The sequence below is a fragment of the Lysinibacillus sp. NPDC056220 genome (genome assembly GCF_049315265.1).
Classification (GTDB): Bacteria; Bacillota; Bacilli; order Bacillales_A; family Planococcaceae; genus Lysinibacillus; species Lysinibacillus pinottii.
This window is the reverse complement of record NZ_JBMOXD010000003.1, coordinates 460,473-517,013: the sequence shown is the minus strand read 5'-3', so window position 1 is coordinate 517,013 and position 56,541 is coordinate 460,473. Positions and strand designations below refer to the sequence as shown.

The 56,541-nt window shown below is 39.0% G+C and carries 64 protein-coding genes, 2 pseudogenes and 2 CRISPR repeat arrays (1 of these 68 cut by a window edge); of the genes and pseudogenes, 54 read left to right on the top strand and 12 right to left on the bottom strand.

What is annotated here, in order from left to right; translation table 11 throughout:
* The first annotated feature begins 232 nt into the window (after window positions 1-232).
* Together ACOZBY_RS12750 and ACOZBY_RS12745 are read left to right on the top strand one after the other, a co-directional pair.
* On the top strand, window positions 233-712 hold the full coding sequence (locus tag ACOZBY_RS12750; protein ID WP_031419832.1) for an RNA polymerase sigma factor: 480 nt from the start codon (window positions 233-235) through the stop codon (window positions 710-712).
* Window positions 712-1,230 (top strand): hypothetical protein, encoded by a 519-nt coding sequence (locus ACOZBY_RS12745; RefSeq protein WP_198696008.1) that lies wholly within the window; start codon window positions 712-714, stop codon window positions 1,228-1,230. The genes ACOZBY_RS12750 and ACOZBY_RS12745 overlap by 1 nt, the downstream gene beginning before the upstream one ends.
* Before the next feature lie 277 nt (window positions 1,231-1,507).
* Here the strand turns inward: ACOZBY_RS12745 and ACOZBY_RS12740 are convergent, their stop codons facing one another.
* Window positions 1,508-2,122: a TetR/AcrR family transcriptional regulator gene (locus tag ACOZBY_RS12740; RefSeq protein ID WP_012294077.1), complete on the bottom strand. Its 615-nt coding sequence runs from the start codon at window positions 2,120-2,122 to the stop codon at window positions 1,508-1,510.
* Between the two features lie 357 nt (window positions 2,123-2,479).
* Here ACOZBY_RS12740 and ACOZBY_RS12735 point away from each other — a divergent pair, with 357 nt between their 5' ends.
* From ACOZBY_RS12735 to ACOZBY_RS12675, 13 genes are all read left to right on the top strand, one after another.
* Window positions 2,480-3,232: an SDR family NAD(P)-dependent oxidoreductase gene (locus ACOZBY_RS12735; RefSeq protein WP_036215700.1), complete on the top strand. Its 753-nt coding sequence runs from the start codon at window positions 2,480-2,482 to the stop codon at window positions 3,230-3,232.
* A gap of 530 nt (window positions 3,233-3,762) precedes the next feature.
* On the top strand, window positions 3,763-5,121 hold the full coding sequence (locus ACOZBY_RS12730) for an aspartate kinase (RefSeq protein WP_012294079.1): 1,359 nt from the start codon (window positions 3,763-3,765) through the stop codon (window positions 5,119-5,121).
* A gap of 103 nt (window positions 5,122-5,224) precedes the next feature.
* On the top strand, window positions 5,225-5,407 hold the full coding sequence (locus ACOZBY_RS12725) for a hypothetical protein (protein WP_031419837.1): 183 nt from the start codon (window positions 5,225-5,227) through the stop codon (window positions 5,405-5,407).
* A 205-nt stretch (window positions 5,408-5,612) separates the two neighbouring features.
* Window positions 5,613-6,296 carry an adenosylcobinamide amidohydrolase gene (locus ACOZBY_RS12720; protein WP_031419839.1) on the top strand — a complete coding sequence of 228 codons (684 nt, stop codon included), beginning with the start codon at window positions 5,613-5,615 and terminating at the stop codon, window positions 6,294-6,296.
* A complete protein-coding gene (gene cbiB / locus ACOZBY_RS12715) occupies window positions 6,293-7,249 on the top strand; it encodes an adenosylcobinamide-phosphate synthase CbiB (RefSeq protein WP_031419840.1) in 957 nt (318 codons plus the stop codon). The genes ACOZBY_RS12720 and cbiB overlap by 4 nt, the downstream gene beginning before the upstream one ends.
* A complete protein-coding gene (locus ACOZBY_RS12710) occupies window positions 7,236-8,330 on the top strand; it encodes a pyridoxal phosphate-dependent aminotransferase (RefSeq protein ID WP_012294083.1) in 1,095 nt (364 codons plus the stop codon). The genes cbiB and ACOZBY_RS12710 overlap by 14 nt, the downstream gene beginning before the upstream one ends.
* Window positions 8,327-8,935 carry a histidine phosphatase family protein gene (locus ACOZBY_RS12705; protein WP_036166276.1) on the top strand — a complete coding sequence of 203 codons (609 nt, stop codon included), beginning with the start codon at window positions 8,327-8,329 and terminating at the stop codon, window positions 8,933-8,935. The genes ACOZBY_RS12710 and ACOZBY_RS12705 overlap by 4 nt, the downstream gene beginning before the upstream one ends.
* 12 nt (window positions 8,936-8,947) lie before the next feature.
* On the top strand, window positions 8,948-9,523 hold the full coding sequence (locus tag ACOZBY_RS12700; protein WP_325882206.1) for a bifunctional adenosylcobinamide kinase/adenosylcobinamide-phosphate guanylyltransferase: 576 nt from the start codon (window positions 8,948-8,950) through the stop codon (window positions 9,521-9,523).
* A 20-nt stretch (window positions 9,524-9,543) separates the two neighbouring features.
* Window positions 9,544-10,320: an adenosylcobinamide-GDP ribazoletransferase gene (gene cobS, locus ACOZBY_RS12695; RefSeq protein ID WP_031419841.1), complete on the top strand. Its 777-nt coding sequence runs from the start codon at window positions 9,544-9,546 to the stop codon at window positions 10,318-10,320.
* Complete coding sequence (locus ACOZBY_RS12690; RefSeq protein ID WP_197149475.1) at window positions 10,293-10,889, top strand: histidine phosphatase family protein; 597 nt, start codon at window positions 10,293-10,295, stop codon at window positions 10,887-10,889. Before cobS ends, ACOZBY_RS12690 begins: the two co-directional genes overlap by 28 nt.
* Window positions 10,841-11,233: a bifunctional adenosylcobinamide kinase/adenosylcobinamide-phosphate guanylyltransferase gene (locus tag ACOZBY_RS12685; RefSeq protein ID WP_031419843.1), complete on the top strand. Its 393-nt coding sequence runs from the start codon at window positions 10,841-10,843 to the stop codon at window positions 11,231-11,233. The genes ACOZBY_RS12690 and ACOZBY_RS12685 overlap by 49 nt, the downstream gene beginning before the upstream one ends.
* Before the next feature lie 32 nt (window positions 11,234-11,265).
* Complete coding sequence (locus tag ACOZBY_RS12680; protein ID WP_012294090.1) at window positions 11,266-11,757, top strand: ECF transporter S component; 492 nt, start codon at window positions 11,266-11,268, stop codon at window positions 11,755-11,757.
* Window positions 11,757-12,440 carry a hypothetical protein gene (locus ACOZBY_RS12675; RefSeq protein WP_036161398.1) on the top strand — a complete coding sequence of 228 codons (684 nt, stop codon included), beginning with the start codon at window positions 11,757-11,759 and terminating at the stop codon, window positions 12,438-12,440. The genes ACOZBY_RS12680 and ACOZBY_RS12675 overlap by 1 nt, the downstream gene beginning before the upstream one ends.
* A gap of 190 nt (window positions 12,441-12,630) precedes the next feature.
* Here the strand turns inward: ACOZBY_RS12675 and ACOZBY_RS12670 are convergent.
* Window positions 12,631-12,861: pseudogene (locus ACOZBY_RS12670) on the bottom strand (transposase); the annotation flags it as partial.
* Window positions 12,862-13,326: 465 nt separating this feature from the next.
* On the opposite strand from ACOZBY_RS12670, the gene ACOZBY_RS12665 reads away from it, so the two are divergent.
* From ACOZBY_RS12665 to ACOZBY_RS12640, 6 genes are all read left to right on the top strand, one after another.
* Window positions 13,327-15,060 (top strand): ABC transporter ATP-binding protein, encoded by a 1,734-nt coding sequence (locus tag ACOZBY_RS12665; RefSeq protein ID WP_031419879.1) that lies wholly within the window; start codon window positions 13,327-13,329, stop codon window positions 15,058-15,060.
* Window positions 15,057-16,868 (top strand): ABC transporter ATP-binding protein, encoded by a 1,812-nt coding sequence (locus tag ACOZBY_RS12660; RefSeq protein WP_422762436.1) that lies wholly within the window; start codon window positions 15,057-15,059, stop codon window positions 16,866-16,868. Before ACOZBY_RS12665 ends, ACOZBY_RS12660 begins: the two co-directional genes overlap by 4 nt.
* Window positions 16,869-16,916: 48 nt before the next feature.
* Window positions 16,917-17,339 (top strand): DUF1801 domain-containing protein, encoded by a 423-nt coding sequence (locus ACOZBY_RS12655; RefSeq protein WP_422762435.1) that lies wholly within the window; start codon window positions 16,917-16,919, stop codon window positions 17,337-17,339.
* A 148-nt stretch (window positions 17,340-17,487) separates the two neighbouring features.
* A complete protein-coding gene (locus ACOZBY_RS12650) occupies window positions 17,488-18,471 on the top strand; it encodes an alpha/beta fold hydrolase (RefSeq protein ID WP_422762434.1) in 984 nt (327 codons plus the stop codon).
* 1 nt (window position 18,472) lies between these two features.
* A complete protein-coding gene (locus tag ACOZBY_RS12645) occupies window positions 18,473-19,156 on the top strand; it encodes a response regulator transcription factor (protein ID WP_012294098.1) in 684 nt (227 codons plus the stop codon).
* The gene (locus tag ACOZBY_RS12640) at window positions 19,140-20,129 is read left to right on the top strand and encodes a sensor histidine kinase (protein WP_422762433.1); all 990 of its coding nucleotides are present in this window, start codon (window positions 19,140-19,142) and stop codon (window positions 20,127-20,129) included. Before ACOZBY_RS12645 ends, ACOZBY_RS12640 begins: the two co-directional genes overlap by 17 nt.
* A 35-nt stretch (window positions 20,130-20,164) precedes the next feature.
* On the opposite strand, the gene ACOZBY_RS12635 is transcribed toward ACOZBY_RS12640, so the two are convergent.
* Window positions 20,165-21,034, bottom strand: a complete 870-nt coding sequence (locus ACOZBY_RS12635) for a DMT family transporter (RefSeq protein ID WP_012294100.1) — start codon at window positions 21,032-21,034, stop codon at window positions 20,165-20,167.
* A gap of 122 nt (window positions 21,035-21,156) precedes the next feature.
* Window positions 21,157-22,014: a LysR family transcriptional regulator gene (locus tag ACOZBY_RS12630; protein WP_036215761.1), complete on the bottom strand. Its 858-nt coding sequence runs from the start codon at window positions 22,012-22,014 to the stop codon at window positions 21,157-21,159.
* A gap of 141 nt (window positions 22,015-22,155) precedes the next feature.
* On the opposite strand from ACOZBY_RS12630, the gene ACOZBY_RS12625 reads away from it, so the two are divergent.
* The 7 genes from ACOZBY_RS12625 to ACOZBY_RS12595 all read left to right on the top strand — a co-directional run bounded on the left by ACOZBY_RS12625 (window position 22,156) and on the right by ACOZBY_RS12595 (window position 26,992).
* Window positions 22,156-23,364 carry an MFS transporter gene (locus tag ACOZBY_RS12625; RefSeq protein WP_099805225.1) on the top strand — a complete coding sequence of 403 codons (1,209 nt, stop codon included), beginning with the start codon at window positions 22,156-22,158 and terminating at the stop codon, window positions 23,362-23,364.
* 29 nt (window positions 23,365-23,393) lie between these two features.
* A complete protein-coding gene (locus tag ACOZBY_RS12620; protein ID WP_422762432.1) occupies window positions 23,394-23,777 on the top strand; it encodes an SRPBCC family protein in 384 nt (127 codons plus the stop codon).
* A gap of 109 nt (window positions 23,778-23,886) precedes the next feature.
* Window positions 23,887-24,603 carry a toast rack family protein gene (locus ACOZBY_RS12615; protein ID WP_036161404.1) on the top strand — a complete coding sequence of 239 codons (717 nt, stop codon included), beginning with the start codon at window positions 23,887-23,889 and terminating at the stop codon, window positions 24,601-24,603.
* 199 nt (window positions 24,604-24,802) lie between these two features.
* Complete coding sequence (locus ACOZBY_RS12610; protein ID WP_422762431.1) at window positions 24,803-25,327, top strand: tubby C-terminal domain-like protein; 525 nt, start codon at window positions 24,803-24,805, stop codon at window positions 25,325-25,327.
* A 113-nt stretch (window positions 25,328-25,440) separates the two neighbouring features.
* Window positions 25,441-26,196, top strand: a complete 756-nt coding sequence (locus ACOZBY_RS12605) for an alpha/beta hydrolase (protein ID WP_206700880.1) — start codon at window positions 25,441-25,443, stop codon at window positions 26,194-26,196.
* Between the two features lie 304 nt (window positions 26,197-26,500).
* Window positions 26,501-26,707, top strand: coding sequence for a (4Fe-4S)-binding protein (locus ACOZBY_RS12600; RefSeq protein ID WP_343225176.1), 207 nt, complete (start codon window positions 26,501-26,503; stop codon window positions 26,705-26,707).
* 15 nt (window positions 26,708-26,722) lie between these two features.
* Window positions 26,723-26,992: a GNAT family N-acetyltransferase gene (locus tag ACOZBY_RS12595; RefSeq protein WP_012294109.1), complete on the top strand. Its 270-nt coding sequence runs from the start codon at window positions 26,723-26,725 to the stop codon at window positions 26,990-26,992.
* A 37-nt stretch (window positions 26,993-27,029) separates the two neighbouring features.
* Here ACOZBY_RS12595 and ACOZBY_RS12590 read toward each other — a convergent pair whose 3' ends face one another.
* Window positions 27,030-27,182 (bottom strand): hypothetical protein, encoded by a 153-nt coding sequence (locus ACOZBY_RS12590; RefSeq protein ID WP_155273022.1) that lies wholly within the window; start codon window positions 27,180-27,182, stop codon window positions 27,030-27,032.
* Between the two features lie 240 nt (window positions 27,183-27,422).
* Between ACOZBY_RS12590 and ACOZBY_RS12585 the strand changes: the two genes are divergently transcribed.
* The 12 genes from ACOZBY_RS12585 to ACOZBY_RS12530 all read left to right on the top strand — a co-directional run bounded on the left by ACOZBY_RS12585 (window position 27,423) and on the right by ACOZBY_RS12530 (window position 44,958).
* Window positions 27,423-27,860: a hypothetical protein gene (locus ACOZBY_RS12585; protein ID WP_012294111.1), complete on the top strand. Its 438-nt coding sequence runs from the start codon at window positions 27,423-27,425 to the stop codon at window positions 27,858-27,860.
* A 160-nt stretch (window positions 27,861-28,020) separates the two neighbouring features.
* Window positions 28,021-29,703, top strand: coding sequence for a methyl-accepting chemotaxis protein (locus ACOZBY_RS12580; protein WP_012294112.1), 1,683 nt, complete (start codon window positions 28,021-28,023; stop codon window positions 29,701-29,703).
* A 72-nt stretch (window positions 29,704-29,775) separates the two neighbouring features.
* Complete coding sequence (locus ACOZBY_RS12575) at window positions 29,776-30,726, top strand: LPXTG cell wall anchor domain-containing protein (protein WP_422762430.1); 951 nt, start codon at window positions 29,776-29,778, stop codon at window positions 30,724-30,726.
* A gap of 246 nt (window positions 30,727-30,972) precedes the next feature.
* A CRISPR array of direct repeats spans window positions 30,973-32,803; the repeat unit is 33 nt; unit sequence GTCACTCTCTGTATGGAGAGTGTGGATTGAAAT.
* A 211-nt stretch (window positions 32,804-33,014) separates the two neighbouring features.
* Window positions 33,015-35,453, top strand: coding sequence for a CRISPR-associated helicase Cas3' (gene cas3 / locus ACOZBY_RS12570; RefSeq protein ID WP_422762429.1), 2,439 nt, complete (start codon window positions 33,015-33,017; stop codon window positions 35,451-35,453).
* Between the two features lie 174 nt (window positions 35,454-35,627).
* The gene (cas5c, locus tag ACOZBY_RS12565) at window positions 35,628-36,344 is read left to right on the top strand and encodes a type I-C CRISPR-associated protein Cas5c (protein ID WP_036215766.1); all 717 of its coding nucleotides are present in this window, start codon (window positions 35,628-35,630) and stop codon (window positions 36,342-36,344) included.
* A complete protein-coding gene (gene cas8c / locus ACOZBY_RS12560; RefSeq protein WP_422762428.1) occupies window positions 36,341-38,254 on the top strand; it encodes a type I-C CRISPR-associated protein Cas8c/Csd1 in 1,914 nt (637 codons plus the stop codon). The genes cas5c and cas8c overlap by 4 nt, the downstream gene beginning before the upstream one ends.
* 13 nt (window positions 38,255-38,267) lie before the next feature.
* Window positions 38,268-39,104, top strand: coding sequence for a type I-C CRISPR-associated protein Cas7/Csd2 (gene cas7c, locus ACOZBY_RS12555; RefSeq protein WP_422762427.1), 837 nt, complete (start codon window positions 38,268-38,270; stop codon window positions 39,102-39,104).
* Window positions 39,094-39,744, top strand: a complete 651-nt coding sequence (gene cas4, locus ACOZBY_RS12550) for a CRISPR-associated protein Cas4 (protein WP_422762518.1) — start codon at window positions 39,094-39,096, stop codon at window positions 39,742-39,744. The genes cas7c and cas4 overlap by 11 nt, the downstream gene beginning before the upstream one ends.
* Window positions 39,744-40,775 carry a type I-C CRISPR-associated endonuclease Cas1c gene (cas1c, locus tag ACOZBY_RS12545; RefSeq protein ID WP_036215776.1) on the top strand — a complete coding sequence of 344 codons (1,032 nt, stop codon included), beginning with the start codon at window positions 39,744-39,746 and terminating at the stop codon, window positions 40,773-40,775. Before cas4 ends, cas1c begins: the two co-directional genes overlap by 1 nt.
* A 9-nt stretch (window positions 40,776-40,784) precedes the next feature.
* Complete coding sequence (gene cas2 / locus ACOZBY_RS12540) at window positions 40,785-41,075, top strand: CRISPR-associated endonuclease Cas2 (RefSeq protein ID WP_036215780.1); 291 nt, start codon at window positions 40,785-40,787, stop codon at window positions 41,073-41,075.
* Window positions 41,076-41,245: 170 nt separating this feature from the next.
* Window positions 41,246-42,482: a CRISPR direct-repeat array (repeat unit 33 nt; unit sequence GTCACTCTCTGTATGGAGAGTGTGGATTGAAAT).
* Window positions 42,483-42,756: 274 nt separating this feature from the next.
* Window positions 42,757-44,316, top strand: coding sequence for a right-handed parallel beta-helix repeat-containing protein (locus ACOZBY_RS12535; protein ID WP_422762426.1), 1,560 nt, complete (start codon window positions 42,757-42,759; stop codon window positions 44,314-44,316).
* Between the two features lie 450 nt (window positions 44,317-44,766).
* Window positions 44,767-44,958 (top strand): hypothetical protein, encoded by a 192-nt coding sequence (locus ACOZBY_RS12530; RefSeq protein ID WP_012294117.1) that lies wholly within the window; start codon window positions 44,767-44,769, stop codon window positions 44,956-44,958.
* Between the two features lie 68 nt (window positions 44,959-45,026).
* On the opposite strand, the gene aac(6') is transcribed toward ACOZBY_RS12530, so the two are convergent.
* The gene (gene aac(6') / locus ACOZBY_RS12525; protein ID WP_012294118.1) at window positions 45,027-45,461 is read right to left on the bottom strand and encodes an aminoglycoside 6'-N-acetyltransferase; all 435 of its coding nucleotides are present in this window, start codon (window positions 45,459-45,461) and stop codon (window positions 45,027-45,029) included.
* 167 nt (window positions 45,462-45,628) lie between these two features.
* Here aac(6') and ACOZBY_RS12520 point away from each other — a divergent pair, with 167 nt between their 5' ends.
* The 3 genes from ACOZBY_RS12520 to ACOZBY_RS12510 are packed head-to-tail and all read left to right on the top strand — an operon-like array spanning window position 45,629 to window position 47,498.
* Window positions 45,629-46,225: a class I SAM-dependent methyltransferase gene (locus ACOZBY_RS12520; protein ID WP_012294119.1), complete on the top strand. Its 597-nt coding sequence runs from the start codon at window positions 45,629-45,631 to the stop codon at window positions 46,223-46,225.
* A 24-nt stretch (window positions 46,226-46,249) separates the two neighbouring features.
* Window positions 46,250-46,825: a DNA-3-methyladenine glycosylase I gene (locus ACOZBY_RS12515; protein ID WP_031419900.1), complete on the top strand. Its 576-nt coding sequence runs from the start codon at window positions 46,250-46,252 to the stop codon at window positions 46,823-46,825.
* Window positions 46,815-47,498, top strand: coding sequence for a DUF1963 domain-containing protein (locus ACOZBY_RS12510; protein WP_422762425.1), 684 nt, complete (start codon window positions 46,815-46,817; stop codon window positions 47,496-47,498). The genes ACOZBY_RS12515 and ACOZBY_RS12510 overlap by 11 nt, the downstream gene beginning before the upstream one ends.
* A 6-nt stretch (window positions 47,499-47,504) precedes the next feature.
* Here the strand turns inward: ACOZBY_RS12510 and ACOZBY_RS12505 are convergent, their stop codons facing one another.
* Window positions 47,505-47,801, bottom strand: coding sequence for a hypothetical protein (locus ACOZBY_RS12505; RefSeq protein ID WP_031419903.1), 297 nt, complete (start codon window positions 47,799-47,801; stop codon window positions 47,505-47,507).
* Between the two features lie 75 nt (window positions 47,802-47,876).
* Between ACOZBY_RS12505 and ACOZBY_RS12500 the strand changes: the two genes are divergently transcribed.
* A complete protein-coding gene (locus ACOZBY_RS12500) occupies window positions 47,877-48,077 on the top strand; it encodes a hypothetical protein (RefSeq protein WP_012294123.1) in 201 nt (66 codons plus the stop codon).
* Between the two features lie 161 nt (window positions 48,078-48,238).
* Window positions 48,239-48,538 (top strand): hypothetical protein, encoded by a 300-nt coding sequence (locus ACOZBY_RS12495; RefSeq protein WP_012294124.1) that lies wholly within the window; start codon window positions 48,239-48,241, stop codon window positions 48,536-48,538.
* A gap of 89 nt (window positions 48,539-48,627) precedes the next feature.
* Here ACOZBY_RS12495 and ACOZBY_RS12490 read toward each other — a convergent pair whose 3' ends face one another.
* A complete protein-coding gene (locus ACOZBY_RS12490) occupies window positions 48,628-48,996 on the bottom strand; it encodes a hypothetical protein (protein WP_031419906.1) in 369 nt (122 codons plus the stop codon).
* A gap of 199 nt (window positions 48,997-49,195) precedes the next feature.
* Here ACOZBY_RS12490 and ACOZBY_RS12485 point away from each other — a divergent pair, with 199 nt between their 5' ends.
* From ACOZBY_RS12485 to ACOZBY_RS12460, 6 genes are all read left to right on the top strand, one after another.
* A complete protein-coding gene (locus ACOZBY_RS12485) occupies window positions 49,196-49,582 on the top strand; it encodes a hypothetical protein (RefSeq protein ID WP_036161410.1) in 387 nt (128 codons plus the stop codon).
* 80 nt (window positions 49,583-49,662) lie between these two features.
* Window positions 49,663-50,283: an NAD(P)-dependent oxidoreductase gene (locus tag ACOZBY_RS12480; RefSeq protein WP_036166231.1), complete on the top strand. Its 621-nt coding sequence runs from the start codon at window positions 49,663-49,665 to the stop codon at window positions 50,281-50,283.
* A 14-nt stretch (window positions 50,284-50,297) separates the two neighbouring features.
* The gene (locus ACOZBY_RS12475; protein ID WP_171821086.1) at window positions 50,298-50,468 is read left to right on the top strand and encodes a hypothetical protein; all 171 of its coding nucleotides are present in this window, start codon (window positions 50,298-50,300) and stop codon (window positions 50,466-50,468) included.
* A gap of 157 nt (window positions 50,469-50,625) precedes the next feature.
* Entirely contained in the window at window positions 50,626-50,781 is a 156-nt protein-coding gene (locus tag ACOZBY_RS12470; RefSeq protein ID WP_012294129.1) for a hypothetical protein, read from the top strand.
* A 406-nt stretch (window positions 50,782-51,187) separates the two neighbouring features.
* Window positions 51,188-52,021 carry a GNAT family N-acetyltransferase gene (locus tag ACOZBY_RS12465; RefSeq protein WP_036215788.1) on the top strand — a complete coding sequence of 278 codons (834 nt, stop codon included), beginning with the start codon at window positions 51,188-51,190 and terminating at the stop codon, window positions 52,019-52,021.
* Window positions 52,022-52,286: 265 nt separating this feature from the next.
* Window positions 52,287-52,823, top strand: a complete 537-nt coding sequence (locus tag ACOZBY_RS12460; protein ID WP_051563225.1) for a CueP family metal-binding protein — start codon at window positions 52,287-52,289, stop codon at window positions 52,821-52,823.
* A gap of 245 nt (window positions 52,824-53,068) precedes the next feature.
* On the opposite strand, the gene ACOZBY_RS12455 is transcribed toward ACOZBY_RS12460, so the two are convergent.
* Window positions 53,069-53,269 carry a hypothetical protein gene (locus ACOZBY_RS12455; RefSeq protein WP_036161417.1) on the bottom strand — a complete coding sequence of 67 codons (201 nt, stop codon included), beginning with the start codon at window positions 53,267-53,269 and terminating at the stop codon, window positions 53,069-53,071.
* An 89-nt stretch (window positions 53,270-53,358) separates the two neighbouring features.
* Here ACOZBY_RS12455 and ACOZBY_RS12450 point away from each other — a divergent pair.
* The 3 genes and pseudogenes from ACOZBY_RS12450 to ACOZBY_RS12440 form a co-directional block, all read left to right on the top strand.
* A pseudogene (locus tag ACOZBY_RS12450) lies at window positions 53,359-53,644 on the top strand (O-methyltransferase); the annotation flags it as partial.
* 102 nt (window positions 53,645-53,746) lie between these two features.
* Window positions 53,747-54,304: an isochorismatase family protein gene (locus tag ACOZBY_RS12445; protein WP_036161419.1), complete on the top strand. Its 558-nt coding sequence runs from the start codon at window positions 53,747-53,749 to the stop codon at window positions 54,302-54,304.
* A 407-nt stretch (window positions 54,305-54,711) separates the two neighbouring features.
* Window positions 54,712-55,599: an AraC family transcriptional regulator gene (locus ACOZBY_RS12440; RefSeq protein ID WP_031419916.1), complete on the top strand. Its 888-nt coding sequence runs from the start codon at window positions 54,712-54,714 to the stop codon at window positions 55,597-55,599.
* Window positions 55,600-55,610: 11 nt separating this feature from the next.
* Here the strand turns inward: ACOZBY_RS12440 and csaA are convergent, their stop codons facing one another.
* The 3 genes from csaA to ACOZBY_RS12425 form a co-directional block, all read right to left on the bottom strand.
* A complete protein-coding gene (gene csaA / locus ACOZBY_RS12435; RefSeq protein WP_012294135.1) occupies window positions 55,611-55,943 on the bottom strand; it encodes a chaperone CsaA in 333 nt (110 codons plus the stop codon).
* A gap of 97 nt (window positions 55,944-56,040) precedes the next feature.
* Window positions 56,041-56,217, bottom strand: coding sequence for a hypothetical protein (locus tag ACOZBY_RS12430; RefSeq protein ID WP_008179752.1), 177 nt, complete (start codon window positions 56,215-56,217; stop codon window positions 56,041-56,043).
* Between the two features lie 114 nt (window positions 56,218-56,331).
* Window positions 56,332-56,541: the 3' end of a hypothetical protein gene (locus ACOZBY_RS12425; RefSeq protein WP_230591334.1), read on the bottom strand. It continues 294 nt past the right edge of the window; the window shows 210 of its 504 coding nt (coding positions 295-504); its start codon lies off the right edge, out of view; the stop codon is at window positions 56,332-56,334.

Below are 56,541 nucleotides of genomic sequence, written 5' to 3'. Positions count from 1 at the left end.
TAACTGTTAGAACAAGCATTTTGTCGGTCTTTTTGATAGTTATCATACAATTCTTATGAAGTCAGTGGTTACAACTTCATAAAAAATACATGTGATCTTAAGGAGGGAATTAGTTTACTCTTCTTTTTCATTTAGGACAGCCTCCAATCATTCATGATAATAAAGTATAATCCACTGCACGAATTTTAAAAGATGAATCGTATTATGAAAAGAAGGGGGCTCGATAGGAAATATGAAAAAGTTTGCGGGCTTATGTGTTCAAGAGATTGTTCAAACATATAGTGACACCTTAATCCGAATTGCTGTGCATCAGACAAAAAATATGTCTGAGGCAGAGGACATTGTTCAAGACGTTTTTATGACTCTTATGAAACAGAGAAAGCCCTTTGATCATGAAGATCATTTAAAAGCTTGGCTCATCAAAGTAACTTTTAATAAATGTAAGGATTACTTTAAGTCTTCCCGTGTGACGAAGACAGTGCCGATTACTGAAGAAATGTCCTTTATCGCCAAAGAGGAGCAGATGGTTCTTACGGAGATTTTTGAGCTTAGTCCAGAAGAGAGAGTCATTGTTTATTTACATTATTATGAAGGCTATACAACTGTAGAAATCGCTAATCTATTAGGAATGAATGGCAACACGATTGGCTCCAAGCTACGAAGGGCACGAATGAAATTGAAAACAATACTAGAAGAAGGGAGTAAGGTCTGATGAATGCTTATAAAAATGTGCTGAAGCAAATTCATGCTTCCGATGAATTTAAGATAAAGATGCAAAACGAGATGATGGAATTTGAGCAAAAAGAAAAGAGGGCATTTATGAAAAAAGTACGAATTAGTGTGGGAAGTTTAGTTGCCTGTGCAGTAATTGCTGTAGCTGCTCCTTTAGTAAATGTAAACAATGATACTGCACTTGATTTAACGGAAAGAATTGTAGTGGATCATGCAGCTCCTGCGGCAAAAGCAGTTGTCAATATTGAAGGAAAAATCACAGAAGTCGGAAAGGATGGACTGAGCTTTACGTTGGATAACGGCATGGAAGTTGTGGTCACAGATGAGACGAAATTGGGGATAGATGGTCCCACCGCACCCCCAAAGGAAGAACAATTTTTTGAGCCAACATTTAGAGTAGGGAATCTAATAGGCGGTTTCACGGTAGATACGACGACAGACCCAGTAAACGCGGCTGTCATTTATACGAACTGGAATTTTGACAATCCTATACGCTGAGGTACAGCTAAAATACCCCCTTTAGAAATAGAACTAAAGGGGTTGCTATCATTCCTGTTTCAACGAATATTTGTATACAAACTACATCGAAAGGAATAGTAGTTTTGTCAGAACTTTTACATCTATTTTCTAAAAAAGTGGAGGGAATGATCGGGTGGGAAAGTTAAGGGATGGCTGTTACTACGGCTGTGGTGCAACCGTGACCATCCAGTATAATTGGTCAGTTATTGTACATATCAATTAACCTTAAAAGCTGGCATATCATAAATGCCAGCTTTTAAGGTTGCTGAAAGGGGTTATCCAAGTAGGGTCCCTTAATGGTAATACGCATTAACTGAGTGGCCATAAATTTTGGCGTATAGGGCATATCATTTTCTAACCACCAGACGATTACTTCAAGGAAGGCGGCAGCATAAAAACGGATAGCCATCTCACGCGGTACGGTTAATTTTTGATCATCTGGCTCCATCAATTGAATGCCACTTGATACAAAATCGATAATTATCTTTTTTAAGCCTGCCGAAAAATAAGGGATATCTTTTTCTGTGAGGTAGACTTTGTAAAGCTTACTATTCAGCGCAATTTGTTCAAACAAATGCATAAAGGTCTCATGCGGCTGATCATAATGAGGCAATAAATCGAAATCTTTCTTCTCTTCAACCGTTGGGTGAATACTACCTACTAATTCATGTAGGATTTCCTCAGAGCTTTGATACAGTAAGTCTAATTTGTCACGATAATGTAAATAAAAGGTGGCCCGGTTCAAGGTGGCCCGTTGGGTAATATCTTGCACAGTAATCTTCTCATAGCCTTGTTCATCAATTAATTCCACTAGCGCATCTCTCAATAGCTGGCGTGTTCTAATCACGCGAGGGTCCATTTTTTTCGACATTTTCAAGCTCCTTGTATTAAATTTATCGTTTATACAACACAAAAGACTTCCATGTTGTTAATGCATCAATTATCGCTCTTGTGTAGTTTGTCCTTTTTGAACAGACAGTTATAATTATATTAACGACACCGTGTCGATAATACAACTAGTTGTTAACCTGTTCATGAATTATACATTTATCTGATTCAGCCATTTAGTAGCAAACGCACGGAAAAGATATGCTTGTTGCTCTTTTTTAAGGGTGTCCAAACAACTGCTGAATCAAAATGAAGACTTCTTGCTTATGTCAAGGATTGGAAAAATCTTGGGGCATTTTCACAGTGGGAATGGATTGATAAAGGAAAGGAAGTTTTATAGATGGGACGTTTAAATGGGAAAGTAGCTATTATTACAGGAGCAGCGATGGGTATGGGAGCTTCTGAAGCAAAACTATTTGCACAAGAAGGAGCAAAGGTTATTGCGACAGATGTGCAAATCGAGCCGTTGAATAACTTGGTCAAAGAAATTAAAGAAAATGGTGGAGAGATTATTGCTCTTTCACATAATGTAACTTCTGAGGACGAGTGGAAGGCTGTTATTGCAGAGGCGGTGAAGGTATATGGTAAAGTCGATGTACTAGTCAACAATGCAGGAATTTCATCACCAAAAACGATCGCCAACATGGAAATGGACGAATGGAATAAAGTGATGGACATTAATTTGAATGGCTGTGTCATTGGTATGAAATATGTGATTCCAGAAATGCAAAAGGCTGGTGGCGGTTCTATCGTCAATATTTCTTCCATTGGTGGAATCGTCGGAATGGCAGGGACAAGCCCTTATACTGCAGCAAAAGGAGCACTTCGAGTGTTATCTAAATCAGCTGCAGTCGAGTATGGGAAAGATCATATTCGTGTAAATTCTGTTCATCCTGGCATTATCGTTACGCCTATGACAGCGCCAACGATGGAGGAAGGTGGCGCATTGCCTTTCTATAAAACCTATACACAACTGCCATACTTTGGTGCACCTGAGGATGTAGCCTACGGTGTGGTCTTCCTTGCCTCTGACGAATCGCGCTTTATGACAGGTGCAGAACTAGTCATTGATGGTGGCTGGACTGCGATTTAAATGAATAGCTAGGAAAAACTAGGTTTCACTAAAAATATGTGATCCTAGTTTTTTTGTATGGATGGGGGAGATATAAAAGATATTCCCTTGTTCAAGCTTGGTCATGAAGGAATTTTACATATCCGCAAAAAAGTGAACAAGCCATCTTCTAGGTCAATAGGAAGATGATAAACCACTTATAACCTCCTACTCAAAACCCTCCTTTCGCCTGCAAATTAGCACAAACAACGAGGATACTTGTGCATATCATAGTGGGGAGTAAGCGTTTTCCTCATTATATAGAAGAAAGTCAAAACGGTAAATTTCACGAATCTGTGAACGTCACGAAAAAAAATTCATAAAAACCTTAACTATTTCATACGAAATCCGTATAATAAATCAAACAGTACGAAAATTGTCCATATTTCTCAGTAAATTGCGCGAATTTTTTAAATTGTATTGACGTAGGAATTGATAATTTGTACACTGTGTACAGTCAATTGTTTTTTGGAGGAATACAATTAATTTGAAAAAGTTAGGATTTGATAGATATGATCGTGTGTAAATTTGGTGGAACATCTGTAGCAAACGCAGAACAAATTCAAAAAGTGGCAAACATTGTGAAATCTAATTCGGCACGTAAAATCGTTGCCGTTTCAGCACCAGGCAAACGATCTGGTGACGATATAAAAGTAACCGATCTATTAATACAATTAGCAACTGCCGCGTTACAACATGAAGATACCGAAGACAAATTGCAAATTGTAGTCGATCGTTTTCGAGCAATTGCAGATGGCTTAGGGCTAGATGATGCCATTTGTGACGTGATTGCGGAAGATTTACGTGAACGTGTACAAGGTGACAAAACGAACGTGGAATTATTCATCGATAGCATTAAAGCAGCTGGTGAAGATAATAACGCTAAGCTTATTGCCGCTTATTTTAATGCCATTGGAATGCCCGCACGCTATGTAAGTCCTAAGGATGGTTTAGTGGTCAATGATTTGCCAGAAAGAACATTTGCTTTACCCGAAGCGTATGCTAATTTAGCGCCTTTAAAAGACACAAAAGAAATTATTGTGTTCCCAGGGTTCTTCGGTTACACTAAAGCGGGCGTATTGCGAACATTTGACCGCGGAGGCTCTGATATTACTGGCTCCATTTTAGCAGCAGCTGTTGAAGCGGAGTTATATGAAAACTTTACGGATGTGGATTGTGTGTTCTCTGCGAATCCGAAGGTTGTCAATGATCCAGTGGAAATTAAAGAAATTACGTATCGCGAAATGCGCGAATTATCATATGCAGGCTTTTCAGTGTTCCATGATGAAGCATTAATGCCTGTCTACAAGATTGGGGTGCCCGTTAACATAAAAAATACAAATAATCCATCAGCCCCAGGTACTCGTATCGTACCAAGTCGTCCTGCAACAGGTCGTCCCGTTACAGGTATCTCGGCAGACAGTGGTTTTTCAACTTTATATGTTTCTAAATATTTGATGAATCGTGAAGTAGGCTTTGGACGAAAGCTACTACAAATTTTAGAAGATGAGAATATTTCTTATGAACACACACCTTCTGGCTTAGACGATATTTCAGTCATTATGCGTTCGAATCAGATATCACCAGATAATGAAGAGCGTATTATTAGTCGAGTGAAAGAAGAGCTACATGCTGAGTATGTAGAAATGCGTCATGGTTTTTCGATGATTGTGATTGTTGGCGAAGGCATGCGCCATAATACAGGGTTAGCTGCCCGTGCAGCTACTGCGATTTCAAGAACTGGTGCAAACATTGAAATGATCAATCAAGGCTCTTCTGAAGTAAGTCTCGTTTTTGGTGTACTTCAGGAATATGAAAACCGCATTTTACAGGCGTTATACGAAGAATTTTTTGCCCATGCGAAAGCTTAATGACACAATTATCACTAATCCAAGGATTCTTACTTGGATTAGTGTTTTCTTTTTGCTAAGAATACGGTAAAATCGAGGGCGTACATAGTTGGGAGGGTTTTTCGTGAAGAATTTAACGATTGGTATGCTTTTTTCGATTGTTGGGATACTTTTTGTCTGTTTAACGATTATGGATATTTTACCGTCATCGACAAAAACAATGAAAGTGGTTTACATAGCGATTGGTTGGGTCTTTATCATTATTGGTTCTGTGATTCGCTTTAAAAATCTCAAGCAAAAGCAGTAACAACACGTCAAAATGGAATTGTAGCAATAGGCAAACTTATGATACAATTTCAAAGAAAATAAATAATTTGAGTATTATGAAGTTGTTAGTCTGTACAAACGTTCAGAAGGTTCAAATTTTAATAAAGAATCGACAGTACAAATTCTTCTTTGTAAGAATTTGTTTTTTTATGTTCGTCATTTATTTATCGTCAGGAGGCAAGGGAATGCCCATACTTTCAAAGGATCATATTCAAATTTTAGACCAATATGTAGCACTTCAAGCTGTTTCACCTATGAAGGTTGTATCCTCGGCCATGCATAATCCAGGCTTTGGTTATTTTACTCATCTGATGAATCGAACTGTGCCCATTACTTATGATGATCGACAGCCCCATCGTGATTTACAACATTTTTTGCAAGCACATGGTTTTCCAATCGATAACACGGTGGCGATGATGACGGCTGTCCAAGCTAAATTTGCGACCATTCGTGATTTTACATATGAAGGCATTCATCTAGTCATTATGATTACTGCTGGTCTGGGCAATGCCGTGGATATTACACGTGCTTTCCATCGTGAGGAGCAGTACCATGCAGGAACAATTAATACATGGGTGCTTATTAACGGAAAATTATCTGATGAAGCGTTATTTCAGGCTATGATTTCAACAACAGAGGCGAAGGTGAAAGCGTTAACGGATGAAGGCATAACTGATCCTACCACTGGCACGCAAGCAACGGGTACATCTACTGATAGCTTACTCATTGCTTCTACTGAAGAAGGAGACTACCATCAATATGCTGGACCTATCACAATGCTAGGTAAGGTTATTGGCTATGGTGTCTATGAAACGATGCGTGCGGCTATTCGGAAATACAAAAAAGATAAAGAGGAGAAGGCGTTATGATTGCCATAGTGATTGCCTGTATCATAGGGATAATTTTCGATGTTTTAGTAGGAGACCCTCCGAAGCTTCCGCATCCCGTGCGATGGATTGGCAAGCTGATTCAATCACAAACAGCTTTGTGGAATCGAGGCAAGTGGCGGAAACTGCGTGGTACGGTGATGGCACTGGCAGTTGTAGGGACAACGATGTTTGTGGTCACACTTATTTTACTACTCAGCTATCAGGTAAGCTTAATTTTTGGCATTTTGGTGGAAGGACTTTTAATTGGCATTGGGCTGGCGCAGCGTAGCTTGAAGGAGGCAGCACTGGCAGTTTATGAGCCCCTTGTAAAAGGTGATTTTGCGGAAGCACGGGTCAAATTATCTTGGATTGTTGGGCGTGATACCGAAAAGCTGGGAGAAGATGAAATTGTACGTGGTGTTGTAGAGACCGTTTCGGAAAATACAAGTGATGGGGTGACCGCCCCACTATTTTATGCCTTTTTATTTGGGGCTATCGGTTTATGGGGCTATAAGGCTGTCAATACGTTAGATTCCATGGTCGGCTATAAAAACGAAACATTCAAAGATTTTGGCATGTTTTCGGCCAAACTTGATGATGTCCTGAATTTTATTCCAAGTCGTATCACTGGCTTTCTTATGGTGCTAGGTACAAAAAATGAAACGAGTTACTCATTTGGACAACGATTAAAGCGGTGGGCGCAAGACGCTAAAAAGCATCCAAGTCCTAATAGTGGTTATTTAGAGGCCGCAACGGCAGTACAGCTTGGCGTACAACTAGGCGGAAAAAATACCTATCAAGGCGTTGTTTCTCAACGTGCGATTATGGGAGAAAAATTAGTTCCTCTAACAAAGGAACATATAATGGCATCTATTATTCAAATGCGTATTGCCATGGTGCTCTTTACGCTTGTCATGTTAGCAGTGGAGGTGTTCATTTATGCTATTACCTAATCACGGAGCAAATCCGCAAAATGTTTATCAGCAATTAGGTTTAACGATGCCTGAAGAGGTATATGATTTTAGTGAAAATGTCAATGCGGCAGGACCACCATCCTTTGTCGAAGCACGTTGGCGTACATTTTACCCGCTCATTCAACGCTATCCAGATCCGGATGGAGAGCCTTTTCTAACAAAGGTCGCTGCTTTTCATCAAGTGAAGAAGGACATGGTTTTACTAGGCAACGGGGCGTCAGAGCTCTTTAGTATTATTGCGAGGCGTTATGCTCAAAAGCGCGTCATCGTTGTACATCCTACTTTTTCAGAATATGAGCGAACATTGCGAGCTGCAGGGGCTATTATTATTCCGATTTTGGTGACGGACTTTATCCAATATACGTTGCCAATGGAACGGCTTAAACAAGAAATGGTGGAGGCAGACGCACTCTATATTTGTACACCGAATAATCCAACAGGTGTATTGCCAAAGAAGGAAGCTATACTAGACTTATTGGAGCATGGTCGAGCTGTCAAATGTGAGCTTGTCATCGATGAAGCTTTTATGGATTGGGTTGATGAGGCGAATTCCCTCATTCACGAAAGTGTGGAAAATTCACATGTCCTTGTGGTGCGTTCGATGACTAAAATGTATGCAATACCTGGCTTGCGCCTAGGCTATTTAGTTGCTCATACCTCCATCGTAAACGAGCTAAAGGACATGCTCCCACATTGGAATTTAAATGCCTTTGCACTCGTTATTGGTGCAGGCTGTTTGGATGAGCAGCATTATAGTCAGCAGGCAATTGCCTATGCGACAACGCAAAGGGAGCAGTTGCATCGTTTTTTACAAGAAAACGGCTGTCGTGTCACAAATAGTGTGACAAATTATGTGTGTTTTTCATTGCCAAAGGAGCAGCAGGCGGACGCCTTTTTTACGTATTGTTTAGCACAGGGAGTTGTCCTGCGTCATACGAAAAACTTTAAAGGATTACAGGGCGAATGGTTCCGTATTGGGATTAAAGATATTGCGGCCATGACATATTTACATAATTGTCTGCAGGCGTGGTTTAACGCAAATAAGGGGAGAGAAAAGTGACAACTTTTTATCTAGTAAGACATGGGGAAACACAATGGAATCAGGAGCAGAGACTACAAGGGTGGTTGGACTCTCCGCTAACCGACAATGGCAGAGAAGCGGCTGCGAGATTACAGCAGCAACTACAGTCAATCCCATTTGCGGCAGCTTACAGTAGTTCAAGTGGTCGTGCGAAGGAAACGATGGATATTTTAACGGTTCAACGCCAATTACCAGTTTACTATGAGGATAATTTGCGGGAAATCTGTTTAGGGAATTGGCAAGGTAAGAAAATTGAGGATATTTTGCTGACAGATGGGCTAGATTATGAGCTCTATACGAAGTACCCAGCTCAATTTATGGCAACCCATACGGAAAGCTTTGGTGCTGTCACAGAAAGAGCAATGTATACATTGAAAAAGATAGCGGAGCAGCACCGAGATGAGCATATTTTGATCGTTTCCCATGCAGTGACGATTAAATGTATGATTAATGCCATTTTACAGCGCAATATTGGTGAGCTTTGGTCAGCTCCATATATTCATGGGACAAGCGTCACTGTGATTGAAGGTCAGGGACAGCAATGGGTAATCCAAGAGATTGGTACGCTACATCATTTACAATAGGAGGTTTTACAAATGCCCCTCGTTTTTATTACAGGTGGTGTGCGTAGTGGCAAATCTCATTTTGCAGAACAAGCCGCCATACAGTATTACCAAACGCAGCCTAGTACAGAAAAACGGTTAATGTATATTGCCTCTGGTATTGCTTTAGATGATGAAATGAAGAAGCGAATTGATCGCCATCAAGCTGATCGACTAGCTCAGCCCATGCAATGGATAACAGTAGAGGCCCCTTATAACATCGCGCCCGTATTTGAGACACTCAAGGATGGGGATGTGGTGCTATGGGATTGCGTCACTACTTGGCTCACTAATGCGTTTTATGAAGGCTATGAAAGTGGAGCGCCATGTTTAACGAAGCCTGACTGTTTAGCATCCAAGCTACACACTGTTAAACAGGCCATCCTTTCTCTGCTAACGAAGAACGTGACATTATTAGTGGTGTCAAATGAGCTGTTTGATGAACCTCCTTATCAAAGTGAAGAGGTGGAGCTGTATCGAAGAACTTTAGGACAATTTCATCAATGGTTTGTTGTGATGGCTCAAGAAGCGTTTGAAATGAATTATGGTATCTTAAAGAGATGGAAATAAGGGAAAAGGAAGGCAAGACAATGAAAAATGTTTGGTATAGCCTACTGTTGGCATTTCAATTTTTTACGGTTTTGCCAGTACATAAGGAATTACCTCTAAAAAGGTCAACGATTACAGGTATGTTTGCTTGCTTGCCATGGATAGGTGCCTTGATGGGGACAACTGTAGCTGGAGTCCTTTACAGTCTTACACAATGGACAGCCAGTAGCGAGGTCATGCTCGCCTTTATCGTCATCGGGCTGTTTGCTTTATGGACAGGCGGTTTACATTTGGATGGCTTTATTGACATGGGGGATGCGTATTTTTCTTATCGAGATCGGGACAAACGACTTGAGATTTTAGATGATCCTCGGGTAGGTGCTTTCGGAGTGCTATCCATACTATTTTTGTTATTTGGAAAATTTGTTGTTCTACATGAGCTTTTTGTGCAACATAAATTTGCATTATGGATGGTCGTATTCATTCCTTTTTTAACAAGGGTTGGCATGAGCTTTTATTTTATGTCACTTAACTGTTCAAAGGAAAAAGGGCTTGCCTTTTTCTTTCAGTCTCATCTACACGCGAAACTATTAAAAATAATGATGCTGCTGTTCCTTTTATTGGCCATGCCGGTTGTGCTGATCATCACAAAGTTCTCGATGCTCCCAATTATATTAGTCCTCGTTTTAGCGCTTGCGCTTGTTATTTTTCGCCAATTTACATTGCGTAATTTTGGTGGTGTCTCGGGAGATTTACTAGGTGCATCTATTGAAGGGATGGAGGTTGTATTATGGGTGACATTGTTACTGTGTGCTTAATGCGGCATGCGCCGACAAAGGCCAATTTAGAAAAGCGTTATCTGGGATGGACGGATGCACCATTAGCTGATACCTCCAAGCTCTCTGTCGTGGATGCATCTATCGAAACGGTATATGGCAGTGATTTACAACGCTGTCGCACCACGGCTGCCCATTATTTCCCAAATGCTAGCTATTATGCAGATGCTCGCTTACGAGAATCAAATTTTGGTGAATTTGAAGGGAAAACCTATGAGGATTTAAAAAAGGATGCTCGTTACCGTGCATGGTTGGATGATCCTATTCACTTCCCACCGCCACAGGGAGAGGCTTTTGATGATTTTGTGGCACGAGTTGTGGAAGGCTTCAATGATTTGCCGAAGATGGAGGATCATTATTTCTTAGTCGTTCATGGCGGAGTGATTCGTGCCTTACTCGTTGCTTATGCGCCAACAGAGCAGCCTTTTTGGTCATACCAAGTGCCACATGATCACCAATTTCATTTAACTTTTACTAGAAAGGCTTGGGAGGAGGGAGCTAGATGCATGTTTTTATCGGAGGCGCCTATAACGGAAAAACCGATTATGTGATGCGTTTATATGAACAGCACGATGTGGTACTTGTCGAAGGCGATCTACCGGATGTTGCACCAGCCTGTGAAATCCTTGTCATTAAACATGTGGAAAAATGGCTTATGACACAAAACCTTGAGGAAGATGAGGTCGTGGTACAATCCGTCCTCACTAAATTAACAGCCCTTGCCCAACATTGTTCGCTGGTACTTATTGTGACAGATATGGGCCGCGGTGTTGTACCGATGGAAAAACAAGCTCGTTTATTACGTGATACGTGTGGTCGCTTATACCAGGCATTATTTGCTGAAGCAGAGCAAGTCGTACGTATTTGGTACGGGATTGGCGAGCAACTCAAATGAGATCAACATACTAACGGAAAAGAGGAAATGCAATGGATCGACAAACATTAATGACATGGATACTAACGGCTATGGTAGCAGCCATTTGTGCAGTAGGAGCCGCCATTAAAGTACCCGCATTTATTTCGACTGCAGCACTGGATTCGGCACCTGCCTTTTTAGGTGTTGTCTTTTTATCGCCATTATTAGCTGGGATAGGTGGATTCATTGGTCATTTTATTAGCGCATTAACGGCTGGCTTCCCACTTGGTCCACTCCATGTAATTATTGCAGTAGAGATGTTTATTGTTGTTTGGATTTTTGGAATCATGCATAAAAAAGGTATGCATTTTTGGAAATGGCCAGTTGCCCTTGTATTGAACGGCATCGTGGCACCACTTCCATTTTATTTTATTATTAGTCCTGCCTTTTTCTGGGGTGCTCTAGGGAGTATTTTCATCGCAACGGCTATAAATTTAATCATTGTAGCTGTGGTCATGCCCATTCTTTCGAAGGTTTTTGTGCGTAAGGCAGGTCGCGTTTAGTGAGAAATGCTATGAAAGTGGGCGCGTTTATTGCGACAATGGATAATGCGGCGGCCATTGGGGAGAAGCCACAAGATATTGTGCCAGCTTCCGATCAATTGACAGCCTATATGACAGCCCGTGTGACATTTTTAGAGCAGCTGGCTGCACAGGCACTTCCTATTCAAATTTTACTCGCTAATTTTTCAGGGGATGCTGCATGGTCACGCTATGAAAGAGGCATTCAGCAAGTGTTCGAGGAAACAGGCCTTCCCTGTCCAGTCATTGCAGGCAGTTCGGAATCCAATATGCCAACTTTACAGTCTGGTCTAGCAATTACTATGCTTGGGGAAATACAACAGCGAAAAGCATGGGACCTTGAACAGCTTAGTTGGTACACATACGGCTTACCACTTGTTGGCGAGGAACTATTAGCACAGCCTGATGATGTGGCGCAGTTGCAACCTATTTATCAGGCATGGCTGGCAGAAATCGTTCAGCAAGTGTGGCCTGTCGGATCTAAGGGACTTCAGGGTGAGTGTGCGCGTCTTTTTGGCCAGCAATTAGTTGAATGTTCACATGATATGACCAAATCAGCAGGACCAAGTACAGTGATTTTACTTGGTATGGATCCAGAAAAAGAGCAGTTGGCACATCAATTTTTCCAAAGAAATTTTGAGAAACTGCGGATAAGTGCTGAGTAAAACGACTGCTTTGAAAATAATCCAACGAGCGGTACAAGAATTATTTAAAGCGACCTTCATGAATAGACGAGGGCACTGAAAAATTTATGTTTTCATAAAAGCGAACCTTTTTCAGATAAAAATAAGGCACTTCTTGTTCAATTTTGAACAGGAAGTGCCTTATTTCTGTCTCACTGGATCTTCTGTTGCCATATCCAAATGACATATCATACTTTGAGCGCTCTACTAGGTCGACGTCTGATACATCATTAATCGCTTTTAATAATAAGTACTTAAACATGCGAATTGGAGGAATGGTATTACGTCCATTATCTAAACAATATTTTGTTTTTAGCTCTTCTAAAAAAAATGAAAATTCAACAAGTTCATTGACCTGGCGAAGCATGTTATCTTTTGGCACAACAATATCATAGATTGCCATGTATGGACTTAAATTAAGGGTTTCCTAATTTGAAATCATTGGGGCTCCACCTACATATTCATTCTTTTATGATAAAGGAAAGTGTGACTAAAATAATAGTATGATACATTGCGTTGTTTGCAGAAGCATCGCTCGACTCCTGCGGGAAAGCGAGACAGACGAGACCCCGCACGAAGCGAAGCGTAGGAGGAGACTCGGCGCTCGCCCGCGGAAAGCGAGCGGAATGCTTCGGAAAACAACAATAGAGTCACAGTGCCAAATGAAAAAAGATATGGACTTTTTCAGTGCCCTTTGTATAGGCATGGGGGCTTTTTATTTGGATGGATATCAGCCATATGCTCGACGATATCTCCTCATTTAGTTAAATCTCAACTATTACGAGTCTCGAAAAAATATTGTCAAATGGGAATGGTTTTCAGTTATAATGAGGAACGAGTGGGATTTAAATAGAACGGAGACGAATGTATGCAGGCAATAAAACAGCTAGGGCAGTATTTGGAGCCCTATAAATTTTTCACCTTTATAGCTCCTCTTTTAATGGTGCTGGAGGTGACAATGGATTTAATTCAGCCGACCATTATGCAGCATATGATTGATACAGGGATTGTCAATGGTGATCATGCTTATGTGCTGAGTATGTTTGTGTGGATGCTAGCAAGTGCAGTACTTGGGCTTGTTGGTGGGGTTGGTTGCTCGTATTATAGCTCGAAGGCTGCGATTCATTTTGCTTCGGATGTTCGGCAAGCTCTCTATCAGAAAATGATGACGTATTCAGCTAAAGAACGGGATGCCTTTACGACTGGCAAGCTAATTACCATTTTAACGAGCGATGTTGAAAGCCTTCAACGCGCGTTTATGATGACGCTGCGTATTTTTGTGCGTGGGCCGCTACTCTTTATCGGGGCAGTCATTATCGTGTTTGTAACAGCACGGGAACTTTTTTCCATACTTCTTATTATTGTGCCGATTTTGATTGTGGCTATGTATTTTTTCACGAAGTATTCGGGTCTGCTGTATCGTCGCGTACAAGAGGCTATTGATGCGGTGAATACGAAGCTACAGGAAAATTTAGCGGGTATCCGTGTCGTTAAAGCCTTTCGTCGGGAAACCCAACAGGTATCCCAATTTAGTGAGCTAAATGATGGGCTGACAAAACGTTTCATCACTGCAGAACAAATTGTAGGGGTGCTTGTGCCATTTACCATGTTCGTCGTTAACATTGGGATTGTCGCGGCACTTTGGCTTGGTGCCGTTAAGGTTGAGGCAGGTACATTAAAGGTTGGGGTTATTCTCGCATTTATCAACTACTTAACCATTATCTTAAATGGCTTAATGTCTTCCAGTATGGTGCTGATGCAAATTGCGCGTGCATTGCCTTCAGGAGAACGAATTGTGGATGTCTTAAATATGGATATTGCCGTGAAAGAGGCAGAACTTGCAAGGACAGATTCGATAAAAGGGGCCATTGAATTTGACCATGTGAGTTATCGTTACTATGATACAGCAGAGGATGTTCTTAAAAACATTTCGTTTTCTGTGAAACCGGGGCAAACAGTTGGTATTATTGGGAAAACAGGTAGCGGTAAATCAACACTTGTAAAGCTTTTACCGCGCTTATTCGATCCAACAGGAGGAGCTATTTACATAGATGGTAAACCCCTTTTAGCATATTCTTTATCCACGTTACGGGACCATATAGGATTTACCTCACAAAAGGCCTTATTGTTTTCTGGGACGATTGAAAAAAATATACGCCTTGGTAACGAACGGGCAACGGCAGAGGAAATACAACAGGCATTAGATGCTGCCTGTGCCAGCGAATTTGTGGAGCGCCTTGATAAGGGCTTAGCACATGAGTTGTCACAGGGAGCAACGAATCTCTCAGGTGGGCAAAAGCAACGCTTAGCTTTAAGCCGAGCATTCGTTCGAAAGCCAGCTATTCTCGTGCTGGATGATACGACCTCAGCCCTTGATAGTGCTTCAGAAAAACATGTGCAGCAGGCCATTGCTGCGCATTTTCAAGACACGACGACATTGATTGTAGCATCAAAAATTGCCTCGATACAGCAGGCAGATATCATAGTTGTCTTAGAGGATGGCGAGATGGTTGGGCAAGGGACGCATCAACAGCTACTTCAAAACAATGTACATTACCAAGCAATTTACGCGTCACAGCAAAAGGCTGGTGAAGAAGAATGAGTCAACATCAAGCAAAGCAAATGAATTTTGGGCGAGGGCCTCGTATAGGTGGGCCAGCTGAAAGAGCGAAAAATCAAAAGGCAACACTGACAAGAGTTTGGCACTATGTCAAACAGCAAAAAATAGGACTGTATTTTTCGATCTTCTTGGTGATCGCTTCCACTTTTTTAAGCTTGGCGGGACCCTATTTGATAGGCCATATCATTGATGATTACATTATGAAAAAAGATATAGATGGGACCATCCGACTAGGAATCGTATTAGCTGTGATTTTTACGGTAGCATCGATTCTGACATGGCTGCAAACCTATGTCATGATTCATGTGGCGATGAAAACGATTCGGACATTGCGTCTAGAGCTGTTTCAAAAGCTACAAACGCTCACATTAAGATTTTTTGACCAGCGTGCGCTCGGTGATTTAATGAGTCGTGTCACAAATGATATCGATAATTTAAATACAGCGCTTGCTCAGAGTGTGACGCAAATTGTATCATCCATCTTAACGGTCGTGGGTGTTAGTATTGCCATGTTCACATTAAGCTGGCCATTAGCGATTGTTACCTTAATCATTATTCCGCTTATCGTTTTCACTACTAAGCAAATTATCAAGCGCAGCAGTAAAAATTATGCGGCGCGTCAACGAGATCTTGGTAAGCTGAATGGCTATATTGAGGAAATGATGACAGGTGCAGAGGTACTCACGCTATTTGGCAAGGAACAGCAATCCATTGACACGTTCCATCAGCAAAATGAAAACTTGCGAAAATCCGCACTACGCGCAGAGATTACATCAGGCTTATTAGGACCTATTAATAACTTTATGAATAACCTTGGCCTCGCGATAGTGATCGGGACAGGAGCTCTTTTAGCGGTGAAAGGGTATGTAACAGTTGGTATTATCGCTGCATTTGTCACCTATACAAGGCAATTTTTTCGCCCGCTCAATCAATTATCAAACCTTTTAAACACCTTTCAGTCGGCTATTGCTGGAGCAGAGCGTGTATTTGAAATAGTAGATGAACCATCAGAGGTAGCTGATCGACCTGAGGCTATTGAGGCTCCGTCCTTAAAAGGAGATGTCGATTTCAAGCAAGTATCGTTTAGCTATGAGCAAGGGAAGCCCATTCTCCAAAACATTAACTTCCACGTAAGGGCAGGAGAAACGATAGCTCTTGTTGGGCCTACTGGCTCAGGGAAAACAACCATTATTAATTTACTAACACGTTTTTATGACGTGGATCAGGGTGAAATTTTAATAGATGGGCACAATATTGAACACTATAAAATGTCTACGATTCGCCAAAGGGTAGGTGTGGTTTTACAGGATACCTATTTGTTCTCTGGCACAATTCGTGATAACATTCGCTTTGGAAAGTTGGATGCGACGGATGCTGAGGTTGTGGAAGCAGCAAAAATTGCGAATGCCCATCATTTTATAAAATATTTACCTATACAATACGATACGCCTGTTCAAGCGGGTGGCGCTAATTTAAGTCAGGGACAACGCCAGCTCATTGCTATTGCCCGTGCTATTTTGGAGAACGCGGATATTTTAATTTTAGATGAAGCGACATCCAGTGTGGATACGCAAACGGAAGTCGATATTCAAAAGGGCTTACAGCATTTAATGCAGGGTCGCACCAGCTTTGTCATCGCCCATCGTTTGAAAACCATTGAGAATGCGGATAAAATTCTCGTTATACAGCAGGGCGTAATTATTGAACAAGGCAATAATCAAGCGTTGATGGAACAACAAGGGATGTATCGTCAACTCCAACAAAAGCTATTGTTAGAGCAGGCAGAATAGGGAATAATAGGGATGAACAATGCAATTTTGTGAAGGCGAGGGATACACATGTATGAATTAAAGACGAAAGAAACCGATGCAAGTGTCATTGAATTTATTGAAAGTGTCGATCATCCAAAAAAACGGGAAGATGCCTATCGACTACTGGATATTTTTACGGAGGTCTCTGGCTACGAGGCTAAAATGTGGGGACCAAGTATTATTGGGTTTGGTCATTATCATTACAAATACCAAACAGGCCATGAAGGCGATGCACCACTTGTCGGATTCTCCCCTCGCAAGGCAAAAATTAGTTTATACTTTGCACCAGGTGATCGTGAGCGAGAGCAGCTATTACAGCAGTTTGGTAAACACACAACAGGGAAAGCTTGCGTTTATATTAATAAACTCGCTGATGTTGAAGACACTATTTTAAAGGCTCTTATTCAACAGTCTATCGCCTTTTTACAGAAAACCTATCCAAATGAATGACTCAAAGAAAGCTGCCACATGATGTAGGCAGCTTTTTTGTGTTCATAGACAAGAATTTCAACTTACCTAGCAAATAGGTTAATAAAATTTAATGAGATATTTATTTTTCGCATGTATCCTTACAAGTATCAACGGAGAGGAGAGGCGTATGAAAAATATCATAAAGAAAATGTTTATTTATTTGGTGTTCATCGTATCGATCGGTATCGTAGCCGTCAGTATGTACCACTATAGTTTGACCCAAAAGGAGGAGGCCATTTTACGTAATAAAGGCATGATGGTAAATATTGATGGTCAGAGCATGAATGTCTATCGGGAGGGGGCTGGGGAGGATACGTATGTTTTTATGGCAGGGTCAGGCATTGCAGCCCCTGTTTATGAGTTAAAGGGGCTTTATAGTAAGTTTTCGCAGCACCATCAAATTGCTGTAGTGGACCGAGCAGGCTATGGCTTTAGTGAAATTGCCCATGATGAAAGAGCTATTGATATCATTCTTATGCAAACAAGGGAGGCTCTTCTGGCAAGCGGGCTCCAGCCGCCCTATATTCTTGTTCCTCACTCTATTTCAGGACTTGAAGCGATTTACTGGGCACAAAAATACCCAGAAGAAGTGAAGGGGATTATCGCTCTGGATATTGGCTTACCTAGTCAATATGTAAAGCATAAAATGAGCACCTTCGATAGATGGATGGTGAAGGGGGTAAGTCTAGCTACTAGCGTTGGTTTACACCGCCTAGTGCCATCACAGGTATATAATCCACAAGTTCTGAACATGTCCTTTTTAACGACTGAGGAAAAGGAAATCTATCAGGCGTTGTCCTTTAAGCAATTTTTTAATGAAGATATGAAAAATGAGCTGTTACACGTCTATGAAAATAGTTTACAATCAGAACAGCTTCCATTGCCGCAAGAAACCCCAATGTTAATCGTGGATGCTATTTCCAAGGAAAATGTACATTCAAAATATACAGAGCAAAACCGGCAGGATTACGCAGACTTTGCGAAGCAATTCACTCATGCCGTAGTGAAAGAGGTAAGTGGCACCCATAGTATATACCTGTATCAACCAGATGCAATCTATCAACTAGCGATGGATTTTATGAAAACGAATGCTGATGAGAGAGGTCGTTAACATGAAAGGATTTCGAATTTTAATTGTAGAAGATGATCACATGATTGGTGATTTACTTCAAAAAATAATGCAACGTGAAGGCTATGAGGCCGTGTGGAAAACAGATGGCAGAGATGTAATGAGGCTCATTCATGATGTAGATTTAGTCATTATGGACATTATGCTACCAGGAGAGGATGGCTACCAATTAAGCAGAAATATTAAACAACTAGGCTTAAATATTCCTATCATTTTTCTATCGGCACGTAGTGATATTGAAAGCAAACTAGAAGGTTTAACCGTTGGTGAAGATTATTTGACAAAGCCGTTTGATCCAAGGGAGCTATTATTGAGAATCCAAAAAATGCTAGTGCAACAATATGGAACGTTTACACAAATACAGCATTTACTCATTGACGGAGAGCATCGAAAAGTATTTCATCAACATCTTCAAAACGAAATTTCATTAACGGCAATAGAACGAAAAATTTTCTTTTATTTATTTGATAACCGTGACAGAGTTTTAACAAAGGAACACTTTTTTGATTATTTATGGCCGTTGGATGATCGTAATCATAATATTCTTAATGTCTACATAAAAAAGATTCGGACAAAGTTGGATGATTCAACAGGCATGATTGTACAAAATATATATGGAGAAGGGTATCGTCTAAATACCCATTTAAGAAATGACGTTAAAAACTAAATATAGAACCCTTTTATTTGTAGCAATTGGGAGTGTGCCCGTCGTTTTATTAGGTATTAGTGTGTTTATGTCCATACTTTATAACAAGGCTTTTAAAACGAAAAATAATGGCATCCCATTCCATGAATCCTTTGCATATCCTGTTATGCTTCTTGCATTTGTACTGTCTTTAGGGATTCTTGCCTTACTATTTTCCACATCCATTCATTCATTATTAGCTAGAATTACCATGCTCAATCAAACAATCCGGGAACTCGCGAGTAATGAACGGATACCCGATACGTTAACGGTAAGCAGTGAGGATGAATTAGGGCAGTTAATTCATTCTGTCAATCTTTTAATTGAGCGCACGACTTATCGGGAATTAGAGTTAGCACAACAGCAGGAGCTCCAAAAAGAGCTACTCCAAAAATTGAGACATGACATCCATACCCCTTTGACAGCGATTCGTTTGCAATTGTTTTATTTAGAAGATCAACTACAAGAGCAGCCAAAACTGGTGGAATCGTTAAATGAACAAATTCAGTATATCGCGAATTTAACGAATGAATTGCCATACCAGTCTTTTGATACGAGCGAAAATTCCTTTGTCGTTCAGGAAGAAGTTCGGCCAGCTTTACTATTGGAGATTATGATTAGGAAATGGAGTTATTTATACAGCATGCAAAATATTGCTCTTCATTTTTATCCAAAGGATGCAGAGGCAATCTGGACAAGTAATGAACTATGGTTACAACGTTTATTTGATAATGTCTTCCAAAATACGTTAAAGCATGCCCAAGCAACCAAACTTGTGGTGACGATTAAAGGAGGCGAAGTATGGATGTCTGATGATGGCATCGGCTTCCATTCTGACGTCGAACAGAGCGGACTTGGAATGAAAATTATCCAAGATATTGCTAGAACCTTGAACATTGTAGTCTCTTTACAATCCACCGAGGAGGGTACGACCTTTCGCTTTACTCCGTCATAAAAAAACAACGGACATCATGTGCCGTTGTTTTTCTATTATGCCGACTTTCGTTGTTGGAGTAAAAAGAGGGCAAGTCCTAGTAAAATGACGAATATGCCAATCCCTTGTTGCACGGAAATCATTTCATCTAAAATAAAATAAGCTAAAATACATGTGCCAATAGTTTCTCCTAAAATACTCATAGAGATGACTGTTGTACTTAGCCATTTCAATAGCCAATTAAATACCGTTTGCCCAAAAATCGTTGCAATTACAGCCAGTCCTAATAGGGACCACCATGTGGATGCGGGGTAGTCGAAAAACGGTTCCTGCATAAAGAGCGCATAAATGGCTAAAAAGATTGAGCTACTGCCATATCCGATAATCGAATAGGTGATAAGTGATAAATCCTTCCGTACAGATTGCCCGATGAAAAAGTAGGCTGTAATAATGCCAGCCGCAATAAAAGCTAGAATATCGCCATAAAGAGCTTGTCCACTAATTTGAAAATCCTGCCAGCCGATAATGAAACAGCCAATGATCGCTACCAAACAGCCAACAATAGCGCCTTTTGAAAAACGCTCTTTAAATAAAAAATAGCTACCTATTAAAGAGAATAATGGCTGTAACGTGACAATAACTGTGGAACTGGCCACTGATGTGTAGTTTAAGGATTCGAACCATAAAACATAATGACAGGACAAAAATAGACCTGATAGAATGCCCAGTCCCCACTGTTTTTTAGACAGGTTAACTAGTTCTTGTCGTAGCCCCTTTTGAGCTACTAAAAAGGGAAGGAGTACAAGCATCGCAAAAAATAGTCGATAAAAAGCCGTAATAGCCGGCGGGGCATCAGCAAGCTTCACAAAAATAGCTGATGTAGATAAAGCAAATACTGCTAAAAACAATGAGATGTAATAAAACATGATGTACTCCTATGTATTTACAAGATTAATAATATCAAACCTATTATAGTGCAGTCTGCTTGAATAATATAGGCTTTTTAAAATATTCGCATAAACAGCAATTTGAGCTATCGATTACTTAGTTACTTCTTTTCAAGCAAGGATTCTACGACCTGCTTTAATTGCAGTATAGAAGAATGCTTATGGTTTTCCTTTTTATAAATGAAGACAGTCTCAATGACCTTGTTAAGTGTCTCCATTTCATAAAAGTGCAGGTCCGGACATGGATAGAGTGCTAGTAACCTCGTATTTAACACGGCCAATGTATGCTCGATTTCTAGAAAATCAAGAATACTACTTACGGATTTAATTTCCTTCATCGTAAAAGGGACTTCTTTGTGAGTAAGCCATTCAGCTAATGCCTTCGAATACATACAGCCTTTACTTAAGACTAGGAGTGTCACAGGCGTTTGCTGGTCAAAATCGATGACATGTGAAGGACTCGAAATGACTTCGAAGGTTTCTGTTGTCATTAAATCATAGTGTAAATCAGCATAATGCTTCAATGGATTACTCGTTAATGCACAGTCTAGCTCCGCCTGATGTACTTTGTGATTTAACGATGTACTCGATTCCACCAAGAAATCCACATCAATAGGACTATGACTGGTTTGTAGCGCATTCATGATGGACGCACCATATAATTTAATCGTCGTATGGGAGGTTCCAAATTGAATATGTGCTTGCGTAAAGCCAACCGTTTGTAAAAATTCATCATATTGTTGGGCCACCTGCTTTAAAAAGTGTAAATAGTGGTCACCGACGTCTGTTAGCTTTAAGCCTTGAGGTGTTCGTTTAAAGATTTCCTGTCCAATTTCACTTTCCATCTTCTTTACCTTCGAGGTTAGAGCCGATTGTGTATAGTTGGTGATTTCAGCAGACTTACTTAAATTTTGCCTTTCTAATAGCTCAATTTTGATGGCAATGTCGTCAATGTTCATGTTATTTGTCACACACCTATTAAATTTTTTGATAGCCGCTATCATTTTCCTCCATTTTACGAATGCTAGCTGTCAACGTAAACTCAAGATATCTAAATGATACTGCACAAATAAAGCGGTATATAGCTATGGAGGATTTACATGCATACCTATTACAAATGGATCATTTTACTGGTGGCTACGCTTTCGCAAACGGCTTCAACCTTTGTCACATACGGGATGGGGCCCGTCGCCGCCTTTTATCAAATGGAATGGCACTTAACGTCATTCCAAACAGGATTAATTGTTTCTGCCGTGAATATTGGACCGATTTTCTCGATGCTTTTCTTTGGCTATCTCATGGATAAAAAAGGAGAAAAACGGCTGATTGGATGGGGCTCTATTTTACTGGGCCTCTGTACGTTCCTCTTAATTCCTGTGAATCATTATACGACATTGCTAGTCGTATTAATAGTTGTTGGTTTTTGGTACGGTAGTGCCCAAACAGGAGGTAGTACAGCCATCGTAAAATGGTTTCCTAACGAGCATCGAGGTTTAGCGATTGGAATTCGCCAAACGGGAATTCCCATCGGAGGGGCTCTCGCTTCCTTCATACTTACCTATTTATATCATCACATCCATCTGACAGCTGTGCATGGGGCACAAGGTTTCGTAGCAATCGGTGGCGGTTTATTATTTTTATTGATGTATCAGGAGCCAAAACAGCATAAATCTTCTGTAGCAACACCGATACCGTTTAAAGAAAAGATGAAGGCTATTAAAGACAATCGAGCACTCTATCCCATTTTTTTTGTGGGCATTGTGATGATGTCCTTACAGATGATCCTCATCGCCCATTTGATGAGTTATTTACATCAGGAGGGTGGCTATTCATTAACAGCAGCAGGGAAGTATTTGAGTTTGGTCTTGCTTGGAGGAATGGTAGGAAGAATTGCTCTTGCTTGGCTGAGTGACCGATACTTTGCTCAGAAGCGCGAGCACTTACTAATCATCGTTATGCTTGCCACATTTGTAATGGTCGCTTGTATGCCTGTTGTTTTACATGCTAAGAGCTTAATGATTTTATTTTGCGGTGTAATGGGCTTTTTCGCCCTTGGCTGGTATTCCTTATATATAGCGAGTGTAACGGAGCAGTCCGATCCTCAATCTGTGGGGCTTACTGTGAGTGCCGCTTTAACGATCAATCAATTCTTTATTGTTTTGGCTCCGTCTATCTACGGTTTACTCGTTTCCATATTTTCAAGTCATCAGATGGCATTGGATATAGTAGCTATGATGGTTATTGTGGGAGCGTTTTATTTATCGAGAACAACCAATAGTAGCCTCTCATCACAAAGTTCGGTAAAATAATGGAAAAATAGGAAATGGGTGTGTTGCGGATGTGTAGCTCAATTTGGATTCATGCAGCAATAGAAAATGTATGGCAAGCAGTAACCGAGGAGCAATACCTCTCTCAATGGTATGCGCCAGGCTCTACTTGGAACATCCCTAAACTAGCTGCAGGAGAAAAGATGATCTTTACTTTAATGCCTAATGACCATAATCAGCTAGCAGATCCATTGCCAATGCAGTTAACGATTCAGCAGGTCAAAAAACAGGAGATTTTTTCATTTTACTTGGAAGTTCCAGAAACGGTCATCGCGATATCGTTAGCAGTAAAGGACAATGGCACAACAGTTAGCTTCAATATGCAGGGCTATGATGCGCCTCTTGCTAATCTAAAAGCATTGCTAGAGGGTGGTGATTTTCCGCACTTATCGTAACGACTACGTCTCAGGTCTTAGATGAATTTCAAGCGCAAGGTCGTATTTTATATGTTCCACTCCTATATAATGAAATTATTGGTAGAATATATAGCGGGAGGAAATTAAATTGAAGAAATTAGTTGGGTTAGGTGTCGTATTGGGCACATCAGTTTTCGTCTTATCAGGGTGCTTTTCGTTTTTGCCGAGCAAAATGCAAGAAGAAACCATTTTAGTAGAAAAGGATAAAGCCAAGACATTAGAGGTAGCTATTGATTTAGGTGTCGGCGAAATGAATCTAACTGGTGGCGCCAAGGAGTGGGTTGAGGGCAAAGCGGACTATAATATTAAGAAGCTAGCCCCTCAAGTTAATTATGATGTAAGTGGCGATACAGGGGAAGTAGAAATAAAACATAAAGGCTCGACGAAGCTAGGCATCTCCAATATTAAAAATACTTGGGACATCCAATTAAATGACGATATCCCGATGGATTTGACGGTAGAAACTGGGGCTTCCTTAGCCAATCTTGATTTACAGGGACTGCAGCTAGAAAAACTAGATATTGAAGCGGGTGTCGGTGATCTCACTGTCAATTTAGGTGGCGATTGGAAAAAAAGCTTTAATGCAAGTATTGAAACTGGGGTAGGTCAAACGACAGTCATTGTCCCTTCAAAGGTTGGTGTCAAATTAACAACAGAAAAGGGCATAGGTTCATCCAATATTGAGGGTCTCATTTCGAAGGGCAAAGGTGTCTATGTCAATGAAGCATATGATAAGGCGGATGTTGTACTGGAAATCAAATCAGAAATAGGCTTAGGAGATATTACGTTTAAATTAGATAAATAAAGAAAATGCAGTAGACTACTAGTAAAGCGGTAGTCTACTTTTGTATGTTATAAGATGATGCTAAGCATTGAACAGGAAGCATTTGAACTTGAGAAAGGTAAATGTATGATACTGCACAATCTGACGCTTACATTCTTTGAATTGGGTGCTTGTTTTATGTTAGTTTTAAGGAAGCAATTGTTTTGAAGGAGCGAGTCGATTGAAAACCTATACATATAAACAGCCAATGGAAATTGATTCTACAGAGGTGGTATCGATTTTAAATGAATCAGGAGAGACATCATCAACGGTTCAACGTGTTTATTCTAATGCTCTAAAAAAAGTATTTGATAAGACGATGGACTTCCGTTATTTTGTACGTTTTGACGTCCAAGATCATACTGGTCAGCCACTATTTAGTTGTAAAAAGGTATCTCGACGTGGTCGTGTACATTTCCGAGGCAAGGATTTTGTGACGGGGAAGGACTATATGATTGCCTATGACGGTTGGCAAATAATGATTCCTGATTTAGTTATTACAGATGGAGAGCAGCAAATTAAGCTCAGTAAAGAAATGGAAGACTGGTCGATCTTTACATGGAATGAGGAGCCGATCGCACGTTGGCAAGCGACTTTCTGCGAAACCCATTTTGACATTACACTTCAAATTGAAGATAACAGTCCTATTCAGCATGAAGCCTTTTTTATTGCCATTGGACAGGCTGTATTATTTGTGGGAGCCTAACATTATGCTTATTCGGCATGATAAAATAGGGCACGCCAAGATTAGTGGCATATGTCATTCCATTATGCTATAAATACAACAAGAAGGTAGCCTTAAAGAGGCTACCTTCTATTATGATGAACGTGAAGAAAGGTTCTGATGTTGTGCTTACTATTTTACCGGCTAAAGAAATATACTTGAAAGGAAATGAACACGCGGTATTACTTTTACATTCCTTCACAAGCCATACAAGAGATATGAAGAAAGTGGCGACGAAGCTACACGAAAAGGGCTATACATGTTATGTACCTCTATACAGAGGACACGGCCAGAAGCCAGAACTGTTAGTACAGTACGAAGTTGAGGACTGGTGGCAGGATGTGTTGAAAGCGCACCAATTTTTGCTGGATGAAGGCTATCAAACAATTTCCGTTATCGGCTTATCCATCGGTGGTATATTTACATTGAAACTTGCACAATTAAAAAAGCTACAGCAAATCATTGTCTTATCGGTACCGATTAATAAGGAGCCAGCACAACTAAAACAAAGAATCATTGACTATGCTTATAATTATAAACATATCGAGGGTAAATCAGCGTCTCAAGTTACAGATGAGATGAAGCCGTTTAGTGATATGCCATTGGACGCGATGATTGCATTTCAGCATTTTATTATAGAAACGATGCAGCAGCTTGAGAAAATCACGATTCCAATTGCTATTTTCTACGGCAAAAGAGACGAGGACTTATACGCGTATAGTGCTGACACAATCTATCAGCGTGTTCATTCTGCTAGGAAACACAAAAGGGGCTTTGAAAACTCCAAGCATTTAATGACTTTAGGTCGTGAGCAGGATGAAATCCTTCAGGAAATCATGAGTTTTTTATAGTGAAGAGCTTACTGGTAGGGAGATTGACGACCAATAGTAAATTATGTTATCATTATCTCGAATTAGAGATAAGTTAATTCGAGATATATAAATTCGTAACATATCTCAAGACAAACACAAGAATGTTTTCGCGATTTGACAAGCCCTAATTTAAAAATTGAAGAAAGATTAACACCAATTGAATAATAAACATTTTAGATGTAGGTCTAGCTGTATATATCGCTAAAGAAAAATATACTATTTGATGGATTATTAGACCATCATTTGGGGTAATGAAAAAAGAAAAATGAGGGGTGTGTTAGGTATGGGTTACCGTGAGTATAGAGGAGAAGAGATAACAGTTTTTTTCGATAAAGACATGTGTCAGCATGCAGCTGAATGTGTAAAGGGCTTGCCAGAGGTGTTTAATGTTAAAGCAAAGCCTTGGATCGCACCGGATCAAGCAGCTGTCAAAAATGTAGTAGAAGTTATCAATCGATGTCCAAGTGGCGCATTAAAATATAAAAGATAAAAGGAGCATCATACCATGGAAATTAAACAGGGTCACCAATCATTTTATATCGGAAACGAGGATAATAGTGAAGCAGAGGTGCATTTTGTACGTGTAGGAGATAGTCGAATCATTCTCGACCATACACATGTAGCCGAACATCTAAGGGGCCAAAATGTTGGACAGCAATTGGTCAAAGCAGCTGTTGAATATGCGAAAAAAGAAAAACTACAAGTTATCCCATTATGTCCGTTCGCAAAAGCAGAGTTCGAAAAGCATCCAGAATATCAAGAACTAGTAGGCTAAATCAAATCGTCGCACCCCAAAACTTAGGGGTGCGTTTTTATTTTTCTCTTTCCAACTTAATTTTTTCAAGTTCCACTTCGAGCTCCTTTAGCTTGATGATGGACTCTTGCTTAATCTGATAAACCTTAATTAAACTAACAATCCCCATCAATAAAATAAACATCAGCATTAAAAATTGAAGATTTGACAAATCCTCACCTCACTTTTATTTCAATTATACACAATAAATACAATAATTTCCTGTTTCGCTAAATGATGAGTAATACAAAAACAAGAAACCAATTTAGTTTTCGATAATTATTTTACTAATTAATAGTAGGACTGCTAAAAATACTCTTTTCTTCTCACGAAACAAAGTAAGTATGCTGGGAGGAGTATGACTATTCGAAATAGAAGGTCTATAGAGTGACAAACATGAAGGAGTGATTGGATGCGATTAACGAAAGGAATTACCGGCTTTGATGCCGACCATTTAATCGAACAGGATATGCGCATGTTTCAATCGATGGTATATCATTTAGCAACAAGTGAACAGCGAGCGAAAGTACGACATTTTATCGATCAACCGCATTTTGTCTATATGCAAGCAGTAGTGGAATTAGATGGAAAGACGCTGACCATTCTTCACCATCGGTGGATGCCATATATTGCTTTTGCAAATTCGGATAAAGAACTTAGCTTTACCTTTTTATCGAGGCCTCAGCTTCACAAATATTTTCCTATGCGAAAATGTTTGGAAGCGGTAACGCTGAATACTTTACTGGAAAAGGACCGAGCCTTGCATAGTTTATCTCCTATGGAATGGAAGAACATTGCCTACTTCAAAAGTCAAACTATTGGAGATGTAATGTTTCATGCTTGGGATTGATTAGGACAAATTACTCATGTCGAAAGATGCTATAAAATACACAAAAAAGACTAAGTTATTTCTGGAAATATAGCAAAAATTCCTAAAGTCACCAATCTTTCTGTTAAAATGGTAGATTACTTTTTATGGAATAGATTCGGAAAATAAGGAGTTTTTGCACATGTCATTCAAAACAATTAGTAGAAGAATTGTTTTTTCCTTTAGCATTGTCATTACAATAATGGCGTTATATATCGTGTACAATTATTTTGCCATTCAGCAAAGTAACAATGCGACAGAACAAATGGTTTCGCAAGAATTACAATTATTGACTATAGATTACGAGCAAGCGCAAACCATTGATTTAAGAATAGCTGCGGCTAGAGGCTATATATTGTCTGGCAATGAAAAGTATAAAACTATTTTTCAAGATAATGTAGCGCGCGCGGCGAGTAATGAAAAACAGCGATTAGCCTTAACAAGCTCTGAAGATTTCAGCAAACTTGCAGAAATGGCGAAGGAATGGAATCGCTATATTGAACAACAAGTATTTGCTATTTATGACCAGGGCAACGCAAAGCTCGCTATCCAAAACATGACGAAAATGGATGTAACAGCAACGACCATTCGTGAAGGCTATGAAGATCTAGCCAAACAACGCAAGCAAGCTATTAATGAGGTAGGAGCCGACGTGATGGTTGCCGGCCAAAATAAGCAGCTAATTGGCATCGTCGTAGGTATACTCATCTTTGTCATTGCAATTATTGTTGAGTTACTGAGTGCTCGTGGTATATCAAGACCCATTATTACATTGACGGAGCGGCTGCAACAAATGACGAATGGCGATTTAAGCGGTCCCCCATTAAAGATTCAATCAAAAGATGAAGTGGGCCAACTCATGGCGGCAACCAATACGATGGCGGATATATTAAATCGCTTATTACAGCATATTCAAACGGTATCAAATGATGTAGCTACCCAGAGTGAGGAGCTATTGCAATCTACAACTGAAGTAAAGACAGGCACCGAGCAAATCGTCAATACGATGACAGAAATTGCAGGTGGAACGGAAGAGCTGGCCAGTCATACGACAGCTATTGCTACCTCCATGAACGATTTTGCTGGAAAAGTAACTGCCGTTCATCAAAGCAATAAAGACGTCCAGCACTATTCTCAGGATGTCAAAGCTTTAGCAAAAGAAGGACGTGATTTAATGTCCTCCTCTACGAAGCAGATGGGAGCAATTCAACGTATTGTGAAGGATGCGGTAGACCAGGTTGATGGATTAAGCAAGCAAACACAAGAAATTTCTAAGCTTGTCACTGTCATTCAATCCATTGCCTCACAAACGAATTTACTAGCATTGAATGCAGCGATTGAAGCAGCCCGAGCGGGAGAACAAGGAAAAGGGTTTGCTGTAGTTGCCGATGAGGTACGAAAGTTGGCTGAGCAAGTGTCATTTTCTGTAGGAGATATAACGAATATTGTGCGAAACATTCAGGATGATTCCAATAGAGTGACCGCTTCTCTTGAACAAGGCTATGGCGAAGTAGAGAAAGGGACAAGGCAAATTACGACTACTAATGCAACGTTTCATCATATTGCTGACGCAATAGAGGCCATTGCTACAAATATTGAACAAACGTCCTCCGAGCTAGATGATGTCGTTCACAATACTGACACGATTAATAAATCCGTAGACGAAATGGCTGCTATTTCTGAACAGTCAGCGGCAGGCATACAGGAAACATCAGCCACCATCGAACAGGCCGCTAGCTCTATGGAGGAAATTAAACATAGTTCCGAGTATTTAGCAGAGATGGCCGAGCAATTAAATAGTCTAATACGACGATTTAAACTGTAACGATATGTCCCTTAATTTCAAACTTCCATCACATTTACGCTGTATACTAATGTATTGGAAGGTGGAATCATTTTGAGAAAATATTTACTTTTATTACTAATGAGTACTTTATTCATGGCACCTGCTGCCTACGCCCATACGATGGATAAAAGTACACTATTTACGGATGTCCCTGAAACAACCTCAACTATTCAGGACATTATGGTGTTACATAGTATTGGGCTCCTTGGGTATAATGGCAAAGATATGGCCTTAAACCCAACTGACAACTTATCACGCAAAGATTTTGCAAGCTGGGTAGGTGGCTTCTTTGGACTTGAAGGAGCAACAGTGGATGAATTAGCACAAGCAGCACAAAAAGAAGAATACATTTCTTCCTTGGAGGGCGACCTTACATACAAGGAAATAAATACAGCACTTTTTCATCATAAACTCGAATTAGAGAACCCCGATGCAACGATGACGAAGGAGGAGTATATTGCCTTCTTAATGGAACATCTGGACTATGATATGGGCGGCCACACGCTTCTTCAAATGGGTGGTTTTGCTGAAGGTCCAACTGGCACTATTGAAGATATCGTGTCAGGTGATGAAACTGGCATCATCATCAACGGTAAAACATATATGCTGTCAGGCCACCCTCGCATTTTTGCGGAATCAACTGATGCTAAAAGCTGGGTAGGTCAACAGCTAGAACGTTCTATTTTTACAACAGCTGGCGATCATCATCATGGTCATGATGGCGATCAAGAAGAAGGACATGGGGATCATGCAGAAGGACATGGTGATAGTCATGAACACGAAGCATCAGCCTCGGATGAAGCGACGCTACAATATGTGCAAATTAGCACTGCACAAGTGGCAAAAGAGGACGCCAAAGAAGTACAGTCATCGAATGCAACAACAAAAGAACAACAAACAGCAGCAACAGATGACACAACATCCAACACAGTATGGATGATTGCCATCCTAATTGTCCTAGCAGCTATTTTCGCGCTTGTTTTCGTGAAGAGAAAAAAATAAAGCAACTTATAGGAACCAGCAATAATCGAGTAACTTCGGTGATTGCTGGTTTTTTTAAAAGGAAATGATTGCTATAATAAAGTAAAGTGCGAATAGTAAGCGAACATGATTTCATAGCATGATTCGCACCAGTAATATTGAAGAAATTGCTAGTTAGATAGATAAGTATGGGTTATTAATACCTGTTTTTTTATTTATAAATATTAATATATAGGATATTTTGTTGAGAATCTATTTAATTTAGCTGTCACTCTCTGTATGGAGAGTGTGGATTGAAATGAAAGGCGCTTATGACGTCGCGTAATCGCTATCGTCACTCTCTGTATGGAGAGTGTGGATTGAAATTCAATCAACACGACAAAACTTTCAAACGTTACCGTCACTCTCTGTATGGAGAGTGTGGATTGAAATAACAGGAAAACCAACTAACGCGTGAGGTATTATCGTCACTCTCTGTATGGAGAGTGTGGATTGAAATAAATTCGTGACTTACGATATTTTAAAGAACGCTTAGTCACTCTCTGTATGGAGAGTGTGGATTGAAATCCCTGGCTAGATCCAGGAATGACATAGGTACTCTGTCACTCTCTGTATGGAGAGTGTGGATTGAAATGTTTCAGTGAAGGATATTAAACAAAATAGTGCGAGTCACTCTCTGTATGGAGAGTGTGGATTGAAATCGTTATTATGTTGCTGAACCGACTCCAGCCCAAGTCACTCTCTGTATGGAGAGTGTGGATTGAAATATTTAGGACCACAATGCTGTTATTAGCGATTTGTCACTCTCTGTATGGAGAGTGTGGATTGAAATCGTCTGCAAACGGTCCGTTGGGTACGTCCGATAGTCACTCTCTGTATGGAGAGTGTGGATTGAAATTCATGCTCTTTCATTAGTAATAAGTCTCCAACTTGTCACTCTCTGTATGGAGAGTGTGGATTGAAATGATATTGCGATATTAGAAAACTACGGAATCAAAGGTCACTCTCTGTATGGAGAGTGTGGATTGAAATAAAATTGGTAATCTCCTCTATAAATTCGTCTACGTCACTCTCTGTATGGAGAGTGTGGATTGAAATCCTTTAACTATGACTCTCTCTAAATCTTCATCCTGTCACTCTCTGTATGGAGAGTGTGGATTGAAATTGCCCTAGTGATCTTGTTGTTTGGCGTAAATGTGTCACTCTCTGTATGGAGAGTGTGGATTGAAATTACAGAAAAAAATGTACGTGCTGGGGATAGTACTGTCACTCTCTGTATGGAGAGTGTGGATTGAAATAGTTGGTAGTGGTGTAGCTAGTGATGGAGGTAGTGGTCACTCTCTGTATGGAGAGTGTGGATTGAAATAATAACAGAGCCAACCAACACGCCTACGCCTCCTGGTCACTCTCTGTATGGAGAGTGTGGATTGAAATGATTTTATCAATGCATTGGAAGTGAGTCGGAACGTCACTCTCTGTATGGAGAGTGTGGATTGAAATAAAGCCATATTAGCATATCTGAGTACCACATCAGTCACTCTCTGTATGGAGAGTGTGGATTGAAATGTTGGTGAGCTTGCAGCAACCAAAGGGGAAAAAGTCACTCTCTGTATGGAGAGTGTGGATTGAAATAGGGAATCCCGGGGAGTACCCACTTGCATTAGAGTCACTCTCTGTATGGAGAGTGTGGATTGAAATTCCAGCTGGATGTCCTTGCTTATATCTTGCTGTTGTCACTCTCTGTATGGAGAGTGTGGATTGAAATCGAAAATATAACAGCTATGCAGATGCATTTAATGTCACTCTCTGTATGGAGAGTGTGGATTGAAATATTCGTAAATGGTCTAGGTACTGCCGAAGAAGCTGTCACTCTCTGTATGGAGAGTGTGGATTGAAATTGAATTTATGCAATTAGTTGGGAGGTGAGCGAGGTCACTCTCTGTATGGAGAGGGTGGATTGAAATCTCACCATTAACACGAACAATTTCGGCATCTCCAGTCACTCTCTGTATGGAGAGTGTGGATTGAAATAGTGTCATAAATTGAATAATCGCTTCTGTAGATTGTCACTCTCTGTATGGAGAGTGTGGATTGAAATCGAAAAGACGGCTGCCCAAGTACTTCAGATGATTGTCACTCTCTACAGCTATGAATTGAAATTAAATGGTGGGTTTTTTAATCATCAGCATTTCTTATGTATGTAGAAAAAAGATTAACCGTATTTTTTATAGGTACTTAGACATCTGATCTAAGGTTTGGTATAATTGTTTAAATATTACAATTTTATATACGTGAGAAAGGTGGGTTAGATGACTACTTTAGATATTATTGCTCATATTCGATCGAGTGATGGTGCAGAGCAACGGTTGGTGGATCATTTAAAAGAGGTTCAAGTTTTGACAGAAAGAATTGGACAGAAAATTGGTCTTTCACATGTCACTGGCCTTGCAGGAATGTTACATGATATGGGGAAGTTTAGCGAAGCGTTTCAGGAATATATTCGCGAAGCTTTCTCTAATCCCAATAATCCTCCAAAAAGAGGGAGTGTGGATCATTCTACAGCAGGAGGGAAATTTTTACTGGAGCATTTTCATCAAGGTGGGCCAGTAGAACGGATTTTAACGGAATGTGTGGCAAATGCCATTTTTACACATCATGGGCAATTACTCGATATGGTAGACAGTGAGGGGCAATCGCCTTTTGTAAGAAGATGGACGACTGAAAAGGATATTTCATTTTTACAAGTGAAGCAAGACTTTTTACATCATATGTATGACCTTGATTATATGCAAATGTATGTTCATAAAGCGGTTGATGAATTGCAAACTTATCTCAATAATAGACTGAAAAATGCGAAAACTACTAGTGAAGCGGCTGGTATTATGCAAAAGTTAACAAGTTATCTCACAATGTATATATTTAGTGCATTAATTGATGCAGATCGTCGAAACTCACGAGATTTTGAAAAACAGGAAGAGTGTTCTAATGACGATTCATCTGTTCTTTGGTCAATATTTGAACAACATTTAAATAATGAACTGGTTGAAAAACAACGCAAAGCTTTACCAAATGAGATTACCCGTTTACGTGAACATATGTCAGAGACTTGTTTAGAAAAGGCAGCTCTTCCTACAGGTATTTATACTCTTTCTATGCCTACAGGTGGTGGAAAAACATTAGCTAGTCTACGTTTTGCATTAAGACATGCACAGCTTCAACAAAAAGAACGTATTATCTATATCGTGCCTTTTACTACAATCATCGAACAAAATGCTCAAGAAGTGCGTGATGTATTACATGCAGAAGATTATGTTTTGGAGCATCATAGTAATGTTATTGAAGAATCCGAACATCTTGAAGGTTTGACTTTCAAGGAATATCAAGCTGCAAGAAGATTAGATGCCGCTAAGGATGATTGGGATATACCCATTGTTTTTACGACAATGGTGCAATTTTTAGAGACCTTTTATAGTGGAAAATCACGTAGTGCCAGAAGATTACATAATTTAGCGAACAGTATATTAATATTTGATGAGGTACAGGCTGTGCCTACTCATTGTGTGTCTTTATTTAATGAGGCCTTAAATTTTTTAAAAAACACATGTCAAACGACATCGTTACTTTGTACAGCTACCCAGCCAGCACTCCAATATGTACGTCATAATATAAAGATAGATGGAGAACTGATGGACAATTTACCTTCGATTGTAGAAGCTTTTCAACGCACAACCTTAAAGCCTTTGTTAAAAAATGAAGGCTGGTGTACCGATGAATTGTACGATTTTCTTAAAGTAAAACTGACCGTAAATAACAATGTATTAGTCATATTAAATACAAAAAAAGCGGTAAAAGATTTATTTGACCATTTTATTTATGATGATATTGAGGCCATACATTTGAGCACAGGTATGTGTCCTGCACATCGAAAGCAAAAAATAAAGGAGATGCGGGAGAAGCTACGAAAAAAGGAAAAAATTATATGTATTAGTACGCAATTAATTGAAGCAGGCGTCGATATCAGTTTTGATTGTGTGATTCGCTCATTGTCAGGGCTGGATTCCATTGCGCAAGCTGCTGGACGATGCAATCGTCATGGTGAAGTGGCGTTACGAGATGTCTATGTGATTAATCATGCAGAAGAATCTTTAAGTAAACTACCTACTATTGAAAAGGGTGGCGAGTGTGCCAACTATATCATGAAGGATTTACAACATAATTCTACATTATTTGGGGGAAATCTATTATCGACTACGTCCATGATACATTATTTTAAAAACTTCTATAAAGAGTTTGAATCTAAGTTAAATTATCCAATCCCAGCATTACAAACTTCTATTTATGAGCTTTTATTTCGTGTAGATACGGACTGGAATAAAAATTATCTGAAGGGACAAGGTAGACAAAATCCATTAGCAATACTAACGAGCTTTAGAACCGCTTTCTCACACTTTGAAGTGATTGACGCAAAGACACAAGGGATACTTGTACCATATGGGGAGGGGGAAGAACTTATAACCCAGCTTACGAGTGGTGAGTCAATTCCGGATTATCCACTATTTTTGAAGAAAGCTCAGCAGTACAGTGTGAATGTTTTTAAGCATGAGTTTGAAGCTCTAAAGCAAAATAATCAGTTGATAGTTGTACATTTTGGTTCATTAGCGATTTATGCAGCAAAAGATGCGGCTTATGATGAACGGTATGGCATTAGTACGCAGGGAGAAGCACAGCTAACGGATTTTATTGTGTAGGAAGTGAAAAGCAGCTCATTGCTTTTCAGGTAGTGGGCTGCATGGTTAGATAATTCAAAATTATCTAAGTTTTTAGGTGAGTGATTTACTATTTTCCCCCTATAGTAGATCTCCCTTAAAATCTATAAGGTAATTTTTTACAGTATTCATTAAGGAGGTGATAACATGACAAAAATACGCAATCAAATTGAGTTTGAGGTGTATGGTGCTTATGCATTATTTACAGATCCACTCATGAAGCTTGGTGGTGAGAAAATGACGACACAAATTCCTAGTTACCAATCGCTAAAGGGAATCGTCGAATCTATCTATTGGAAGCCATCCATTATCTGGTATATCGATGAAATCCGTGTCATGAATGCGATACGTATGGAATCAAAAGGTGTACGCCCTATTGATATGGCAGGTGGTAATACATTGGCGAATTATAGCTATTTGCGTGATGTACGTTATCAAGTAAAGGCACATTTTGAGTTCAATACTAATCGTTCAGATTTACAACAGGATTTCAATGAATTTAAACATCATAACATTGCTAAGCGTTGTGTCGAAAAGGGGGGGCGTCGTGATGTTTTTCTAGGCACAAGGGAATGTCAGGCATATGTCGAGCCATGTGAATACGGAACTGGAGAAGGGTATTATGATGACTATGATGAAGTACATTTTGGTACGATGGTGCATGGTTTAAATTATCCTGATGAAACAGGACGTAATTTACTGGAAACAAGACTTTGGCAACCTCGAATGATAAAAGGGTATATTACTTTCATTCGCCCAGAAGAGTGTTCACTTATTCGTCCAATCAAAGAAATGCAAGCAAAATCTTTTAAATTAGGTGAATCATTGACAGCGGTGGATGATGAATACGCGGAACTGGAGGTGAATAAATGAGCTATTTACGTGCTTTATATAAAACATATGAGGAACATGAAGCACTAGCAGGAGAGGTTTTTACAAAAGAAACGAAAGACAAGAAAGAAATCGAATATACATTACTGCCCATTTCTCACACAACGCAAACGGCACATATTGAAATGGTGATTACCTTAGATGGGACATTATATGATGCGAAGGTGATCGAAAAAATCAATACGATTTTACCATTTACGGAGAGCTCTGGTAGTCGTGCAGGAAAGAACTATGTGTCGCATATGTTGCAGGATAAGTTGATGTATGTTGCAGGTGATTATGTCACTTACACTCAAGAAAAGGATAAGCGTGATGCCCATTTATTTTATTTAGAGCAGCTTGGTGAATGGTGTACATCCGCTTATAGTCATCCGCATGTACAAGCCATTTATGAATATGTAAAAAAGGGGACGCTTATTCAAGATCTTGTGGAACGCTCAATACTACATGTCACTGAATCCGGGTTATTGCGTTCAAAATGGGATACAAAGCAGGATGGAGATAAACCACCGATATTTCAAATGTTAGCAGGAGCTCAAGAAAGTGCCTTTGTTCGTTTCAATATACATGTGCCTGAGAAAGTCACAGATCCAGTTTGGATAAATAAGGAAATTTATGATGCATATAGCCATTTCTATCAAACAAAATTACAAGATAACGACCTATGCTATGTGACAGGTGAATACAATCCTTTTACTGTTCGCCATCCTAACAAATTAAGAAATTCAGGCGATAAAGCAAAGTTAATTTCAGCAAATGATAGCACAGGTTTTACTTATCGTGGACGATTTAAGGATAGCTTTGAGGCTGCTAATATTAGCTATGATGTCTCACAAAAAGCACATAATGCCTTGAAATGGTTGATTGAACGACAAGGTAAGCAAGTAGACGGTCGTATCTTCCTTGTTTGGGGATCAAAAAATACAGATATACCTGATGTCTCAAATGATTTATCTAATGACGTTTTTCGAGGGCTAAATTCTTTATTAGAGCAACGAGATACAATGCTTATCCAAAGTGAAGATTCTAAAAAAATATTGGCAGACCAGCATAGTCAAATCATTAGCGGTATAAAAAAGAACTTGAATATTCAGGAATACGAGGATGAAAAAGTTTATATTTTAACGCTGGATGCAGCAACACCTGGACGTCTAGCAGTACTATATTATCGAGATTTGGATATTAAAGATTATTTTGAAAGGCTATTAAAATGGCATGAGGATTGTAGTTGGCAACATACAAGGAAAAAGAATGATGAGTGGGTACGATACTTCGGAGCGCCTTCTTTTTACACGATTGCACATGCTGCTTATGGGCCAAGACCAAGTGATAAGGTCGTTAAAGGGGTTATGGAACGGATGTTGCCATGCGTGTTGGATGGGCGAAAAATTCCGATGGATATTGTGCGAAGTGCTATAGTAAGAGCTTCAAATCCACAGTTTTATGATCAATCATGGGAGTGGGAGCAAGCACTTGGTGTCGCCTGTTCTGTTGTGAAAAAACATTACGATGACAAAGATAAGGAGGTTTACAAAGTGGCACTTGATACGAAAAATTCAGATCGTGATTATTTATTTGGTCGTTTACTTGCAGTTGCAGATGTGTTAGAGCGTAATGCATTAGGTAAGGAAGAAAATCGGCCAACAAATGCTTTACGTTACATGAATGCATTTTCTCGCCATCCTGCTAGAACGTGGGATACAATCCAGCGCAATCTACAACCTTACCAAATGAAACTAAGAGAAAAAGGCATTTATTATACTAAGCTTATAGATGAAATTGGTGCTCAAATGGAGATTCAAGACTTCACTGATATACCACTTACTGGGAAATATTTACTTGGTTACTACAGTCAACGACAGGCATTGTATTCGAAAAAAAGAGAAGAATGAGGAGGAATAATCCATGACAACATTAGATCATAAAATTGATTTTGCAGTAGTGTTTTCAGTAAAACATGCTAACCCTAACGGAGATCCATTAAACGGGAATCGACCACGTCAAAATTATGATGGCTTCGGTGAAGTATCAGATGTATGTATAAAGAGGAAATTGCGCAATCGGCTTCAAGATATGGGAGAGGCAATATTTGTCCAATCCGATGATCGTAATAACGATGGTTTTAAAAGTTTAAATGATCGTGCCGATGCTATTCCCGAGTTGAAAAAAATTAAGGCAGACAAAAAGGGAAACGCCGATGTCTATGCTTCGATTGCAAGTCAGACATGGTTTGATGTAAGGGCATTTGGACAAGTCTTTGCTTTTAAAGGCGATTCGCTATCGGTTGGCGTACGTGGACCAGTCTCTATCCATACAGCAATGAGTCTTGCACCAATTGATATTACAAGTATTCAGATTACGAAAAGTGTTAACTCAGTGACAGGTGATAAAAAAGGCTCTGATACAATGGGAATGAAGCACCGAGTAGACTTTGGAATTTACAAATTTTTTGGCAGCATTAATACACAATTAGCGGAAAAAACAGGCTTTACGAATACAGATGCTGAAAAATTAAAAGAAGCACTGATTTCATTATTTGAAAATGATGCCTCTTCTGCCCGACCAGAGGGCTCATTGGAAGTACATAAGGTGATTTGGTGGGAGCATAATTCTAAGCTTGGCCAATACTCATCTGCCAAAGTTCATCGCTCCTTACACGTAGAAGGACAATCATTAAGTGATTTAACAATTTCTGTAGAACCTTTAGAAGGGTTAGAAGTTTATGAGCTGGATGGAAAATGATGATGCTGACTATTTAATGCTGTCAGGTATTCAACATTTTCAATTTTGCCCTAGACAATGGGCGCTGATACACATTGAACAACAGTGGGCTGAAAATGTTTTGACAATTGAGGGTCAGCATGTACATGAAAAAGCAGATCAACCCTTTTTGCGTGAAAAACGTGGAAATAAATTAATTGTGCGAGCGATGCCTATTCGCTCGCATTCTTTAAAAACAAATGGCATATGTGATGTGGTGGAATTCCTCGAACATCCAAATGGTGTACCTATCCAGGGTGAGGATGGCTATTATTTGCCTATACCTATTGAATATAAACGTGGCAAACAAAAGAAAGGACAGGAAGACATTGTCCAACTGGTGGCACAAGTTATTTGTCTAGAGGAAATGTTAGTTTGTGAAATTCCATTTGCCTATTTATTTTACGATGAAATAAAGCGTCGTGTAAAAGTCGAAATTACGAATGAGATGAAGGAAGATGTGAGGTCTATGTTTAAAGAGATGCATCGCTATTTCGAGCGAACGCATACGCCAAAAGTTAAAATTGGTAAACATTGTGTGAGTTGCTCGCTACAAAATTTATGTCTACCAGAGTTAATGACATCAACAACTGTTCGTCGTTATATGGAGAGGTATTTATAATGCGGAAATTATTAAATACGCTATTTATTACAACCCCAAATATTTATCTATCTTTAAAAGGGGAAAATGTGGTCATTACACAGGAAGAAGAGCAATTAGGGAGATTTCCTTTACACAATTTCGAAGCTATCTGTACATTTGGATATGCAGGAGCAAGTCCGAAATTAATGCATGCGTGTGCAGAACGGAATATTAATTTGACTTTTTTATCGAGGTCTGGAAAATTTTTAGCACGGATTGTTGGAGAAAGCAAAGGAAATGTAATCCTTCGGAAAACACAATATCGGTTGTCTGAAAGTGAATTGGAAAGCGCCAAAATTGCTCGTAACTTTATTTTTGCTAAAATTTCTAACCAAAAATGGATAGTAGAGCGTATGGCGCGTGATTATCCGTTGCGATTAGATGTTCCTGTTTTTAAACAGGTTTCTCGCGATTTGACTGCCACAATGAAAGAAGTGTTACAGGCAGAGGATTTAGAGAGGCTACGAGGGTTGGAAGGGCAGGCTGCAACAGCATACTTTAAGCTTTTTAATCAAATGATTCTACAACAAAAAGAGACATTCGTCTTTAAAAATCGTAATCGACGTCCTCCAACAGACCATGTCAATGCTTTATTATCCTTAGCTTATACATTACTTGCTTCAGATGTAGCTTCTGCATTAGAAATGGTAGGATTAGATGCATACGTAGGGTATTTACATCGTGATCGCCCAGGTCGTGCTTCACTTGCACTTGATACAATGGAAGAATTGCGTGGTGTCATGGCCGATCGCTTTGTGTTAAAACTTATTAATAAGAAAATTATGCAGCCAGTCGATTTTGTACAAAAAGAAAATGGTGCTGTCTTACTAACAGAGGAGGGTCGTAAAAAATTCATCAAATCTTGGCAAGAACGAAAGCAAGAAAGCTTAACACATCCCTACTTAAATGAAAAAATAAATTGGGGTCTTGTACCACATACGCAAGCTATACTACTTGCACGATATTTACGAGGTGATTTAGAAGAATATCCACCCTTTCTATGGAAGTGAGGTTTGGTTATGCTAGTATTAGTAACGTACGATGTGGTCACAAAAACGGCTGCTGGTCAAAAACGATTACGCAAAGTAGCAAAAACTTGTGAAAATTATGGCCTCCGTGTTCAAAATTCCGTTTTTGAATGCGTAGTAGACGCAACACAATTTAAGCAACTTCAACTGGAACTTCAGGCAATTATTGATGTAGATTTGGATAGCCTACGCTTTTATCAGCTTGGCAACAACTATAAATCAAAAGTCAAGCACATTGGTGCCAAAGAAACGTTTAATGTGGAGGACACCATAATTTTATAAATATCACCTCGGCGCGGATGCAAAGCAAACATAAAATTCCTAGAGGATCCGCACCTATTTTTAGTAAGAGCTTAATCAAAATTACAATCTTGATGAGTATAAAGAAAGGTCATATATAAATGAATTAGTGAAATTATATTAAAAGTGATAATTTTTAATGAAATTTTGCAGTCACTCTCTGTATGGAGAGTGTGGATTGAAATCTAACGGTGGGGGTGACACCTCTAAAGAGGAAAAGTCACTCTCTGTATGGAGAGTGTGGATTGAAATACAAAGAATTGGTGTTACAGAGAAGACAGTACGGTCACTCTCTGTATGGAGAGTGTGGATTGAAATTGAAATTATCAGCACCTTTCGTAATGGTTGTCAGTCACTCTCTGTATGGAGAGTGTGGATTGAAATAATCTTGGACCAACTAGAGGGGATCGATGAAAGCGTCACTCTCTGTATGGAGAGTGTGGATTGAAATACGCCTACGCTAAAGAAGCTATGAAAAATGATAAGTCACTCTCTGTATGGAGAGTGTGGATTGAAATAGCTATGTTAGCCAGTCCTTTGACTTGGGTAGTTGTCACTCTCTGTATGGAGAGTGTGGATTGAAATATACCATGAAGCCTAGTTTAGAGGTGAAGTAAAGTCACTCTCTGTATGGAGAGTGTGGATTGAAATAAGTAAAACCTCAACTATTTCAAACTGGCGAGACGTCACTCTCTGTATGGAGAGTGTGGATTGAAATTAACGTGTCCCAGAAGTCCTTAGCCTGTTTTTCGGTCACTCTCTGTATGGAGAGTGTGGATTGAAATATCCTCCTAGAACGCCGCCGCAATGATCGCTACGTCACTCTCTGTATGGAGAGTGTGGATTGAAATTCTTTCTTCATAATGTGAACGTTCTCTAACGTCTGTCACTCTCTGTATGGAGAGTGTGAATTGAAATATCGATATAGGTCTCTTTTGACTCAACCGCCTGATGTCACTCTCTGTATGGAGAGTGTGGATTGAAATGTCACATACTGGACAATACGCAGTAATACCAATTGTCACTCTCTGTATGGAGAGTGTGGATTGAAATATTACGTTCTGTATATGTTGTTGTATTTAGTTCCGTCACTCTCTGTATGGAGAGTGTGGATTGAAATGAAGTCCACTGCTGCTTTAAATGCTCCAGCACCCGTCACTCTCTGTATGGAGAGTGTGGATTGAAATATCTAAAATTCGATGTAAATCACGTACGGATCGTGTCACTCTCTGTATGGAGAGTGTGGATTGAAATAAAGAATGAATAGTAAATAGGAGATAAGAGTACGCGTCACTCTCTGTATGGAGAGTGTGGATTGAAATATTAGGTTTTATGGTCAGTTTAGTTGTGAAAAACGTCATTCTCTGTATAGAGAGTATGTATTGAAATCCCGCTAGTCCCTCTATCACAGTAATACGTTCTGTCATTCTCTATACAACTAAATAGCCATTACAAATAAAATAAAAAGATGAACAGCACTTGGTAAGTTGACCAACAATCGCTGTTCATTTTTTATTACCGAAAATCATGGACATTCATGAAAATGTCAAAATTTTTACGTGAACGGATGCAAATTCCAGTAATTTTACACAAAATTGAATAACTACAAGCCTGTTCGGTATATAAATAGGGTACGATCATTTTTAGGCTGAGGAGTGTGTAAATGGCAACACTTGTAGTAAAGAGAAGTATTATGCATCGGTACCAAAGCATTGGGCAGGCAATTGAAGAGGCTATGCCTGGGGATATGATAGAAATTCGAGATGGTATTTATGAGGAAAGCTTGGATATTTCCAAGCGGCTGACATTGTATGGAGTTGGCAATGTTACAATTAAAGGTGGTGTTTTTATTCGCTACCAGACCCATGTAGATATGCGCAATTTACGTTTTCGTCAAGGACAGGGGCTCTATGTGAAAGGAGATCTTCAGTTAGAAAATTGTATTATAGAGGAGCAATTGATTCGCACACAGATTATGGTCAGCTATGGTAGTTTACTGATGAAAAATTGTGCTGTGCTTGCTACATCGCTCAATCATTTTGGTCTGCGTGTTGCTAATGGTTCCAGTGTTATTCTCGTTGATACAACACTTGAGCATCATGTGAAAGCTCAAATTATTGCACAAAATTGTGAAATGACATTAAGCAATTGTCTGCTACTCGAAGGGAAAAAACATGGTATTTTTGCGATTCGCCATGTGAAGATGGTAATGGAGGATTGTGAAGTTCATGGTCATGAAAAGGAGCAAATTGTAGCGGCGTCTAGTGAGCTGGCAATCACCAATTGCCTTATTCACCAAGGACAGGGGGTTGGTATACAGCTTTTTGATGATACGATTTTACGTATGGATGGCTGTGAGATTAAGAATCATCATGACACGAATATGATTGTCCACCGTAGTGAGGTAATGGTATCTGATTCTATATTTTCAGATGGCCAAGGACTCGGGCTGTACCTGGGAGAAAAAACTGAAGCTCAATTCTACGATTGTCAGTTTAACCGTCATGTAAAAGCACAAATGCTGATAGAGAATAGCAAGGCAGAGTTTCGCAAATGCCATGTACGTAATGGAATGGCTGTTGGTATGACCATCGTAGATGAAGCAGATGTTTCGATGACCGAATGTCAAATCCAAAACCATCAGCAATTTCATATCATTGTGGATGCAAGTGGGCTACAGCTCCATCAAACGACTATTCAATTTGGGCAATCAGGTGGTATTTATGGCAATGAGCATGCCAAAATTATGCTTCACCATACAAACATTCGAGAGCTGGAAAAGCAACATGTATATTTGAACAATGCCCGTTTGTTTACACAGCATTGTACGTTTGAACAAATGCAAAATAACGGGATTACGTGTATTGACGCCATTTTTGAAGTAGCCAACAGCCATTTCAAAGACTGCCAGGATAGCACGTATGCGATGATATGGTCTGATCGTTCAATGGGACGTATTGAACATTGCAAAGTAGGCGAAGCAGCACGCCCATTTTTAGCTCTGTCCAATCAATCTTTATTAGAAATACGTGATACAGATTTAAGTGCATTGAAGGCTCCAGCGGTGGTACAGGAAAACAGTCAGTTATATGTGCAAAAGCATGTTCAGACAACAACTTGGCATCGAGACACAGCTTCAAGAGTATCACAAATAGAGATGGTTCAAACAAATGAAGAGAACCATATAAAAATGCTGAAAAATGATATTAAAAAAATAATTTAATAACCGATTATACAACTAAGACAAGTAGTTTCAATTTTGAAATTACTTTTTTTATGGCGGGCATCAGAAGGTTTCAACTTTATATTTATGGGTAAAGTAATGTGTTTGGGTCAAAAACGATGAGATAAATAGGCAGCGAAAACTCTATAATTCGACAAACTGACTGATTATTTTTATAATGGTATAGACAACTTCTTTTCAATTACTGCAATTTTCCAAAAAATTAAGAAGTAAAATGGTATATTTTCTTGTAAATGTTATTTTTTGAATAATAAAGTTTGGAATTGATGTAAAAAAATAGTAAGAAATTTTAGATAATAGATTGATTAATTTCGGTGAATTAGCCTATAATTAGTAAAAATGGTTCATATATAAGATGATTATATGTTATTTGTGAAGTGTGTGTAATTTGTTTAAAATAATAATAAAAAGGAGTGGGGGTGATAAGAGATGTTTGGGCTGACAAAAGAGGAAATTCTTTTAAAGTTAGAGGAAATTGAATTAGCAGAGAAGCATAAAAGTGCGATTGCTGATATCTTACAACTAAACAATATGCGCATAGAACAACAGCTTGCATTACTGATCCATTTAATAATCGATGAGCGCGAACGTAATATTTCTAACCATACATATTTAAATTAACCATATATATAGATGCAAAAATCACAAGTGCAGGATTCGAAGCACTTGTGATTTTTTTATCACATTTTTTATAATTTTTTTGTAAAACAAATGATTCGATTCGCTTCCGTAAACCCGAGCTGTAAATGTACTTGTAAACTTTCGGTATTGTCCCATTCACAATCACTTGCAAATTCTGAGCATCCCATATGCTTGGCCCATTGTTCACAATGTGCTACAAGCTGTCTAGCATAGCCTTGCTGTCGATAGTTGTCCATGACGAATAATCCTTCTAAATAGCCGACTGGACTAGAGTCCGTACCCTCTACATAATCTGTTCTCAGCTGACATTGGGCAAAGCCAATCGCCTTGTCATGGTCGTAGGCTAAGAAAATAGCTGCATTGTCATCCTTCAATAAATGTGTCATGCTTTCAGTAAATTCCTCTACTGTATGATTAGGCCACAGCAATAAAGCTAATGTCGCAGCTGCCAGGGCATCCTGTTGCTCTGCTTGTTGAATCATTCAAAGTTCCTCCATCCTATTCATTCCGAAAACGAAACAAAAATCTTTTTTGTACGTACAAACTAGTAAGAGTTTCTGTCGTTGATGTGCTTTCTATCATTATATACAGGGTATACATGTAAAAAAAGGATAAAATCCACATCGATTTTGATGAGAGGGGAACTGATATGTCATTATTACAATCGTTAATTGAACAGGCAAAAAATCCAAAAGGATGGATGGGTTCATGGATGCTACGTATCATGAATATCACTCATCGTGGCATGAATAGTTGGTTTATCCGGCAAGGTGCCATCAATGATGGGGACCGTGTGTTAGATATTGGCTGTGGCGGAGGGAAAACACTCGGAATTTTATCGAAATTGAATCCCAATGGTATAATTTATGGGATTGATATTTCTGCACAGGCAGTAAAGGAATCCATCAAAATGAATGAAGCGAATGTCGCAAGTGGCAGCATCATTGTTAAGGAGGCAAGTGTGTCTCAAATTCCATATGAGGACCAATTCTTTGATGCAATTACAGCTTTTCAAACCCATTATTTTTGGCCATCATTGGAGCACGATGTTGGGGAAGTATGGAGGGTATTAAAAAATGGAGGAAAATTTATTGTCATTGCGGAGCTCTACAAAATGAATTACCATATGGAAGCATTCCAAACACCAGCAGCTATGAAGGATTTATTGAAAAAAACCGGTTTCCAAACGGTATATATAAGTGAAAAGACAAGTAAAGGATGGCTATGTATTACGGCCATAAAATAATACATAAGCATAGGAGGTTTTTCGATGAAAAGATGTTCGTGGGTCAAGCTAGATCAGCCGTTGTATGTAGATTATCATGACAAAGAATGGGGAGTACCCGTCTATGATGATCAGCATTTATTCGAAATGCTTTGTTTGGAGGGGGCACAGGCAGGACTTAGCTGGTGGACCATTTTACAAAAGCGAGAGGGCTATCGAGAGGCATTTGATCAATTCGAGGCTAAAAAAATTATCCTTTATTCAGAGGACAAGCTTTTGGCATTACAGCAAGACACACGTATTGTGCGCAATAAATTAAAAATCGCTAGCGTTGTGACGAATGCTAAAGCTTTTCTACAAATACAAGAAAAATATGGCTCGTTTTCTGAATATATTTGGGGATTTGTCGATCACCAACCAATTGTAAATGAATGGCCATCTATGGCAGAGGTACCAGTGACAACAGATCGTAGTGATCGGATGAGTAAGCAATTGAAGAAGGACGGCTTTAAATTTGTAGGAAGTACTATTTGTTATTCATTTATGCAGGCAGTTGGTATGGTCAATGATCATATAACGGATTGCTGCTGTCGACAACAGGAGCTTGCGCATGAGCATTAAACATATCCAATCTCAGCTAGCCAAGCAAGCGACCATATTCCAGACGGGTGGCTTCCGTCCAACCCATGAGCTTTTAGAAAGTTGGATTGGCTATGTGGGATGGTCTTTACTAGAGGAGGATCGACCCTCCAATTTTCAACCGCTTGCTACATTATTTTTGAAAGATTTGCCCTATGTTCCTCCTGCTTTACAGCCATTTCAATTGGTAACGCTATTTGTCCATGAGAATATTTTCGAACATCTCATGGAGGATGATTTGAGCAACTTTTTTAAAATAAGAGCCTACACCACTTTAGAAAACCTAGTACAGCGGGACTGGCAGCATGAGCGTATTCGAGCCTTTCCTCTGCAGGCAGAGTTTATTCACAATGATTATCCAGTATGGGATGGCGGGGGTATTCCTGCACAAATTGAAGAGGAAATACTAAGATTGGAGCATGAAAAGGGTCTCAATTATTTTGACGATATCCTCGAAGATCTGTATCCGCAACACAAAATTGGTGGCTACCCGACCTTTTGTCAAAGTGGTTATGATTTTGGAGAAGACACACCTTTTGTCTTTCAGATTGCCTCAGATGCCAAGGCACAACTGAATATTGTGGATAATGGCAATTTTTATTTCTTTTATAATCCAAACGAACAGACATGGCGCGTCTATTGTGATTTTTATTAACATTCTTTAAGGCTTAGCCCAAAAATGTATTGTGATAGCAATCATGTATTGAATGAAAAATAAGCCTAGATACGCGCCTGACATTAGAAAAATAGGATTTAAGAAAACAGCGTGAATCGTTGTCATAAAGACCACATCCTCACGAATAATCTGCGCTATAGAAGTAGCGGCAATATAGCCAAAAAGAATAGCTGATACGACACCTAACGCATTGAAAACAAGGCGCATTTTATCACTTTTTTGCTGAAGATAGACCATGAGAGCAGGTATGACAATGATAGTAACCATTATGAAGACGTTCATCCACACACATCCTTTTTTCTCAGGATGCCCTTGTTAGCTGGTACATAAACCAAAGATATAGAGGAGGGGAATAAGGTGAGATGGCAAGATGGGGAGATGAAAAAAATAAAGAAGGTGAAGAAAATGGAGCATAAAACAGTCGTCAAGAATGGCATAGGCTTTGGTTCTGTTTTAGCGATTACGATTTCATGGAGTGTCCATCATTCCATCATATGGGCAATCATCCATGGATGCTTTAGCTGGCTCTACGTCCTCTATTATGCATTTACTCGCTAAACTTTAAAGCATACCTATCAGCTAAGTATTTGTTTATTCCAAAAGTTTTTGGGGTACAAACAAAGTAACGTTCATAAATATTGACTAACAAGCATAAATAACAAAGTGCTCTTTTTCAAGAGAACAAACTTCAGTATGAACGTAGAAGAAAGGTTGATAGCATGACACATCAAGTAACGGCATTAAGTAATGTGAATGGAAAAGCTACGGGAGTGGAAGGTATTTTACAAAATGTAGCATTTATTTTATCGACGTTTACGGTCTCTTGCCCGCAACGGGAATGGAGCATTCGGTCAGATATTCGTAAACTCTTCCAACGTATGAAAAAAATGAACACCAAACGTTTGATTGAGTGTATCCAGCGTTTTGAGCCGAGAGTAGTCGTAGTGGAAGTGGATTATTTGGGCGATGTTTATCGAGGAAAACTTGAGCCCATTGTGAAAGTAATTATTAATGAATAAGCCTATAAATTCTGCCAGGATTCAACCTGGCAGAAGATCAAATAAATAGTCCGTTTACATATATTGGAAAATATCAATTCCAGAATTCTTTAAGCAATTGTGCTTCTTCGTATTAGAATAATTTGTTGGCAATCTATGATAATCGGAGAAGCTCCTACATCTGCTACTTCTAAGAATGTAGCACAGCACGTTTTAGGATCTAGGCTAATGAAAAAGACATCAGCTAAGCTAAAACCACCTGCTAACACGACGTCTACAAGTGTGCCAATAGGCAGACATTCTAATTGATGGCAAATACAGCCTTTACATTCGTTTTTCTCACAGCAATCTTTCTCAGGGCATTTTTCTTCCTTGTGTTCGCATTTACACGTATGCTTACATTTTTTCTCACAGCACTTTTTTGCTTCGTCTTTTTGTTGACCCCAATTCATATAATGATTAAATCTACAATCTTGCATCTTTTAATCTCCTTTATGGTTAATTTTTAGTATTGGTCGCGCAACCCTTACACATCTAATCTATGAAAAATTAAGTAGAGTTCTTGGTAATTTGCCCTTGGAATAGAAAAATGGAAACTTTGTCGTACATAACTAACCGTTTTTAGGGGGGAATACTAGATTTCTGCCTGTTAATATAAAGGTGAAAGGGAGCGAGTGTATGAAGAGAATACTACAAGGTTTCTTTTTACTGATGTTCGCTATAGTAGTGATATCATGGCTGATTGTAGAAAAACAGCCTTCACCAATAGCCGTAAGTTTCTCTCCTACTCCGACCTATGCGGAAGAGTTTAGTGAAAAATTACAAGAGACTAATTTTACACAAAAGATTATACAAGCAGTACGAAAGGCAGGTTATTCACCAGATAGTACAGTAGGCTATTTGGTAGATTCCCCTAACCATCAAATCATCACCATCCAATTACACGATGGTAATGAAATAGAAAAAAGCACAGAAAGTGAGATTCAAACGATTATCCATGAGCTGGCCAAAGAAGAGAATATGGGAGCATTTATAGTGAATGTTCAGCTATTAGAAACAAAATAAGGAAAGCGGGAGACACATATTGCATGTGTCTCTTTTGCATAGAAGGGGCATGTTATAATGGAATGAAGAGGTGAAGGTCTATGAAAATATTAGTTTTGGGTGCAACTGGACGTGTAGGAAGACAAATTGTTGAGTTCGCGTTAAAAGATCAACACGAAGTAACGACATTTGTCCGTGATCCCCATAAATTACAGATGGACAATAAGAAATTACATATCTTTCAGGGAAATGTCTTAAATAAGAACGATCTCGAACAGGCTATGGTGAATGTGGATGTAGTAGTAAGTGCATTAAATACAGATGGGAATGATACTTTATCTACTAGTATTTCGCTCATACTTGAGGTTATGGAGCAACAAAAGATAAAGAGAATTATTACGATTGGCACTGCGGGTATTTTACAAAGTCGAGTGTCGCCAACAATTCTTCGTTATCAATCAACGGAATCCAAACGAAAATCTACGTTTGCTGCTAAGGAGCATCAGTACGTTTTTGAACAATTACACGTTTCCAATGTCGATTGGACGATTGTTTGTCCAACCTATTTACCAGATGGATCATTTACAGGAACCTATCGAGTGGAGCGCAATTTTTTACCTGAAGGCGGTAGTGAAATATCAGTAGCCGATACAGCCTACTTTGCCTACCAACAAATCTTTAGCAAGGAATTCGTTAAAACGCGAGTAGGGCTCGCCTATTAAAAGGAGGGTAAAAAATGAGAATCATTCACATGCTCATTGGCCTGCTCATTACATGTATTGGGCTTGCTCTGCTAAATACAACGATGGATGCTGCCATTCGAAATATGATGGTAAAAGTATATGGTATCCTTCTTCTGTCTATTGGGGTGTTTTATCTAAAAAAAATTGCGAAAATGGGGAAGTAATAGCTTTGTTAAGTAATGGATTCCTTCAATGGACAGGGTTTTAATAGGAATAGTGGATACTTATGCTTATAGGGTGAGAAAGTAAATGGATATTTTCCTTTTTATTGAAGGTTTGCTATACTTTATGTCGAATATATATCATTAAAGAGGTGATTGTATGGGCAAAGAGATATCAAACCACTATCAATATCCTGAACACCTAACCAATCAAGATGGAAACGAAAAGACAGAGCTATATGTCATAAAGATAACAAAGGAACAAGTGGATAGGTTGATAGAGGATATCGATCAAACTTTAAGGGCGTCTACCTGACGTCTTTTTTTATTATGGGTTTGCATCATTAATAGTAAAGCTTAGTCCTGCCCCGAAGTAATCAATTCAGGAAAAAGTTCCCTCATTTATTGGTGAATCAAAACGTGCAGTTATTAGCTTTACTTTATAAAAAGTTATAAAATGGTAAAATATTAAATATTACATCAGAACGTTTAAAATGAAAAGAGCTAGAAGGGGCTATTTCATGCTGGATAATTATTTGATTAAGGATTTTACCCTATAGTTCTTTCGTACAGATAAAAAAATAAAATCAGTAAGATTGAAAATGCATCATCGCTACGCCATTTCATAGCTGCCTGTATAAAGCAGTTTTTTCTAAAAAAACTATAGGAATTTAAATACAAACAAATATTTTATCGGATTATGAAAGGAGCTGAGCTGTTTTATGATTTATAAATTGGATAAAAGAGACTACTACAAAATAAAAAGGTTACTACAAACACCTGATCAGAAGAATGATTTAACATTAAATTCCATAATTAATGGTATGAACAGAGGGACAATTTATGTAGACAATCTGCAAGAACCCAATACAGCACTAATAGATGTAACAGGAATAAGCAGTATTTTTATTGGGAATGCGACTAATCAACAGTTTATTGATTCTTTACGAGATTTTCTTGATAATGAATTAAAAATGGATACTTATGAATCGTGTGGTGGAACCTGGTTTATTGCAGTCATAAAAGATGAGATATGGGAACAAGTAGTAGAAAATGTTATTGCTGATAAAGAATACGAACCAGATTATGAGTTGTATTATCAATTCAATCCTAAGGCTTTCGTTGCCTTAAAAGAGCAATACAAACCTTTACCGGATAATTATCTAATAAAAAAAATTGATACCGAAGTCATTAAGAACGACCCAGATGGAATTCTTTCTGACGTATTAGAAGAGGTTTGGTATTCAATTGAAGACTTTAATACTCATGGACTGGGATATTGTATCCTAAGGGATAATAAAATAGTAAGTGCATGTTTTTCTTGCTGTGTACACGAGAATAAGCATGAAATTAGTGTTGAAACATACGACGAGAAACACATGAATAAAGGATTAGCAACTTTAGTATGTTCAGCATATTTAGATGATTGTATAAAAAATGGACTAGTACCCCAATGGTCAACGATGGAAACAAACCTTGAATCTAAACGTTTAGCAAAAAAATTGGGCTTTGAATTTGAGTCAAAACTAAAAACATTGGAGTTTGAATGGAAATGATTATGAGATACTCTTTAAAAGTATATAATATTAAAAATTTAGAAAATTTTTTCTGCTGTAACTTTGAAAAAACTATTCTATAATCAGCAACATGATCACGTTTATTTCATTGGAATGGATTGCAGTCACCAATACTCAAATAAATAAAATCTGTTTGTAATGTATGTATTTTTCCTCTGCACAATTTCTTCTTATTTATAGTTTATAGTATAAATCGTCAGCGTTTTACAAAGTAGAAAGAATGAAGAAATTAGAGGTGAATAAAATGAAATTAAAAGCTTTTGCTGTAACTTTACTTACTACGGTTGTCCTAGGTGCTTGCAATGGAGAGAGTACTAATGACGATAATCCTAGAAAAGAAGTGGAGATGCAAAATATTAAGGAGTTGGTGAATGAATATAGCGGGGACAAAACTAAAGACGAATCTGCTTCAATCACATCAAACCAGCTGATTGTAACTGATAAAGAAGGAATTGAGTCAGCATATGCTTTGCCAGAAGACGAATTTTTTGTTTCTGTAGCTCCTTACATAAATGAAACTCACCCTTGTACTAACCATAGCTTGACGGGGTGCCAAGGAGAACTGGCTAATAAGGATATAGCTGTCTATATTGAAGACTCAAAAGGTAATGTGCTAGTGGACGAAACCATGAAAACTCTAGCAAATGGATTTATTGATTTATGGCTACCTCGTGACCAAACGTATAACATAAAAATGGAGCACAAAGGCAAAACGGTAGAATCGATATTTTCTACTTATGAAAGCGATGGCACTTGCATTACAACAATGCAATTAAAATAGAAAAAAGTAGGGTTGTCCAAAAAGTCAGTGAAAGCTGATTATTTGTGGCAACCCTTTCCTTTTTAGATTTTTAAAATGCTAGGTTTAGTTTTGCAATAAGGTTGCGATGTTTATAAAAAAGATACGGTGTTTTTAGCATATTCGAATTGTTAAATGCAACTCAAACGATTTAGTTAATGGATCCATTTCATCTTTGATTGATAAGAAATATCTTTATGATTTAATTCACCATCTTATGTAAAACCTCAGTCCTTTTGACAGGAAAAGGAGTAGTTAAGAGCCAAATAATCACGAATGATTTTAGGATGTCCGCCATTTTCAAGACAAATTTTACTCGCAATTTTAATTTCCTTCTGATTATAGTGAGATTGCGCACCAATTAAAAAGATGCCTGACAGTATCAATAATGTGCCAATCCCCAAAACATATTTTATGACTCTTTTCAATACACGTACCTCCATTTCAAAAGTAATCGCTATCCCCAGTATATGTTGAACGATGAAAGCAATATGTTTATTGACATGATGTATACAAATTAGAAATTGGAGCATTAGGTGGCTATAGTGGCATCTGCCTGGCGAGAGGAATTGAAGATGTGGGGCACATTAACCTCACTAGAGTTAGAGGAAAAATATGCCCAAGGAAAATGATGAGCCATATTTAGCGTACTGTATAAAAATAGAAAATACTGGTGCGTTAATGGTCACGGATAGTCGGGTAGTGTTGCTGATCCAGAGATAACACCAAAACGCTATACAGCCATCATGAAGAAATTTAATGAGCTGGTGGCAGTCCACCCGCAACTGGAGTCTATCCTTTGACCAATTGGGGATGACATAACCGTTTCTAAAGTAAAAAAATAATAAAGGTAAAACCTCCTTTATGGTAAAGTATGGTTAGTAACCCAAAAAGGAGAGATGCTTTTGAAACAAGCGTTAATTGTGATTGATGCACAGCAAGAACTAATGGAAGGTAATCAGGAGGAACAAGCTGTTTATCGTAAAGACGAATTAGTAGAGACCATCAATAAGGTGATTAACAAGGCAATCGAAGAAAATGCTCAAATTATTTTTGTTCGTGATCAAGATGTAGCTGGTGGGGAGGGAGCTGGCTTTCAAGTACATAAAAAAATCCATGTTCCCACATCAGCTGTCTTTTTTGATAAACTTGCTACCAATGCATTCTACAACACGGGTTTGCTGGACTATTTAAAGGTTCATGATGTGAAGCACTTGGTAATGATGGGGTGTAAAACCGAGCACTGTGTTGATACCGCCGTCAGAACTGCCACTGTTCAAGGCTTTGATGTCACAGTTGTCGGTGATGGACATTCGACGAACGGCTCCAAGGTTTTAGAACCAGGTGCAATGATCGCACATCATAATGACTTATTACATGGTCATTACAATGTTGACCATTTCTCCCTTGTGCGTCATTCCGACGAAGATTTATTTGAGCCGAGCCATTCAACCTATCGCTAACATAAGAATGACCAAGAATTTTAGTTCTTGGTCATTCCTTTTACTTTCTAAAACATCCAATCTACTACATGAAAGACGTTATGCTATAGCAAAAGCTTGTCCAAAAGGATAGAGTTTTTTTAGAAATGGAACAGGTAACTTATTGGATATAGTAAAAATGGGATACAAGTTATATGGAAACCTTCTTCTTCATAGGGCCACTGTACGACCAGTGACCCTAAGTATCAAGTCAGGAGGTGTAAGGCTAAAATTAGCTTTACACTATTATATATATGTGAAAGTAGCTTTGAAAGTTAGTGATCTGCCTGTTCGATAGATTATTTTTTGAAAGGCGACTAATTAGGGCACAATATGTCGGATGACATCATTCTATTCTTGCTATTGTTGTGTAAAGGGAGGTTATTCAAGTGGATTCATGCACACGATTGAATGAAGCAATTGCCTATATTGAGGCCAATTTGACAAACGATATTGACATGAGGGAAGTAGCAAGAAAAGCGTATTGTTCAGAGTATCACTTTAAAAGAATGTTTTCATTTCTAGCTGGTATCTCACTATCTGAATACATTCGTCGGCGACGTTTGACACTGGCTGCTCTTGATTTGTCGAACGCCTCTTTGAGAATCCTTGATATAGCTGTTATGTACGGCTATAGCTCAGCAGATGCTTTTACACGAGCTTTTCAGCACTTACATGGAATGACACCCTCAGAGGCAAGGCAAACTGGTCAAACATTTAAAGCTTTCCCACGGATGACCTTCCAACTTACCATCCAAGGAGGAAAAGAAATGAATTACCGACTCGAGCAAAAAGAAGCCTTTCACATTGTTGGCTTGATGAAACGTGTACCGATTATTTTTCAGGGAGAAAATCCGGACATTGTGAAAATGGCGCAATCTCTAACAATTACAGATATTGAGCAGCTTAAAAAGCTGTCCAATGTGGAACCTAAGGGCATCATCCAAGCCTCTACAAATTTTTCAGAGGGGCGAATGGAGGAGAAGGGAGAACTCGATCATTATATTGGAGTAGCTACTACAGAAGCAACAAACCCTGGGTACTTTTGTCAGCTTGCTGTCCCTGCGAATACATGGGTAGTCTTTACAGTGGTAGGACCATTCCCGCAAACACTTCAGGAATCGTGGGGCCGTATTTATGCCGAATGGTTTCCGTCTTCTGGCTATAATCAGGTGGCTGGCCCTGAAATTGTCAGTCATGCGAGCACTGATTTCTCCTCACCAACCTTTACAAGTGAAATATGGATACCCATTCACAAAAAAGAGCCTCTTGCATAATGCACGGCTCTTTAATGTATTTTTGTGCCATTTGGTACGTGCTGATCAGGTGTTAACAGGATAACGTCTCCCTCTTCGGGCACTCCACCAATCACTAACACCTCTGACTTAAAACCGGCAACTCGGCGTGGAGGAAAATTAACAATGGCTACAACTTGCTTTCCGACCATTGCCTCTGGCGTATACCGTTTTGTAATTTGGGCGGAAGACTGTTTAATGCCGATCTCCTCCCCAAAATCGATGTTCATTTTAATAGCAGGAACACGCGCTTTTGGTAGCTCCTGTGCCTGCAAAACTGTACCAACTCGTAGATCAAGCGCTGTAAAATCTTCAAATGTGGCCAATAGACAACTCTCCTTCATTTAACTATATTATCATGCTAACATTGTATGGGAAATTATTCAAAATAAAAAGAAGAGCACATAGAGTGCCCTTCTTTTCTTAACGACGATGCTCCACCAGGTCAATAGCTCCTAACACAATATGAGCTAAACCAAAGCCAAAAATGGTGTTGGCCACCATTTTATTAGAACCATGCTTTTGCTTCATGGCATATCCTGCCGCTGTGACAGCCGACCCGAGAATAGTTGGGATTAAACCTTCACGAACATTATTCATAAAATTGATCCCTCCGTCGTATGATTCGGTATGAGTTTCATACCATACTTACTATGAACGTTTGGAGCTTATCCTATACGAATAAATAGTAGAGGAAAAATACTCGTTTGTTATTTATTGTTGAATCGGTTCTACTTCTATTTGATCGACCATAAATTCGTTCTTCGTATGATCGAATGTATAGGTAATATGGAAATCAGCCACATTTATAGGAAATACGCTAGCTGCAAGGGTCAATTTTATTCGTTGGTTTTCTATATAATAAATCGTTATTGCACCAAAACCTAGCTGATCCTGCTGTATTTCTAGCTCTGGATCGATTTT

Bases quoted from the DNA above. Each gene is read 5' to 3' on its own strand.
- ACOZBY_RS12750 (WP_031419832.1), top strand. From the start codon at position 233: ATGAAAAAGTTTGCGGGCTTATGTGTTCAAGAGATTGTTCAAACATAT.
- ACOZBY_RS12745 (WP_198696008.1), top strand. From the start codon at position 712: ATGAATGCTTATAAAAATGTGCTGAAGCAAATTCATGCTTCCGATGAA.
- ACOZBY_RS12740 (WP_012294077.1), bottom strand. From the start codon at position 2,122: ATGTCGAAAAAAATGGACCCTCGCGTGATTAGAACACGCCAGCTATTG.
- ACOZBY_RS12735 (WP_036215700.1), top strand. From the start codon at position 2,480: ATGGGACGTTTAAATGGGAAAGTAGCTATTATTACAGGAGCAGCGATG.
- ACOZBY_RS12730 (WP_012294079.1), top strand. From the start codon at position 3,763: ATGATCGTGTGTAAATTTGGTGGAACATCTGTAGCAAACGCAGAACAA.
- ACOZBY_RS12720 (WP_031419839.1), top strand. From the start codon at position 5,613: ATGCCCATACTTTCAAAGGATCATATTCAAATTTTAGACCAATATGTA.
- cbiB (WP_031419840.1), top strand. From the start codon at position 6,293: ATGATTGCCATAGTGATTGCCTGTATCATAGGGATAATTTTCGATGTT.
- ACOZBY_RS12710 (WP_012294083.1), top strand. From the start codon at position 7,236: ATGCTATTACCTAATCACGGAGCAAATCCGCAAAATGTTTATCAGCAA.
- ACOZBY_RS12700 (WP_325882206.1), top strand. From the start codon at position 8,948: ATGCCCCTCGTTTTTATTACAGGTGGTGTGCGTAGTGGCAAATCTCAT.
- cobS (WP_031419841.1), top strand. From the start codon at position 9,544: ATGAAAAATGTTTGGTATAGCCTACTGTTGGCATTTCAATTTTTTACG.
- ACOZBY_RS12690 (WP_197149475.1), top strand. From the start codon at position 10,293: ATGGGTGACATTGTTACTGTGTGCTTAATGCGGCATGCGCCGACAAAG.
- ACOZBY_RS12685 (WP_031419843.1), top strand. From the start codon at position 10,841: ATGCATGTTTTTATCGGAGGCGCCTATAACGGAAAAACCGATTATGTG.
- ACOZBY_RS12680 (WP_012294090.1), top strand. From the start codon at position 11,266: ATGGATCGACAAACATTAATGACATGGATACTAACGGCTATGGTAGCA.
- ACOZBY_RS12665 (WP_031419879.1), top strand. From the start codon at position 13,327: ATGCAGGCAATAAAACAGCTAGGGCAGTATTTGGAGCCCTATAAATTT.
- ACOZBY_RS12660 (WP_422762436.1), top strand. From the start codon at position 15,057: ATGAGTCAACATCAAGCAAAGCAAATGAATTTTGGGCGAGGGCCTCGT.
- ACOZBY_RS12655 (WP_422762435.1), top strand. From the start codon at position 16,917: ATGTATGAATTAAAGACGAAAGAAACCGATGCAAGTGTCATTGAATTT.
- ACOZBY_RS12650 (WP_422762434.1), top strand. From the start codon at position 17,488: ATGAAAAATATCATAAAGAAAATGTTTATTTATTTGGTGTTCATCGTA.
- ACOZBY_RS12645 (WP_012294098.1), top strand. From the start codon at position 18,473: ATGAAAGGATTTCGAATTTTAATTGTAGAAGATGATCACATGATTGGT.
- ACOZBY_RS12640 (WP_422762433.1), top strand. From the start codon at position 19,140: ATGACGTTAAAAACTAAATATAGAACCCTTTTATTTGTAGCAATTGGG.
- ACOZBY_RS12635 (WP_012294100.1), bottom strand. From the start codon at position 21,034: ATGTTTTATTACATCTCATTGTTTTTAGCAGTATTTGCTTTATCTACA.
- ACOZBY_RS12630 (WP_036215761.1), bottom strand. From the start codon at position 22,014: ATGAACATTGACGACATTGCCATCAAAATTGAGCTATTAGAAAGGCAA.
- ACOZBY_RS12625 (WP_099805225.1), top strand. From the start codon at position 22,156: ATGCATACCTATTACAAATGGATCATTTTACTGGTGGCTACGCTTTCG.
- ACOZBY_RS12620 (WP_422762432.1), top strand. From the start codon at position 23,394: ATGTGTAGCTCAATTTGGATTCATGCAGCAATAGAAAATGTATGGCAA.
- ACOZBY_RS12605 (WP_206700880.1), top strand. From the start codon at position 25,441: ATGATGAACGTGAAGAAAGGTTCTGATGTTGTGCTTACTATTTTACCG.
- ACOZBY_RS12600 (WP_343225176.1), top strand. From the start codon at position 26,501: ATGGGTTACCGTGAGTATAGAGGAGAAGAGATAACAGTTTTTTTCGAT.
- ACOZBY_RS12595 (WP_012294109.1), top strand. From the start codon at position 26,723: ATGGAAATTAAACAGGGTCACCAATCATTTTATATCGGAAACGAGGAT.
- ACOZBY_RS12585 (WP_012294111.1), top strand. From the start codon at position 27,423: ATGCGATTAACGAAAGGAATTACCGGCTTTGATGCCGACCATTTAATC.
- ACOZBY_RS12580 (WP_012294112.1), top strand. From the start codon at position 28,021: ATGTCATTCAAAACAATTAGTAGAAGAATTGTTTTTTCCTTTAGCATT.
- cas3 (WP_422762429.1), top strand. From the start codon at position 33,015: ATGACTACTTTAGATATTATTGCTCATATTCGATCGAGTGATGGTGCA.
- cas8c (WP_422762428.1), top strand. From the start codon at position 36,341: ATGAGCTATTTACGTGCTTTATATAAAACATATGAGGAACATGAAGCA.
- cas7c (WP_422762427.1), top strand. From the start codon at position 38,268: ATGACAACATTAGATCATAAAATTGATTTTGCAGTAGTGTTTTCAGTA.
- cas4 (WP_422762518.1), top strand. From the start codon at position 39,094: ATGGAAAATGATGATGCTGACTATTTAATGCTGTCAGGTATTCAACAT.
- cas1c (WP_036215776.1), top strand. From the start codon at position 39,744: ATGCGGAAATTATTAAATACGCTATTTATTACAACCCCAAATATTTAT.
- cas2 (WP_036215780.1), top strand. From the start codon at position 40,785: ATGCTAGTATTAGTAACGTACGATGTGGTCACAAAAACGGCTGCTGGT.
- ACOZBY_RS12535 (WP_422762426.1), top strand. From the start codon at position 42,757: ATGGCAACACTTGTAGTAAAGAGAAGTATTATGCATCGGTACCAAAGC.
- ACOZBY_RS12530 (WP_012294117.1), top strand. From the start codon at position 44,767: ATGTTTGGGCTGACAAAAGAGGAAATTCTTTTAAAGTTAGAGGAAATT.
- ACOZBY_RS12520 (WP_012294119.1), top strand. From the start codon at position 45,629: ATGTCATTATTACAATCGTTAATTGAACAGGCAAAAAATCCAAAAGGA.
- ACOZBY_RS12515 (WP_031419900.1), top strand. From the start codon at position 46,250: ATGAAAAGATGTTCGTGGGTCAAGCTAGATCAGCCGTTGTATGTAGAT.
- ACOZBY_RS12510 (WP_422762425.1), top strand. From the start codon at position 46,815: ATGAGCATTAAACATATCCAATCTCAGCTAGCCAAGCAAGCGACCATA.
- ACOZBY_RS12505 (WP_031419903.1), bottom strand. From the start codon at position 47,801: ATGAACGTCTTCATAATGGTTACTATCATTGTCATACCTGCTCTCATG.
- ACOZBY_RS12495 (WP_012294124.1), top strand. From the start codon at position 48,239: ATGACACATCAAGTAACGGCATTAAGTAATGTGAATGGAAAAGCTACG.
- ACOZBY_RS12490 (WP_031419906.1), bottom strand. From the start codon at position 48,996: ATGCAAGATTGTAGATTTAATCATTATATGAATTGGGGTCAACAAAAA.
- ACOZBY_RS12485 (WP_036161410.1), top strand. From the start codon at position 49,196: ATGAAGAGAATACTACAAGGTTTCTTTTTACTGATGTTCGCTATAGTA.
- ACOZBY_RS12480 (WP_036166231.1), top strand. From the start codon at position 49,663: ATGAAAATATTAGTTTTGGGTGCAACTGGACGTGTAGGAAGACAAATT.
- ACOZBY_RS12475 (WP_171821086.1), top strand. From the start codon at position 50,298: ATGAGAATCATTCACATGCTCATTGGCCTGCTCATTACATGTATTGGG.
- ACOZBY_RS12470 (WP_012294129.1), top strand. From the start codon at position 50,626: ATGGGCAAAGAGATATCAAACCACTATCAATATCCTGAACACCTAACC.
- ACOZBY_RS12465 (WP_036215788.1), top strand. From the start codon at position 51,188: ATGATTTATAAATTGGATAAAAGAGACTACTACAAAATAAAAAGGTTA.
- ACOZBY_RS12460 (WP_051563225.1), top strand. From the start codon at position 52,287: ATGAAATTAAAAGCTTTTGCTGTAACTTTACTTACTACGGTTGTCCTA.
- ACOZBY_RS12430 (WP_008179752.1), bottom strand. From the start codon at position 56,217: ATGAATAATGTTCGTGAAGGTTTAATCCCAACTATTCTCGGGTCGGCT.